Annotated in this window: 47 protein-coding genes, 1 tRNA gene and 1 pseudogene (1 of these 49 running past the window's edge); 27 read left to right on the top strand and 22 right to left on the bottom strand. The window is 73.9% G+C overall.

All coding sequences use genetic code 11. The features are described 5' to 3' along the window. Positions 1–772, bottom strand: partial view of an MFS transporter gene (locus ACI79W_RS12460; protein WP_456562397.1) — the 5' portion only. It extends 428 nt beyond the left edge of the window; 772 of the gene's 1,200 nt are visible here — the first part of the coding sequence; it begins with the start codon at positions 770–772; its stop codon lies off the left edge, out of view. Between the two features lie 341 nt (positions 773–1,113). Here ACI79W_RS12460 and ACI79W_RS12455 point away from each other — a divergent pair. The 3 genes from ACI79W_RS12455 (at position 1,114) to ACI79W_RS12445 (ending at position 5,106) form a co-directional block, all read left to right on the top strand. Further along, positions 1,114–1,201 (top strand) — tRNA-Ser (locus tag ACI79W_RS12455). A 448-nt stretch (positions 1,202–1,649) separates the two neighbouring features. Next, positions 1,650–3,914 carry an immune inhibitor A domain-containing protein gene (locus ACI79W_RS12450; protein WP_456562396.1) on the top strand — a complete coding sequence of 755 codons (2,265 nt, stop codon included), beginning with the start codon at positions 1,650–1,652 and terminating at the stop codon, positions 3,912–3,914. A 265-nt stretch (positions 3,915–4,179) separates the two neighbouring features. After that, positions 4,180–5,106: a hypothetical protein gene (locus ACI79W_RS12445; RefSeq protein ID WP_456562395.1), complete on the top strand. Its 927-nt coding sequence runs from the start codon at positions 4,180–4,182 to the stop codon at positions 5,104–5,106. Positions 5,107–5,503: 397 nt separating this feature from the next. Here ACI79W_RS12445 and ACI79W_RS12440 read toward each other — a convergent pair whose 3' ends face one another. From ACI79W_RS12440 to ACI79W_RS12425, 4 genes are read right to left on the bottom strand one after another with little or no spacing between them, the layout of a single operon-like run. Further along, positions 5,504–6,625, bottom strand: a complete 1,122-nt coding sequence (locus tag ACI79W_RS12440; RefSeq protein WP_456562394.1) for a geranylgeranyl reductase family protein — start codon at positions 6,623–6,625, stop codon at positions 5,504–5,506. 28 nt (positions 6,626–6,653) lie between these two features. Then, positions 6,654–7,589: an alpha/beta fold hydrolase gene (locus ACI79W_RS12435; protein WP_456562393.1), complete on the bottom strand. Its 936-nt coding sequence runs from the start codon at positions 7,587–7,589 to the stop codon at positions 6,654–6,656. 49 nt (positions 7,590–7,638) lie between these two features. Continuing rightward, positions 7,639–8,211: an LOG family protein gene (locus ACI79W_RS12430; protein ID WP_456562392.1), complete on the bottom strand. Its 573-nt coding sequence runs from the start codon at positions 8,209–8,211 to the stop codon at positions 7,639–7,641. Between the two features lie 7 nt (positions 8,212–8,218). Next, entirely contained in the window at positions 8,219–8,677 is a 459-nt protein-coding gene (locus ACI79W_RS12425; RefSeq protein ID WP_456562391.1) for a MaoC family dehydratase, read from the bottom strand. 144 nt (positions 8,678–8,821) lie between these two features. Here ACI79W_RS12425 and ACI79W_RS12420 point away from each other — a divergent pair, with 144 nt between their 5' ends. From ACI79W_RS12420 to ACI79W_RS12405, 4 genes are all read left to right on the top strand, one after another. Next, complete coding sequence (locus tag ACI79W_RS12420; RefSeq protein ID WP_456562390.1) at positions 8,822–9,316, top strand: NUDIX domain-containing protein; 495 nt, start codon at positions 8,822–8,824, stop codon at positions 9,314–9,316. 9 nt (positions 9,317–9,325) lie between these two features. Next, positions 9,326–10,216, top strand: a complete 891-nt coding sequence (locus tag ACI79W_RS12415; RefSeq protein ID WP_456562389.1) for a 1,4-dihydroxy-2-naphthoyl-CoA synthase — start codon at positions 9,326–9,328, stop codon at positions 10,214–10,216. A 14-nt stretch (positions 10,217–10,230) separates the two neighbouring features. Further along, on the top strand, positions 10,231–10,563 hold the full coding sequence (locus ACI79W_RS12410; RefSeq protein ID WP_456562388.1) for a hypothetical protein: 333 nt from the start codon (positions 10,231–10,233) through the stop codon (positions 10,561–10,563). Between the two features lie 136 nt (positions 10,564–10,699). Further along, entirely contained in the window at positions 10,700–11,293 is a 594-nt protein-coding gene (locus ACI79W_RS12405; protein ID WP_456562387.1) for a TetR-like C-terminal domain-containing protein, read from the top strand. Positions 11,294–11,316: 23 nt separating this feature from the next. Here the strand turns inward: ACI79W_RS12405 and ACI79W_RS12400 are convergent, their stop codons facing one another. Then, entirely contained in the window at positions 11,317–11,847 is a 531-nt protein-coding gene (locus tag ACI79W_RS12400) for a TetR/AcrR family transcriptional regulator (RefSeq protein ID WP_456562386.1), read from the bottom strand. Positions 11,848–12,084: 237 nt separating this feature from the next. Between ACI79W_RS12400 and ACI79W_RS12395 the strand changes: the two genes are divergently transcribed. Continuing rightward, positions 12,085–13,206 carry an NDMA-dependent alcohol dehydrogenase gene (locus ACI79W_RS12395; RefSeq protein WP_456562385.1) on the top strand — a complete coding sequence of 374 codons (1,122 nt, stop codon included), beginning with the start codon at positions 12,085–12,087 and terminating at the stop codon, positions 13,204–13,206. A gap of 38 nt (positions 13,207–13,244) precedes the next feature. Then, complete coding sequence (locus ACI79W_RS12390; RefSeq protein WP_456562384.1) at positions 13,245–13,922, top strand: HAD family hydrolase; 678 nt, start codon at positions 13,245–13,247, stop codon at positions 13,920–13,922. A gap of 297 nt (positions 13,923–14,219) precedes the next feature. Here ACI79W_RS12390 and ACI79W_RS12385 read toward each other — a convergent pair whose 3' ends face one another. Continuing rightward, the gene (locus ACI79W_RS12385) at positions 14,220–15,059 is read right to left on the bottom strand and encodes a glycerophosphodiester phosphodiesterase (RefSeq protein ID WP_456562383.1); all 840 of its coding nucleotides are present in this window, start codon (positions 15,057–15,059) and stop codon (positions 14,220–14,222) included. Between the two features lie 185 nt (positions 15,060–15,244). After that, positions 15,245–16,210 (bottom strand): glucosyl-3-phosphoglycerate synthase, encoded by a 966-nt coding sequence (locus ACI79W_RS12380; protein ID WP_456562382.1) that lies wholly within the window; start codon positions 16,208–16,210, stop codon positions 15,245–15,247. Positions 16,211–16,387: 177 nt separating this feature from the next. On the opposite strand from ACI79W_RS12380, the gene ACI79W_RS12375 reads away from it, so the two are divergent. The 8 genes and pseudogenes from ACI79W_RS12375 (at position 16,388) to ACI79W_RS12340 (ending at position 26,579) form a co-directional block, all read left to right on the top strand. Next, a complete protein-coding gene (locus ACI79W_RS12375; protein WP_456562381.1) occupies positions 16,388–16,645 on the top strand; it encodes a hypothetical protein in 258 nt (85 codons plus the stop codon). Between the two features lie 40 nt (positions 16,646–16,685). Continuing rightward, complete coding sequence (locus tag ACI79W_RS12370) at positions 16,686–17,309, top strand: SGNH/GDSL hydrolase family protein (protein WP_456562380.1); 624 nt, start codon at positions 16,686–16,688, stop codon at positions 17,307–17,309. Between the two features lie 64 nt (positions 17,310–17,373). Then, the gene (locus tag ACI79W_RS12365) at positions 17,374–17,613 is read left to right on the top strand and encodes a hypothetical protein (RefSeq protein WP_456562379.1); all 240 of its coding nucleotides are present in this window, start codon (positions 17,374–17,376) and stop codon (positions 17,611–17,613) included. 216 nt (positions 17,614–17,829) lie between these two features. Further along, positions 17,830–21,120, top strand: a pseudogene (gene fdh, locus ACI79W_RS12360) (formate dehydrogenase). A gap of 130 nt (positions 21,121–21,250) precedes the next feature. Next, complete coding sequence (locus ACI79W_RS12355; RefSeq protein WP_456562378.1) at positions 21,251–22,312, top strand: 4Fe-4S dicluster domain-containing protein; 1,062 nt, start codon at positions 21,251–21,253, stop codon at positions 22,310–22,312. Between the two features lies 1 nt (position 22,313). Continuing rightward, positions 22,314–23,360 (top strand): NrfD/PsrC family molybdoenzyme membrane anchor subunit, encoded by a 1,047-nt coding sequence (nrfD, locus tag ACI79W_RS12350; protein WP_456562377.1) that lies wholly within the window; start codon positions 22,314–22,316, stop codon positions 23,358–23,360. Between the two features lie 138 nt (positions 23,361–23,498). Further along, entirely contained in the window at positions 23,499–24,308 is an 810-nt protein-coding gene (locus ACI79W_RS12345) for an NADase-type glycan-binding domain-containing protein (RefSeq protein WP_456562376.1), read from the top strand. A 135-nt stretch (positions 24,309–24,443) separates the two neighbouring features. Then, positions 24,444–26,579, top strand: coding sequence for an acyltransferase family protein (locus tag ACI79W_RS12340; RefSeq protein WP_456562375.1), 2,136 nt, complete (start codon positions 24,444–24,446; stop codon positions 26,577–26,579). Positions 26,580–26,754: 175 nt separating this feature from the next. Here ACI79W_RS12340 and ACI79W_RS12335 read toward each other — a convergent pair whose 3' ends face one another. The 5 genes from ACI79W_RS12335 to ACI79W_RS12315 all read right to left on the bottom strand — a co-directional run bounded on the left by ACI79W_RS12335 (position 26,755) and on the right by ACI79W_RS12315 (position 31,193). Continuing rightward, the gene (locus ACI79W_RS12335; protein WP_456562374.1) at positions 26,755–27,171 is read right to left on the bottom strand and encodes a PIN domain-containing protein; all 417 of its coding nucleotides are present in this window, start codon (positions 27,169–27,171) and stop codon (positions 26,755–26,757) included. Beyond that, a complete protein-coding gene (locus ACI79W_RS12330) occupies positions 27,168–27,404 on the bottom strand; it encodes an AbrB/MazE/SpoVT family DNA-binding domain-containing protein (RefSeq protein ID WP_456562373.1) in 237 nt (78 codons plus the stop codon). Before ACI79W_RS12330 ends, ACI79W_RS12335 begins: the two co-directional genes overlap by 4 nt. A 220-nt stretch (positions 27,405–27,624) precedes the next feature. After that, complete coding sequence (locus tag ACI79W_RS12325; protein ID WP_456562372.1) at positions 27,625–28,404, bottom strand: hypothetical protein; 780 nt, start codon at positions 28,402–28,404, stop codon at positions 27,625–27,627. Between the two features lies 1 nt (position 28,405). Then, entirely contained in the window at positions 28,406–28,795 is a 390-nt protein-coding gene (locus ACI79W_RS12320) for an S-adenosylmethionine decarboxylase (RefSeq protein WP_456562371.1), read from the bottom strand. 100 nt (positions 28,796–28,895) lie between these two features. Beyond that, complete coding sequence (locus tag ACI79W_RS12315) at positions 28,896–31,193, bottom strand: putative bifunctional diguanylate cyclase/phosphodiesterase (protein WP_456562370.1); 2,298 nt, start codon at positions 31,191–31,193, stop codon at positions 28,896–28,898. A gap of 134 nt (positions 31,194–31,327) precedes the next feature. Here ACI79W_RS12315 and ACI79W_RS12310 point away from each other — a divergent pair, with 134 nt between their 5' ends. Continuing rightward, positions 31,328–31,621 (top strand): hypothetical protein, encoded by a 294-nt coding sequence (locus ACI79W_RS12310; protein WP_456562369.1) that lies wholly within the window; start codon positions 31,328–31,330, stop codon positions 31,619–31,621. Here the strand turns inward: ACI79W_RS12310 and ACI79W_RS12305 are convergent, their stop codons facing one another. Genes ACI79W_RS12305 through ACI79W_RS12290 form a run of 4 tightly spaced genes read right to left on the bottom strand, consistent with a single transcriptional unit; the run spans position 31,622 to position 36,293 of the window. After that, positions 31,622–33,289: a hypothetical protein gene (locus ACI79W_RS12305; protein ID WP_456562368.1), complete on the bottom strand. Its 1,668-nt coding sequence runs from the start codon at positions 33,287–33,289 to the stop codon at positions 31,622–31,624. A 57-nt stretch (positions 33,290–33,346) separates the two neighbouring features. After that, positions 33,347–33,955 (bottom strand): hypothetical protein, encoded by a 609-nt coding sequence (locus ACI79W_RS12300; RefSeq protein WP_456562367.1) that lies wholly within the window; start codon positions 33,953–33,955, stop codon positions 33,347–33,349. Next, the gene (locus ACI79W_RS12295) at positions 33,955–34,809 is read right to left on the bottom strand and encodes a hypothetical protein (protein WP_456562366.1); all 855 of its coding nucleotides are present in this window, start codon (positions 34,807–34,809) and stop codon (positions 33,955–33,957) included. Before ACI79W_RS12295 ends, ACI79W_RS12300 begins: the two co-directional genes overlap by 1 nt. Then, positions 34,806–36,293: a hypothetical protein gene (locus tag ACI79W_RS12290; protein WP_456562365.1), complete on the bottom strand. Its 1,488-nt coding sequence runs from the start codon at positions 36,291–36,293 to the stop codon at positions 34,806–34,808. Before ACI79W_RS12290 ends, ACI79W_RS12295 begins: the two co-directional genes overlap by 4 nt. 260 nt (positions 36,294–36,553) lie before the next feature. Here ACI79W_RS12290 and ACI79W_RS12285 point away from each other — a divergent pair, with 260 nt between their 5' ends. Both ACI79W_RS12285 and ACI79W_RS12280 read left to right on the top strand, forming a co-directional pair. Next, positions 36,554–37,489: a protein kinase domain-containing protein gene (locus ACI79W_RS12285; protein WP_456562364.1), complete on the top strand. Its 936-nt coding sequence runs from the start codon at positions 36,554–36,556 to the stop codon at positions 37,487–37,489. After that, the gene (locus tag ACI79W_RS12280; protein ID WP_456562363.1) at positions 37,486–38,361 is read left to right on the top strand and encodes a transglycosylase domain-containing protein; all 876 of its coding nucleotides are present in this window, start codon (positions 37,486–37,488) and stop codon (positions 38,359–38,361) included. Before ACI79W_RS12285 ends, ACI79W_RS12280 begins: the two co-directional genes overlap by 4 nt. Positions 38,362–38,871: 510 nt before the next feature. Here the strand turns inward: ACI79W_RS12280 and ACI79W_RS12275 are convergent. Continuing rightward, positions 38,872–44,538: a pectinesterase family protein gene (locus ACI79W_RS12275; RefSeq protein ID WP_456562362.1), complete on the bottom strand. Its 5,667-nt coding sequence runs from the start codon at positions 44,536–44,538 to the stop codon at positions 38,872–38,874. Positions 44,539–45,048: 510 nt separating this feature from the next. On the opposite strand from ACI79W_RS12275, the gene ACI79W_RS12270 reads away from it, so the two are divergent. Then, positions 45,049–46,353: a hypothetical protein gene (locus ACI79W_RS12270; RefSeq protein WP_456562361.1), complete on the top strand. Its 1,305-nt coding sequence runs from the start codon at positions 45,049–45,051 to the stop codon at positions 46,351–46,353. 148 nt (positions 46,354–46,501) lie between these two features. After that, positions 46,502–47,716, top strand: coding sequence for a hypothetical protein (locus ACI79W_RS12265; RefSeq protein WP_456562360.1), 1,215 nt, complete (start codon positions 46,502–46,504; stop codon positions 47,714–47,716). A gap of 13 nt (positions 47,717–47,729) precedes the next feature. Here the strand turns inward: ACI79W_RS12265 and ACI79W_RS12260 are convergent, their stop codons facing one another. Then, on the bottom strand, positions 47,730–48,998 hold the full coding sequence (locus ACI79W_RS12260; protein ID WP_456562359.1) for an O-antigen ligase family protein: 1,269 nt from the start codon (positions 48,996–48,998) through the stop codon (positions 47,730–47,732). A 1-nt stretch (position 48,999) separates the two neighbouring features. Continuing rightward, positions 49,000–49,842 carry a class I SAM-dependent methyltransferase gene (locus ACI79W_RS12255; RefSeq protein ID WP_456562358.1) on the bottom strand — a complete coding sequence of 281 codons (843 nt, stop codon included), beginning with the start codon at positions 49,840–49,842 and terminating at the stop codon, positions 49,000–49,002. A 226-nt stretch (positions 49,843–50,068) separates the two neighbouring features. Between ACI79W_RS12255 and ACI79W_RS12250 the strand changes: the two genes are divergently transcribed. From ACI79W_RS12250 to ACI79W_RS12240, 3 genes are read left to right on the top strand one after another with little or no spacing between them, the layout of a single operon-like run. Beyond that, positions 50,069–50,806, top strand: coding sequence for a WecB/TagA/CpsF family glycosyltransferase (locus ACI79W_RS12250; protein ID WP_456562357.1), 738 nt, complete (start codon positions 50,069–50,071; stop codon positions 50,804–50,806). Then, a complete protein-coding gene (locus tag ACI79W_RS12245; RefSeq protein ID WP_456562356.1) occupies positions 50,803–51,924 on the top strand; it encodes a glycosyltransferase family 4 protein in 1,122 nt (373 codons plus the stop codon). The genes ACI79W_RS12250 and ACI79W_RS12245 overlap by 4 nt, the downstream gene beginning before the upstream one ends. Beyond that, positions 51,917–52,915: an NAD-dependent epimerase/dehydratase family protein gene (locus tag ACI79W_RS12240; protein WP_456562355.1), complete on the top strand. Its 999-nt coding sequence runs from the start codon at positions 51,917–51,919 to the stop codon at positions 52,913–52,915. Before ACI79W_RS12245 ends, ACI79W_RS12240 begins: the two co-directional genes overlap by 8 nt. Before the next feature lie 12 nt (positions 52,916–52,927). Here the strand turns inward: ACI79W_RS12240 and gmd are convergent, their stop codons facing one another. Continuing rightward, positions 52,928–53,941: a GDP-mannose 4,6-dehydratase gene (gene gmd / locus ACI79W_RS12235; protein ID WP_456562354.1), complete on the bottom strand. Its 1,014-nt coding sequence runs from the start codon at positions 53,939–53,941 to the stop codon at positions 52,928–52,930. A 90-nt stretch (positions 53,942–54,031) separates the two neighbouring features. On the opposite strand from gmd, the gene ACI79W_RS12230 reads away from it, so the two are divergent. Beyond that, positions 54,032–54,997 (top strand): GDP-L-fucose synthase family protein, encoded by a 966-nt coding sequence (locus ACI79W_RS12230; protein ID WP_456562353.1) that lies wholly within the window; start codon positions 54,032–54,034, stop codon positions 54,995–54,997. 21 nt (positions 54,998–55,018) lie between these two features. Here the strand turns inward: ACI79W_RS12230 and ACI79W_RS12225 are convergent, their stop codons facing one another. Next, complete coding sequence (locus ACI79W_RS12225) at positions 55,019–55,810, bottom strand: hypothetical protein (RefSeq protein ID WP_456562352.1); 792 nt, start codon at positions 55,808–55,810, stop codon at positions 55,019–55,021. 680 nt (positions 55,811–56,490) lie between these two features. Between ACI79W_RS12225 and ACI79W_RS12220 the strand changes: the two genes are divergently transcribed. Then, positions 56,491–57,228 (top strand): SGNH/GDSL hydrolase family protein, encoded by a 738-nt coding sequence (locus tag ACI79W_RS12220; RefSeq protein ID WP_456562351.1) that lies wholly within the window; start codon positions 56,491–56,493, stop codon positions 57,226–57,228. Positions 57,229–57,671: the final 443 nt, after the last annotated feature.

Genomic DNA, 57,671 nt, shown 5'->3' with positions numbered 1-57,671 from the left:
CGGCGAGCGCCAGCAGCCCGCCGGCGGCGACCGACGAGACACCTGCCTCGGCCTCCAGCACCTCGGCCAGCCAGGTGAGCATCGCGTAGAACGACAGCGACTGGAGCCCGAAGAAGAGCGTCACCGCCAGCGCCACGCGATCGCGCAGAACGGCGGTGCGGGCGCCCGCCGGGGCCGCCGGTGGGGGCGGCACCGCCCGGCGCGCCCCGGTGAGCGCAGCGATCCCGACCAGCGCGGCCAGCACCGGCACCACCCACAGCAGCAGGCCGGTGACGGCGCTGCCGCCCAGCGCGGCCAGCGGCTGGGCGAGCCCCGCGCCGATGCCGGCCGAGCCCGCCATGGCGGCGACGACCATCCCGAGCACCACGGCGCTGCGGTTGCCGTACTCCGCGCGGGCCGCGGCCGGCAGGAGCACGTTGGCGACGGCGACGCCGCCGGTGAGCAGGACCGTGCCGACGAAGAGCCCCGGTACGCCGGCGAGCCGGAGCACGATGCCGGCGGCCAGCGCCAGGACGCCGAGCAGCACCGCCCGGTGCACCCCCAGCCGGGCGGCCAGGGCCGGTGCGAACGGCGAGACCAGCCCGAAGCAGACCAGCGGCAGCGCGGTGACCACCGCCAGGGCGCCGGTGGAGAGGGTGAGCTCGTCGCCGAGCTCGGCCAGCAGGGGGCCGACGGCGGCGAACGGCGCACGCAGGCACAGCGCGACGAGCACGAGGGCGGCGGCGGGCAGGGCCAGCCGCCAGGCGGTGCGCCGGGTGACGGGCGCGCTCACGAGGCGGCGCGTGGCGTGGCGGGAGGGAGGTGCCCGGGGGTGGTCGTGGGCGACCGGTCGGCGACGGCGGACATCACGGTCATGGTGCTCCTGCGCGGAGCGCGCCGTGCAGCCGGCTCCGGCGCCGGCCCGACCCGCACCCGGCGCCGGCACCGGCCGCGCCCGACTTCCCGGAAGACGGCCTTCGAGGGACGGTGCGGGCCCGGTGTCCGCGACGTCGGGAGGCCGGCGGGCGACGTCGGGGCCACGCCGACCGGCGACCGCACCCCCGGCCGGCACCGGGTGGCGACCGCGGCCCGGCAACGCGTGCGCCGCGCGACGCACTAGCCTCGACGGCGCCAGGAGGGCTCGCCTAGTGGCCGATGGCGGCGGTCTTGAAAACCGCTAAGAGGTAACCCCTCTTCGTGGGTTCGAATCCCACGCCCTCCGCTCTGCGGCGCCGCAGGACGTCCCGGACACAGGGTGGTGGGTCCGGGCGTCCGGCGCGCGCCCGCCCGGGTCGACCGGAGCGCCGCGCTGACCAGCCGGGGCCACGTCCCGCGCGGGGTCGGTCGAGCCGCCGCGCCCGCCCGGCCGACGCGTACCGAGAAGTCGCCCGAGAGGTGCCGTGGATCTCAGATCGGCGCGTCGTGTCCCATGTGCTGGGACGCCCGCCAGCCTTCTCCCAGGTTTCCCGGACCGTTTCGCAAGCGTGAAGAAGCAGGTCGCCCCGGGAGTCCGCGACCGCGGACCGCGTTCCCGTGCGTGACCGGTCCGTACCGCTCTGTGGACAGAGTTGCGAGGCTCACCTAACGTCCCGGCCGACCGCCCGCGAGGGCCGCCGGTGGCTCCCCGCCGGTCGGCTGGACGGTCTTCCTCTGACCCAGGAGACGCATCCTTGAAGAGAGCTCTGGCCGTCGTCGCCGGCGCCGCCCTGGTCATGGCGGTCCCCGTGACGGCTTCCGCCGCACCCCCCGCTGAAGACGCCCCCGCGACGCCTCAGCGCGCGCACGACCTGCCCAACCCGCTCGCCGAGACGCAGCAGCAGCTGCGCGCCGAGGCGCTCGAGCAGGTGCTCACCGGGCAGGCCACGCCGCGTGGCAACAACAAGGTCGTGGAGGTCGCCCGCGGCCGCTACGTCGAGCTGGCCCAGGAGGACAGCGACGCGATCTGGACCGTCCTCGGCGAGTTCAGCGACCTGCCGCACAACTCGATCCCCGCGCCCAAGCGGTCCGTGGACAACACCACCATCTGGACCGAGGACTTCTCGCAGGGCTACTTCGACAACCTGCTCTACAACTCCGCCCCGGGCGTGAACTCCGTGGCGAACTTCTACGAGCAGCTCTCCTCGGGCCGCTACACCGTCACCGGTGAGGTCGAGGACTGGGTGCAGGTGCCGGGCACCGGCGCCTCCTACGGCGACAACGACCTGGGCGACAGCGCCGTCTGGGCCTTCATCAACGACTCGACGACCGCCTGGTACGAGGGTCAGCTCGCGTCCGGGCAGACCCCGGAGCAGATCGACGAGTACCTCTCGCAGTTCGACGTCTGGGACCGCTACGACTCCGACGGCGACGGCAACTTCGACGAGGCCGACGGCTACATCGACCACTTCCAGGCCGTGCACTCCGGTGAGGGCGAGGAGGTCGGTGGCGGCGTCCTCGGCGACGACGCCATCTGGAGCCACCGCTGGTACAACCAGACCAACCGGATCGGTGCCGCCGGGCCCACGGTCGACGGCGCGGTCAACCCGCTCGGCGGCGCGCCGGTCGGCGGGTCGAAGTACTGGATCGGTGACTACACCGTCGAGCCCGAGAACGGCGGCGTCGGCGTCTTCGCGCACGAGTTCGGCCACGACCTCGGTCTGCCCGACCTCTACGACACCTCGGGCAACAGCGGCGGCGCGGAGAACAGCACCGCCTTCTGGACGCTGATGAGCTCCGGCTCCTACGGCAACTCCGGCCGCCCCGAGGACGGCATCGGCACCCAGCCGATCCACATGGGCGCCTGGGAGAAGCTGCAGCTGGGCTGGCTGAACTACGAGGTCGTGGCCCCCGGTGCGAGCGCCGACCTGCGCCTCGGCCCGTCGGCCTACAACTCCAAGGAGAACCAGGCCGCCGTCGTCGTCCTCCCCGAGAAGGAGGTCACCACCCAGATCGGCACGCCGTTCGAGGGTGAGGACTTCTGGTACTCGGGCTCGGGCGACAACCTCGACCACAGCATGCTGGCCGCCAAGCCCGCCGGCGCCGGCGAGCTGACCGCCAAGGTCAACTACCAGATCGAGCAGGACTGGGACTACGCCTACGCGGTCTACTCCACCGACGGCGGGAACACCCTCACCTCGATCCCGACGAACCTGTCGACGACGACCGACCCCAACGGCCAGAACTTCGGCCAGGGCATCACCGGCAGCACCGGTGGTGAGTGGGTCGACCTCACGGCGAGCCTGGCGGACGTGCCCGACGGTGCGCTGGTCGGCTTCCGCTACTGGACCGACGGTGCCGCCACCGAGCCCGGCCTGCAGGTCGACGCCGTGGCGATCGACGACGCCCCGGTGACGGAGTGGACCCTGGACGGCTTCGAGGTCACCACCGGCACGACCACGAACTCGCACTTCAACGCCTACATCCTCGAGAACCGGGCCTACACCGGTTACGACACGGGCCTGAAGACGGGGCCGTACAACTTCGGCGACCCGCGTCGGCCGAACTGGGTGGAGCACTTCCCGTACCAGGACGGTCTGCTGATCAGCTACTGGAACACCCAGTACAGCGACAACAACGTCGGTGCCCACCCCGGCGCCGGCCTGGTCCTCCCGGTCGACGCCCACCCGGGCCTGCTCTACGAGCCGACCGACGACGAGGGCGAGGACCGCACCGACGGCGAGAGCTGGCGGCCGCGCGTCCAGTCCTACGACTCCACCTTCGGGCTGCAGCCGACCGACAAGATCACGCTGCACGACCCGGACACCGGCGTGGGCCAGAAGGTCGGTGGCCTGCCGGCCGTCCCGACCTTCGACGACACGCTCGACTGGTGGGTCGCGCCGGGCGAGCAGCCCGACGCCAACGGCTGGACGGGCGTCGACGTGCCGAAGACCGGCACGACGATCACCGTCACCGGGATGAGCGCGCAGGGCGCCCTCATGCAGGTGCGGGTCAACTGACCCGCTAGCGCACCACGCGAACGGCCCGCCGGCACCCGCCGGCGGGCCGTTCCGCGTCCCGGGCACGCCCTCGCACCCGCCACCCGCGCGACATGCCGGTCGGTTGCCAGCAGCAGCGCGACCGAGGTCGCCTGCGGCACATACGCCCAGGTCAGCGGCTTCCGTGTCGACATGGCGGTGACCCGGGGGAGGGGTGACCGGACGGTGGCGGGGCCGGTCGCAACGATCAGGTGACGGGCGTTCCCGAGCCATGTCCGAGCCGCCGATGAGCAGGTCGGTGCGCCGTAACTTCTCCCGTGATCGCGGCACCTTCCCCGGCCGCGACGCGCGCACGGAGGAGTCCCCGGTGATCATGGGCACGATGCTGCTGTGGCCGGCCGCGACGCTGCTGGGCTTCCTGCTCTGCACCGCGGTCGTGGTCGCGCTCGGCGCCAGCTCGACCGCCCGGTACGAGCACGCCCGGGCCGCCGCCGGCGAGCAGGCCCAGCGTGCGGCGGCGCGCGCCTCGGGCACCCACCCGGCCGGCCGCCGGGTCGCCGCCGCCCCCTCCGGCGGCGGGCAGGCGCAGCCGCAGGCGGTCGCCGTCGCCGTCCGGCCCGCCGAGGCCCCGGCCCGCGCGGCCGTCGCCGCCCCGGGTGCCGCGCACGCCTGGTGGCTCGTCGACGAGGCCGCGCAGGTGCTGGCCGGTCCGTTCGACGACCGCATCGACGCCGACTGGGCCGCGCTGGCCGGCGAGCTCCCGGCGGTCTCGGTCTTCGGTGCTCCGCGCCCCGACGGCAGCATCGCCCCCCGGCCCTCCCCGGCGGACCGGGCCTGGCTGGCCGAGCTCGGCGACCAGCTCGATCGGCTCCCCGAGGACTGGGACGCGCTGCTCACCGACACCGACCCGCTGACCACCCTCGTCGTGGAGGTCGCCGCGGCGCTCGTCGAGGCGGGGCTGCCCCTCCACGACGCCGCGGGAGCGGGCACCGCCGGCGGGGTCTGCCTCGTGCCCGATACCGGCTCCTGCGGTGTCCTGGTCAGCTGGCGCACCCACGACCGGATGGGCGTGCAGCTCTCGCGGGGCGACGCGGCCGTGGAGGCGGTGCAGGAGCTCATGGACGCCGCCCTGGCCGACACGCTGGCCGAGCTGGGGTTCGTCGTGCAGACCTTCGGCGCCTCGGGTGTCCCCCTGGTGACGGCGCTGCGCTGACCGGGCCGGACGGCGTGCCGGGGGCACCCGTCGGGGCGGCGCGCTCAGGTACCGACGGGCCCGTGCCGGTGCAGGGGAGTCGGCCTTCCCGTCCTCCCTCCGAGCGCGCGACCCCCGTGCCGCCGCGCGAACGGCGGCGACCGTGCTGGCGGTCGGCGCGGCGGTGCTGACCGGGCGGGAGCCTTCGTCACCCTGGCGGTCGCGGGGGTGGTCATGCTCTTCCACTCCCAGCCGGTCGCGGCGGCCATCACCGACTCGGTCTTCTCCGGCTCGATCCTGGCCGTCCTCGGCGTGCTGCGGTGAGCGACCTCCGCGAGCTCTGCTCCTCCGCCGACGTCGCCCCCTACGCCGCCGAGCGCGGTGACCGGGGGCGCGTCGAGGTGGCGCTCGCCGCGGACTACGGCCGGGGCAGGTGGCGCGCCGCTCCGGCGAGCGCCCGCAGGGTGAGCCGGCCGTCGGCCAGCCCGAGCCGCACCACGTCGTCGAACACCTCCTGCCGCGCCCCGGCCGAGCGCAGCACCGCGTCCATCAACGCCGCGCGGCGGCTCAGCCACGACGCCGTCGAGGAGTGCCGCAGGTGCCGGCCGAGGCGGCGGCCCAGCGCCCGCCGGTAGGTGGCGCCGGCCTCCGCCCCCGCCCCCGCGGCCGCACCGGCGAGCGCGCCCGACAGCGTCGCGTAGAAGATGCCTTCGCCGGTGAGCGGGTTGACCAGCGCGGTGGCGTCCCCGGCCAGCAGCACCCGCCCGTCGGGCTGCCGCGGCCGCCCGGTGCTCAGCGGCAGCCGGTGGGCGCGCAGCCCGTCGGGCGCGACGCCGGGCAGCAGCCGGCGCAACCCCTCCTCCAGGCCGGCCCGGCTCGCCCCGCCGGAGACCAGCTCGCCGTACCCGACGTTGGCCCGCCCGTCGCCGACGGGGAAGGACCAGGCGTATGCCGGCCAGCGCTGGTCGGTGGTGGTGATGACCTGCACCCCCGCCTGCCCCGGCGGCTCGGGGGCGTAGCCGCGCAGCGCCACGGCGAGCTCGTCGGGTGCGTTGCGGCGCACCCGCAGCGCCCGCCGGACCACCGACTCCGCGCCGTCGGCCCCGATCAGCACCCCGGCGGTGAGGGAACCGTCCACCTCGACGCCGTCCGGGTGCGCCACCACCTGCCGCACCTGCCGGCGGCGGAGCACCGCCCCCGCCTCCTGGGCGGCCGCGACGAGCCGGGCGTCGAGCACCACCCGGGGGATGACGTGCGAGGGGCGCTCGGTGGCCCGCTCGACCGTGGTCCCGCGCGGCGAGGTGAGCCGCAGCCGCGGGATCGCGGGGAAACCGTCGGTGACGGTGGCCGGGTCCACCCCCAGCCCGGCGAGGACGTCCAGCGCCTCGGCCGCGATGCCGTCGCCGCAGACCTTGTCGCGGGGGAACTCCGCCCGGTCGAGCACCAGGACGCGGGCCGCCGGATCGGCCTGCCGGGCGGCCAGGGCGGCAGCGGCGCCGGCCGGGCCCCCTCCGACGACGACGACGTCCCAGTGCTCCACCCGCCCGACGCTAGGTGAGGCGCCCCGATCAGCGCGCGACCGGGCGCGGGACGCCGTCCCAGTTCTGGGCGAGCAACCGGCGCCAGCTGTCCAGGTCGTGGTCGGCCGGCTCGGTGGTGGCGACGAAGTCCAGCAGCACGTCGCAGAAGCGGTCGGGCTCGTCGAGGTGCGGCCAGTGGCCCGCGTCCTCGAACACCTCGACCCGCGCCGAGGGAACGGCGGTGCGCACCGTCTCGGCGTGCTGGGCCGGGACGATCGGGTCGCGGCCACCCCAGACCACCAGCATGGGCACGGAGTCGGCGAGGTACAGCCGGTCCAGGGCGGTCACCGCCTGCCCCCGGACGTCGACCACCCCGCGCAGGGTCCGCAGGAACGCCCGCCGGGCCTCGACGTCGTGCAGGGCGAGCAGGGCGTCGACGGCCTCGGCGAGGTCACCGACCTGCCGCCACCCGGCGGCGCGGCCGAGGCTCTCGACCACCCGCAGGCCGCCGCGCAGCGGCCCGGAGACGCCGGCGAGCGCGCTCACCACGAGTTCGGCCCCGGGGAGCGTGGCCGCCCGCAGGCCCGCGGAGAGCTCGGGCCCCAGCCCGCCGCTGCCCACGAGCGCCAGCCGCTGGCACCGCTCGGGGAACTGGTAGGCGAACTGCAGGGCGATGCCGCCGCCGAGCGAGTGCCCGACCACGGTGGCCTGCTCGACGTCGAGCACGGAGAGCAGGTCGCGCATGCCGTTGGCGTACGCCGCGATGGAGTAGTCGCCCCGCGGCTTGTCGGAGTCGCCGTGACCGAGCAGGTCGGGCGCGATGACGGTGTGCGCCTCGGCGAGGCGGTCGATCACGCCGGCCCAGGTCTGGCAGGTGTTCCCGATCCCGTGGAGCAGCAGCAGCGGCGGGCCCTCCCCGGCGAGGAGGAAGGCCCGCTTGTGCCCGTGGACGATCCGCGACCGGCGGACCTGGCGGGGAGCCACGGGCCCAGTGCACCACGGGCCGTGTTGCCCCCGGGTTACGGCTGCGCCCTCAGGACGACGAGGGCGCCGTCCACTTCCGCGGCGGGTGCACGTATCCCTCGACGAAGCGCAGCAGACCGGTGGCGTCGTCCACCACGCCGAGCGCGTCCAGCCGCGCCGCGTCGAGGTAGCCGTCGTCGACCATGCGGCGCAGCTGGGCCAGCAGCGGCTGCCAGAAGCCGCCGACGTCCAGCAGCGCCGCCGGCTTGGCGTGCAGTCCGAGCATGCCCCACGTCCAGGCCTCGAAGAGCTCCTCGAGGGTGCCCGCGGCGCCGGGGAGGGCGACGAACCCGTCGGCGAGGTCGGCCATCAGCGCCTTGCGCTCGTGCATGGTCGCCACCACCTCGAGGCGGGGCAGGCCGGCGTGGGCGAGCTCGTCGTCGACGAGGTGCTGCGGGATGACGCCCACGACCTCACCGCCGGCGGCGAGGGCGGCGTCGGCGACGACCCCCATCATCCCGACGCGGCCGCCGCCGTAGACGATGCCGACGCCGGCCTGCGCGAGCCCGGTGGCGAAGGCCTCGGCGGCTTCCGCGTGGGCCGGCGGTCCGGCGTGCGACCCGGTGAAGACGGCGATGCGCACCCGACGTTCAGCCGCCGTAGTAGCGGAAGACCGGCTCGGCGATGCAGACCGGCTTGTCGCCGCCCTCGCGCTCGATCACCGCACCCAGCGTCACCTGCAGGCCGCCGGTGACCTCCTCCACCGACTTCAGGGTCGCCGTCAGCCGGACGCGGGAGCCCACCGGCACGGGGGAGGGGAAGCGCACCTTGTTCAGGCCGTAGTTCACGCCCATCACCGTGTCGGTCACGGCGAGGACCTGCGACGAGAGGGAGGCCAGCAGCGACAGCGTGAGGTAGCCGTGCGCGATCGGGCCGCCGAAGGGGCTCTCCTTCTGCGCGCGCTCGACGTCGACGTGGATCCACTGGTGGTCACCGGTCGCCTCGGCGAACTGGTTCACGTGCTCCTGGGTGACCTCGTGCCAGTCGCTGGTGCCGAGCTCGGTGCCGGTCAGCCCCTGCAGCTCGGCCATGGTCGTGGTGGTGCTCATCGGTGTGCGCTCCTCCGTCGGGCGTGGGTGCCTCCACGCAACGTAGTCCGAGCTCCCCCGGGGTACTCGTCGGTCCCGCCCGGTCCTGCGGGCCTCGCGCCGCCTGGTCCGGCGCGGCGGCGCGCGACCGGGTTCACTGGCGGGGTGCTCTCCTCGACCGACGGCTGGACCGTCTGCGACCAGGGGCACCGCCACTGGGGGCGGGCCGGGGCGGCCGGCCTGCTGATCCACCGCGACGGCCCCGACGGCGTCGAGCTGCTGCTCCAGCACCGGGCGTGGTGGTCCCACCACGGGGGCACGTGGGGCACCCCCGGCGGCGCACTGCACGCGGGGGAGGCCCCGGCCGACGGCGCCCTGCGGGAGGTGCGGGAGGAGCTGGGGCTCACCGCGGCCGACGTCGTCCTGGGTGCGCAGTCGGTGGACGACCACGGCGGCTGGGCCTACACGACCGTGCTGGCCCGGCCGGTGCGCTCGTTCGAGGCGGTGGACCTCCGGCTGGACGGCGAGAGCGACGGCGTGGCCTGGGTGCCGCTGGCGGGGCTGGCCGCGGTCGCGCTGCACCCCGGCCTGGCCGCGTCGCTGGACCGGTTGCGGCCGCTGCTCCGGGACGGCGCTGCTCCGCCACGGGCCGCGGGTTAGGTTCGGCGCATGAGCGCCCGCGACGACGTCTCCGAGATCTTCGACAGCTCCGCCTGGGCGCCGGTCGAGGGCTTCGACTTCGCCGACATCACCTACCACCGCGCCGTGGACGCCGGTGTCGTCCGCATCGCCTTCGACCGCCCCGAGGTGCGCAACGCCTTCCGGCCGCAGACCGTCGACGAGCTGATCACCGCGCTCGAGCACGCCCGGCTGTCCACCGACGTCGGCTGCGTGCTCCTCACCGGCAACGGCCCGAGCCCGAAGGACGGCGGCTGGGCGTTCTGCTCCGGCGGCGACCAGCGGGTGCGGGGACGGTACGGCTACGAGCACGAGAAGGGGCGCTCGAGCGGCCGGCTGCACGTCCTGGAGGCCCAGCGGCTGATCCGCTTCATGCCGAAGGTGGTCATCTGCGTGGTCCCCGGCTGGGCGGCCGGCGGCGGGCACAGCCTGCACGTGGTCAGCGACCTGACCCTCGCCAGCGCGGAGCACGCCCGGTTCAAGCAGACCGACGCCGACGTCGGCAGCTTCGACGGCGGTTTCGGCTCGGCGTACCTGGCGCGGCAGGTCGGCCAGAAGTTCGCGCGCGAGATCTTCTTCCTCGGCGAGGAGTACACCGCCGCCGACGCCCACGCCATGGGCATGGTCAACCGCGTCGTCCCCCACGCGGAGCTCGAGGCGACCGCGCTGGACTGGGGCCGGAAGATCGTGGCGAAGTCGCCGACCGCCCAGCGGATGCTCAAGTACTCGTTCAACCTGATCGACGACGGCCTGGTCGGCCAGCAGCTCTTCGCCGGGGAGACCACCCGGCTGGCCTACATGGGCGAGGAGGCCGTCGAGGGCCGGGACGCCTTCCTCGAGAAGCGCGACCCCGATTTCACCCGATTCCCCTGGCACGTCTGACCGAGGAGGACCGCATGATCGTCGAGATCGTCACGGGTGCCGACGAGCGCCCCGAGGCACGGGTGGTCGACGTCGAGGACCTGGCCACCCTGCACCTGGCGCTGGGCGTCGTCACCGACGAGGAGGCGGCCGAGGCGCTGGAGCGGTCGGGCCTGGGCCGGCTGCAGGACGCCGAGTCCGCGGTCCTGGACGTGGCCGCCCTCCGGGCCGCCGCGGAGCCCCGGGCGACGGCACCGGACTGGACGACGCGGTGGGACGGGATGATCGCCGGCGCGCGGGCGCAGGGGTCGCTCTCCGACGACGGCGCGCAGCTCCGGGTGCACGTCGAGAGCGCCGCAGGCGCCTGACCGGCTCGGACGGGGGGAGTCAACGCCCGTTGCGCGGCGAGTTATCCGCACCTCAGATGATCGAGATCGTTGTGGTGGCCCCGACGAGGGTTCAGGATGTCCCGGTGCACATGACCAGTGGTGACGGGATCATGCTGTGAGCGGGACGCCGGGACGTCCGCTGAGCGCGGAGCTGTCCGAGCAACTGCTCGCCGTGGCCGTCGACATCCTGGCCGACGAGGGCTGGGGCCGCCTGAACAGCGACCGCATCGCGGCCCGTGCCCGCGCGGGCAAGGCTGGCATCTACCGCCGGTGGCCGTCCATGTCGGCGCTGGCCCGGGCAGCGGTGAACCGGTTCGAGCTGGTGGTGCTGCCCGAGGACGCCGGATCGCTGCGCGCCGACCTGCTGGGCCTGATCACCGAGCGCTGGACCCGGCCGCTGGACCGGGAGGAGCGCGCGGTCGCCAGCCTCGTCGGGGCGGCCCGTCACGACGAGGAGCTGCGGGCGGGGCTCGACGAGGCGCTCGTCCAGCCGCTGGCCGCCGCCGTCCAGACGCTCGGCGAGCGGGCCCAGCAGCGCGGGGAGCCCGTGCGCCTGGAGCGGCTGCGGCTGCTGGCCTCGGTGCTCGAGGCCTTCTGGTGGCAGCGCTACCGGATGGCCGAGCCGCTGACGGTCGACCAGGTCGAGTTCGTCGCCGACGAGGTGCTCCTGCCGCTGCTCCGGCCGGTCGGCGAGACCGTCGCCGTCTGAGCGGTCCGAGGGGCCGGCCGGGTTCAGCAGGCCTGGCTCGCCGGCTGCGGGCCGGCGGCGGCGCGGAGCCGCCGCAGCAGCAGCGCCCGGATCGCCGAGAGCCACGTGGCAGCCGTGAGCGCGGCCGTCGTGCCCGGGTCCTCCGGCACGAGGCCGTCGTGGGCGGAATCCGGGTGGGTCCAGGCCTCGGTCAGGGCCTCGGCGAGCAGCCGTTCGCACTCGTCCACCAGGTGGCGCTCGTGCGCACGCAGGGCGTCCGAGTCGACGATGAGCCGCAGGTGGTGCCGGTGCTCGGCGTCCTGCAGGGCCTCGGCCCGGTCGCGCACGAACCCGCCGAGGTAGCCGATCAGGGCCGACAGCGGGCACTCGGTGGAGGGCCGGTGCCGCACCGCGTCGGCCGGGCCGGTCGCCCACGGGGTGCGGCCGTCGAAGAAGAGCTCCTCCTCGGTGGAGAAGTGGTTGAACACCGTCTGGACGGCGACGTCGGCCACGCGGGCGACGTCGGCGACGGTGACCGCGTCGTACCCGTGCTCGGCGAACAGTCCGTGGGCCACCGCGCGCACGTGCGCCCGCGCCTTTTCCCGCGCACGCCGGTCGGTCTCCTCACCCGCAGTCCCAGCTCAGGTACGGGGGGTCGTGTTCGCCCGGGGGACCGACCGGCCGGTACGTCCGGCGGGTGGCCTCCGGGGGTGTGCGCCAGGCGCGCGGGACCGACCAGGCACGATGACCGCGGGCGGACCCGGCCGGAGGCCCCGGGTGCCCGGACGACGACTGCGAGGAGGAGCCGCCCGGTGCGGACGAGAGCTGCGGTGCTGCGCGAGGCCGGAACCGAGTACGAGGTCGTCGACCTGGAGGTGCTCGACCCCGGCCCCGGCGAGGTGCTGGTCGAGATGGCCTACGCCGGCCTGTGCCACTCCGACGAGCACCTGCGGCACGCCAACCCCGGCGGGCGCTACCCGATCGTCGGCGGCCACGAGGGCTCGGGCGTCGTGCAGGCCGTGGGGGCCGGTGTCACCGGCGTGGCCCCCGGCGACCACGTCGTCACGAGCTTCCTGCCGGCCTGCGGGCACTGCCGCTTCTGCGCGTCGGGCCGCTCGAACCTGTGCGACAAGGGCGCGACCATCGCCACCGGCCAGCTGCCCACCGGCACCTTCCCCTACCGCCTGGACGGCGAGCCGCTGGGCGGGTTCTGCATGATCGGCGCGTTCGCGCGGCATACCCTGCTCAGCGAGTTCTCCTGCGTGAAGATCGACCCCTGGCTGCCGCTGGACACCGCGGCCCTGGTGGCCTGCAGCGTGCCGACCGGGTGGGGGTCGGCGGTGTACTCCGGTGGCGTCCGGCCCGGTGACACCGTGGTCGTCGTCGGCCTCGGCGGCGTGGGCGTGAACGCCGTGCAGGGCGCGGTGCACGCCGGCGCCATGCACGTCATCGGCGTCGACCCGGTGGCCATGAAGCGGGAGTTCGCCGAGTCGCTGGGCGCCACCCGCACGGTCGCCGACGCCGGTGAGGCGGTCGCGCTCGCGCGTGAGCTGTCCCGGGGCACCGGCGCCGACGTCGTCGTCGTGACGGTGGGGAAGATGACCGGTGAGGTGTTCAAGGCGGCCTCGGCCTGCCTCGGCAAGGGCGGCACCCTGGTGCTGACCGCGCTCGCCGATCGGCCCGAGGAGGGGCGGGCGACGCTGAACGGGCAGGTCACCACCGTGTTCGAGCACCGGGTGCAGGGCTCGATGTTCGGCTCCTGCAACCCGTTCACCGACATCCCCCGGCTGCTGCGGCTGCACGAGGAGGGCCGGCTGGAGCTCGACCGGCTGATCACCCGCCGCTACACCCTCGACGAGGTGAACCAGGGCTACCGCGACCAGGCCGCCGGCGAGACGGTGCGCGGCCTGCTCGTCCACGCAGACGGCGTCTAGTGCACTAACCGCCGCCCTGGTGGGGCACTGGTCGGCGCATGGGTGACCTCCGCATCGCCGTCCTCGACGTCGACGGCACGCTCGTCGACACCAACTACCAGCACGCGCTCGCCTGGTACCGGGCCTTCCGGTCGCTGGGCGAGACCTACCCGGTCTGGCGCATCCACCGGCTGATCGGCATGGGTGGTGACCGCCTGCCGGCCGCACTCGGCGGGGACGACGTCGAGGCGCGCATCGGTGAGGAGGCGCGCGGCCGCTGGGTGGCGGAGTTCGACCGGCTCATCGACGAGGTGGCGCCGCTGCCCGGGGCCCGCCACCTGCTCACCGCGTTGGGCGACCGCGGTCACCGCGTGGTGCTGGCCAGCTCCGGCAAGGCCAAGCACGTCGACCACTTCCTCGACCTGCTGGGCGCCCGGGACCTCGCGGAGGCGTGGACGACCAGCGAGGACGTCGAGTCGAGCAAGCCGGCACCCGATCTGCTGCAGGTGGCGCTGCAGAAGCTGGGCGAGCCGGTGGACGCCCCCAGCGTCGTCGTGGGGGACTCGGTCTTCGACGTCGAGGCGGCGGCGAACGCCGGGATGCCCGCGCTCGTGGTGCGCTCCGGCGGGTTCGGCGACGACGAGCTGCGCGGAGCCGGCGCGGTCGACGTCTTCGACACCCCGGGTGACCTCGCCGCGGCGCTGGACCGGCTGGACCTCTCCGCCAGCCCGGCCTGACGTCCTGCAGGACCTTCCGGGGTCGGTCCCATCCGCTCCTCCCCGTCGGGGCCTGGGGCCACTCGGCACGTAGCGCTCTGCCCCGCCCGGGTGGGCAGAGCGCTACGTGCCTGGGGTGGGCCCACCCACCGGCCGGCTCACCTGCTGCGGTACGGCCCGGCGGGGTGGTCTCCCTAGGCAGTACGGCTCTGCCCCGCCCGGGTGGGCAGAGCGCTACGTGCCCGGGATGCACTCACCCACCGGCCGGCGCAGGTGCCGCGGCGCCGGCACGGCAGCGGGGGTGTGGTCGGCGACGCGCTACGCCGCGGGTGTCGTCCCGCGGCCCAGCCGGCGGAGCGCCTCCTCCGGCCGGTCGGTGATGAGCGCGTCGACCCCGCGCCCGATCAGGAAGTCGATGTCGGCGGCTTCGTTCGCCGTCCACACGTGCACCTCCTTGCCCGCGGCGTGCGCCTCCGCCACGAACCCCGGATCGGCCCGGACGAGCGCCACCCCGGGGCCGACCGCGCTGATCGAGCCCGCCAGCAGCTCGGTGCGCACCGCGCGCAGCCGCTTGCCGATCAGCTGCACGGTCGGGACGCCGGGAGCCAGCGCGTGGAGGCGGCGCACCGCGAGCTGGGAGAAGCTCATCACCCGGAACGCCGGCTTCCCGCCCCACAGCGCCGGCCGGTCGGCCCGCAGCAGCCCGTAGCGGCGCAGCGACCGCACCAGCTCCTGCTCCACCCGGCTCGCGTGCCGGGTGGGGTGCTTGGTCTCGATGGCCAGCCGGACGGTCCCGGGGGTGGCGGTCACGTGCTCGAGCAACCGGTCGAGCGTCAGCACCCGGCCGTCCTCGACGTCCGGCTCGTCCGAGACGGCGGTGATCGTGTCGTCCGCCCACCGGTCCCACCGGCCGCGCCGGGCACCGAACCGGAACTGCTCCAGCTCGGCGAGGTGCAGGGCGGAGACGACGCCACGGCCGTTCGAGGTGGTCCGGACGCGGCGGTCGTGGACGCAGACGAGCACGCCGTCGCGCGTCATCCGCACGTCGCACTCCACGGCGTCCGCTCCCAGGACGGTGGCGTTCCGGTACGCGGCCAGGGTGTGCTCGGGCGCCTCCGCGGTCGCCCCGCGGTGGGCGACGACCTCCGGGCCGGTCACCGGCGTGGACGGCGTGATCGGTCCTGCGGCACGCGACGATCCTCCCCGCCCGGGGCGAGCGCGGCGACCGAACGCGCCGCGGCTCGGCCGCGCTGCGCTGCCGACCTGGCCGTGCGCCGCGAGGTGGGCAGCCACCCGCCAGGTCGAGGGGTCGCGCGGGAGCAGGCGGACGGGGACGGGCGAGGTCAGACGGCGAGGCGGGCCCGGTACTCGGCGACGGTGATCATCGGCGGGCGCTCGTCGACGGCGACGGCGCTGCTGCGGGGCAAGAATCCGCGGCCGTCGTGCCGGAACTGGGTGAGCAGCCCGCTGGCCTCGCGCGCGCCCGAGGCCCGGGAGAGCACCGTGGCGACCACCTGGCCGGCCATCTCGCCCAGCGCCTCCACGTCCTGCGAGGTGTGCCGGCGCGTGCCGAGGTCGACCTGGGCCAGCGAGGAGAGCCCACCGAGGCGCAGCAGGTCGACGAGCAGACCCACCTCCACCCCGTAGGCCGAGACGAACGGCACCTGCTCCAGCACCGAGCGGCGGCCGGCGTACTCGCCGCCGAGGGGCTGCACGATGCCGGCCAGCTCCGGCCACAGCGCGTTGAGCAGCGGCCGCGCCGTGAGCTCGGTGACCCGGCCCCCGCCCGCGGGCACCACCGTGTCGCCGACCTCCAGCGGCCGGGTGTAGCAGCCCTTGACGTAGGCGACCTGCGGATCGGCGAGCAGCGGCGCGAGCAGGCCGGGCACGTAGTGGGCGACGTCGCCGAGCAGGTCGGCGTCGAGGAAGACGACGAGGTCGCCGGTGGTGGCGGCGAGCGACTTCCACAACGCCTCACCCTTGCCGCGGCGGGAGCCAACGGCGGGCAGCACCTCGGTGGTGGCGACGACCTCGGCACCGGCCGCCCGGGCGACGGCGGCGGTGGCGTCCGTGCTGTCGGAGTCGACGACGAGGAGCTCGTCGACCAGCGGCACACCGCGCACCCAGTGCGCGGCCAGGTCGGCCACCAGACGGCCGACGTTCGCCTCCTCGTCGCGGGCGGGGAGCACGACGCTGACCCGGTGCCCGCCGCGGCGCTTGGCGCGCAGCAACGACTCCACGTCGACCTCGTCGAGGGACCGGGCGGTCGACGTGCGGTCGGCGAACCAGGCGCGGGCATCGGGTCTCACGCACCCACTGTCCGGCAGGCGCGGAACGCACACCAGACGATCGTGCGGCTGTTCACCGGCGCGTCACGGAACCGTTCCCCGCGGCCGGGGCGGGTGGTCAGGCGGTGGCGACGGCGGCGGCCAGGCCGGGCGGGGCGCCGGGTCGCGGGCCGGGCGGACCTGCCCCACCATGCGGGCATGACCACCGGTCACCGGCCCGCACCGCACGTGGGGGGCGCGGATCGGCGGCGGGTGGCGCTGCTGCTCGAGACCGCCGACGTCCTCGCCGAGCGGGCCGCCCGCACCGCCGACACCGCCCAGGCCCAGGTGCTGCTGCGCCGCTCGGCGCAGCGCCGGGCGCAGGCGGAGCGCCTGGCGTCGGCCGGCCTGCTCCCACCGGACGGGCGCCGGGGCAGCGGGCCACCGCCGCCGACGAGAAGCAGCGCGTCGAACTGACCTCCGCGGCGGGGCGCGGCGGCGTACGGTTCCCGCCGTGGTGGGCGGGCTTCCTCCGGCGCCGCGCTGGGCGTGGGTCGTCATGGTGCTCGGGGTGCTCGCGGTCGCCGCCCTGGCGTTCCTGCTCGCGAACCGGCCGCCCCCGCCGGGGTTCACCGCTCCCGCGGCGGCCGGGCCCGGCGCGGAGGAGAGCACCGCCGCCGCGGCTCCGCTGCGGGTGCTCGTCGTCGGTGACGGCAGCACCGTCGCGCCCGAGGGCGTCGTCGCGTGGCCGCAGCTGGTCGCCGAGCAGATCTCCGCCGGCGGCACCCGCCCGGTCGAGCTGACCGTCGCCGCGGCCGACGGCAGCGGCTACCTCGTCGCCCCGCCCGGCGGCCAGACCTTCCCGCAGCTCGCCGAGGGCGCGGGCGGCGACTGGGACGTCGTCATCCTCTCCGGCTCGCACGACGACAACGCGGCGTTCCCCGACGTGCAGGCGGCCGCCCAGCAGACGATCGAGGCGGTCCGGGCCGCGTCGCCGGAGGCCGCGCTGCTGGCGATCGGGCCGGCGTGGCCGGAGATCCCCGCGCCCGGCTACGTGCAGACCGACCGCGACGCCGTCGCCGCGGCCGCGGCGGCGACCGGGACGGCACTGGTCGAGCCGCTGGTGCCGGCGGGTGGCTGAGCGGCGCGGAGCCGCCGTCGGCGGGAGGGGCCGCCCGGCGCCCGGACGCGGCTACCGTGGCGGGATGCTCCGCTGGTCCTGCGCCCTCGCCGCCGGGGCGGTCGTCTCCGGGTTCGCCGCCCTCCTGGTCACCGGCGAGTACCGCAACGAGGGGCCGGTGCTGCTCACGCTGGTCGGCACCCACGGCGTGCACGCCGGCGACCTGTTCGTCCTCGCGGGGTGGGCGGTCGCCGTGCTCGCGCTGGTCGTGCTGGCGGCGGCGCCCGCCCGGACCGCATACGCGGAGGAGCGCTCCCGCGGCTGACGCCGTCCTGTGGATCGCTTGCCGATCGCTGCGCACGACCCTGCAGTCGGCCGCGCACGGTGGCTCCTGCCGCGGCTGGAGCCGCCACCCCGGCAGGTGCAGGGGAGGCAGGGACGTGAGCGGCGCGAGCGGCACCGTGGCCCGCCAGACGCCGCCCACCCCGGTCGCGGGCCTGTCGCCGCGCCGTGCGTGGCACCGGGTGGCAGAGTGACACCCGTGAAGACCTGGCTCGACAGCTGGCCGGTGTACCGCCAGCTCACCGGCTCCGACCCGCTGGGCCGTGGCAAGGCCGCGCGCAGCAAGGCCACCGAGGCCACCGTGTCGCGCACCGCCACGGCCGACAAGGTCGTGAAGAGCGTCTGCCCGTACTGCGCCGTCGGCTGCGCGCAGAACGTGTACGTGAAGGACGAGAAGATCGTCCAGATCGAGGGCGACCCCGACTCGCCGATCAACCGCGGCCGGCTGTGCCCCAAGGGCTCGGCGAGCAAGCAGCTGGTCACCAGCCCGACCCGCGTCACCACGGTCAAGTACCGCCGTCCGTTCGGGACGGAGTGGGAGGACCTGGAGCTCGGCACGGCGATGGAGATGATCGCCGACCGCGTCCTGGAGGCCCGGCGCAAGGGCTGGCAGGAGGAGGACGGCGGCAAGCGCGTCAACCGCACCATGGGGATAGCGAGCCTCGGAGGGGCGACCCTCGACAACGAGGAGAACTACCTCATGAAGAAGCTCTACAGCGCCCTGGGCGCGATCCAGATCGAGAACCAGGCGCGCATATAGCACTCCGCGACGGTGCCCGGTCTGGGCGCCTCGTTCGGTCGTGGCGGTGCCACGAACACCCAGCAGGACCTCGCGAATGCCGACTGCATCGTCATCGAGGGCTCCAACATGGCCGAGTGCCACCCGGTGGGCTTCCAGTGGGTGGGTGAGGCCAAGGCGCGCGGCGCCAAGGTGATCCACATCGACCCGCGGTTCACCCGGACCAGCGCGATCGCCGACCTGCACGTGCCGCTGCGCATGGGCACCGACATCGCGTTCCTCGGCGGCCTCATCAACTACGTGCTGACCCACGAGCTGTACTTCAAGGAGTACGTCGCCGCCTACACGAACGCCGCGGCGATCGTCGGTGCCGAGTTCGTCGACTCCGAGGACCTCGACGGCCTGTTCTCCGGCTACGACCCGGAGACCGGCACCTACGACGAGGACAGCTGGCAGTACGAGCCGGAGGATCTGCCGCAGTCCGACGCGGACGACCCGGCCGAGGCGGCCGAGCAGGACCGCACCGAGGAGGACCCGAGCGTCAAGAGGGCCGACCGCGCTCAGGCGGCCGGCAGCGGTGGCCCGCCGATCCCGTCGAAGCCCAAGCGCGACGAGACGCTGCAGCACCCGCGCTCGGTGTTCCAGATCCTCAAGCGGCATTACGCCCGCTACACCCCGGAGATGGTGGCCGAGGTCTGCGGGGTCGAGCCCGCCGTCTTCGAGCAGGTCGCGAAGTGGGTGACCGAGAACAGCAACCGCGAGCGGACGACGGCGTGGGTGTACTCGGTGGGCTGGACGCAGCACAGCGTGGGGGCGCAGTACATCCGCACCTGCTCGATCCTGCAGCTGCTCCTGGGCAACATGGGTCGCCCGGGCGGCGGCATCCTGGCGCTGCGCGGGCACGCCAGCATCCAGGGCTCCACCGACGTCCCGACGCTGTACAACCTGCTGCCCGGCTACCTGCCGATGCCGCACGCCCTGCAGCACGGCACGCTCGAGGAGTACGTGGCCGACGCCGCCGGCAAGGCAGGCTTCTGGGGCAACAAGCGGTCCTACATGGTCAGCCTGCTCAAGGCCTGGTGGGGTGACGCGGCGACGCCGGAGAACGACTTCGCCTTCGACTACCTCCCCAAGATCAACGGCGACCACAGCTCCTACCGGACGATCGCCGACATGATCCAGGGCAAGGTCTCCGGCTACTTCCTGGTCGGGGAGAACCCCTCGGTCGGGCACCCGAACGGCCGGATGAACCGCTTCGGCCTGGCCAACCTGGACTGGCTGGTCGTCCGCGACCTGCAGATGATCGAGTCGGCGACCTTCTGGAAGGAGGGCCCGGAGCACGAGACCGGCGAGCTGTCGCCGGACACGATCGCCACCGAGGTCTTCTTCATGCCGGCCGCCACGCACGTGGAGAAGGAAGGCACCTTCACCCAGACCCAGCGGGTGCTGCAGTGGCGGCACAAGGCGGTCGAGCCGCCGAACGAGGCCCGCAGCGACCTGTGGTTCTACTTCCACCTCGGCCGGATCCTGCGCGAGCGGCTGAAGGACTCCACGGATCCCCGCGACCGGCCGCTGCTCGACCTCACCTGGGACTACCCGACCCACGGTCCCGAGGACGAGCCCGACGCCGACGCGGTGCTGCGCGAGATCAACGGCTACGGCCCCGACGGGCGGCTGCTCGACTCCTACCTGGAGATGAAGGACGACGGCTCCACGAGCGGCGGTTGCTGGATCTACAGCGGCGTGTACGCCGACGGCGTCAACCAGGCCGCGCGGCGGAAGCCGGGCAGCGAGCAGGGCCCGGCCGCTCTGGAGTGGGGTTGGGCCTGGCCGCTGAACCGGCGCATCCTCTACAACCGCGCCTCGGCCGACCCGGACGGCAAGCCGTGGAGCGAGCGCAAGAAGTACGTGTGGTGGGACGAGGCCGCCGGTGAGTGGACCGGCCTGGACGTGCCCGACTTCGAGAAGAAGAAGCGGCCCGACTACGTGCCGCCGCACGGCGCCCGGGCGCAGGACGCGCTGGCCGGCACCGACCCGTTCGTCATGCAGGGCGACGGGAAGGGCTGGCTGTACGCGCCGGCGGGGCTGGTCGACGGCCCGCTGCCGACGCACTACGAGCCGGTGGAGTCCGTCGTCGAGAACCCGCTGTACAAACAGCAGGCCAACCCGACGGTCGAGCGGATCCCCGGCCCGTGGAACCGGGAGAACCCCTCGCGCAGCGAGGTCTTCCCGTTCCAGGTGACCACCTACCGGCTGACCGAGCACCACACGGCCGGTGGCATGAGCCGCACGCTGCCCTACCTCGCCGAGCTGCAGCCGGAGTTCTTCGTCGAGGTGAGCCCCGAGCTCGCCCGGCTGCGCGGGCTGACCCACGGCGGGTTCGCCACGCTGGTCAGCGCCCGGACGGCGATTGAGGCGAAAGTGCTGGTGACCGAGCGGATGCGGCCCATCCGGCTGCGCGACGGCCAGGTGGTGCACCAGATCGGCATGCCGTACCACTGGTCCTACAGCGGCATCTCCACCGGCGACTCGGCCAACGACCTGCTCGGGATCGCGCTCGACGCCAACACCCACATCCAGGAGGACAAGGTCAGCACCGCCGACATCGTCGCCGGGCGGCGGCCGCGGGGGGCCGACCTGATCGAGTTCGTCGAGTCCTACCGCCGTCGGGCCGGGGTGGAGTCGGGGAAGGTCGGCGTCAACGGCCGCGACCCGGTGGCGGCCCAGGCCGGCGAGGGGTCCACGGCGTGACCGCCGCCGGGATCAGGTCCCCTGATCGTCGAGCGTCCTCCCTCGGGGCGTGCGGTGAGGGTGGACGCGCTGCGGTGAGTGAGGACGTCGCCGGTCGGCGTCGGCACGACCACGAGAGGAGGGGAGCGAGATGACGATCAGCTCGGCGAGCCCGGCCTTCACCGGCCGCGACCCGGAGAACCGGCTGTTCGGCCCGCTGCCCGACGTCACCGCCGAGGCAGGCTACGAGGAGCAGCACCCCAAGCGGGTCGGCTTCTTCACCGACACCTCGGTCTGCATCGGCTGCAAGGCCTGCGAGGTGGCGTGCAAGGAGTGGAACACGCTCCCGATGGACGACTCCCACGGCGTCCGCGACGCCCTGGGCATGTCGGGCATGTCCTACGACAACACCGGTCAGCTGGGAGCCAACTCCTGGCGGCACGTGGCGTTCATCGAGCAGAGCCGCGCCGTCGACCTGCCGATGCCCACCTTCGGGCGCCCCGGTGACGACCGCGCCGGCAGCGGCCCCTCGCCCGCGGTGGCCGGGGACGACGTCAGCCTGGCCAACGCCCAGCAGAGCGTGCTCAACGCCGAGGCGCTCAGCGAGTACGACCCGCAGACCGGGCAGAGCGGCGCGGACAAGCAGATCCGCTGGCTGATGAGCTCCGACGTCTGCAAGCACTGCACGCACGCCGGCTGCCTCGACGTCTGCCCCACGGGGGCGCTGTTCCGCACCGAGTACGGCACGGTGGTCGTGCAGGGCGACATCTGCAACGGCTGCGGCTACTGCGTGGCCGCCTGCCCCTACGGCGTCATCGACCAGCGCAAGGACGACGGCCGGGTCTTCAAGTGCACGATGTGCTACGACCGGCTGACCGACGGGTTGCAGCCGGCGTGCGCGACCGCGTGCCCGACGCAGTCGATCCAGTTCGGCGACCTCGACGAGCTCCAGGAGCGGGCGGACGCCCGGCTGGCGACGCTCAAGGCGCAGGGCGTGGAGACGGCGCGGCTGTACGGGCGGGACGAGAACGACGGCGTCGGTGGCGACGGCGCGTTCTTCCTGCTGCTCGACGAGCCCGAGGTGTACGGCCTGCCGCCCGACCCGGTCGTGACGACGCGGGACCTGCCGGCGATGTGGAAGGCAGCCGGCAAGGCTGCGGCGATGATGATCGGGGTCGCGGTCACCGCCGTCCTCGGCTCGCGGAGGCGCTGACATGACCGGCGGTATCACCAGCCCGGGCGCCGGGTGGCGCCAGGCCGACCAGGGCCCGGCGGTGCAGCAGCGCACGGGCCGGAAGCGGCGCCACCGCGGCCGCGGGCGCCACCGCGGCGAGGTCCCGATGGTGGACGACGTCGAGTTCACCTCGTACTACGGCCGGCAGATCGTGAAGACGCCGGTGTGGAAGACCCCGGACGTGCCGCTGTACCTGTTCCTCGGTGGGGCGGCCGGGTCGTCGTCGATCCTCGCCGCGATCGCCGACCTGACCGACCGGCCGAAGCTGACGCGCGTCGGCCGGTACACCGCCGGCGCGGGCTCGCTCCTGTCGGTGGTCGCGCTCGTGCACGACCTCGGGCGGCCGGAGCGGTTCCTGCACATGCTGCGGGTGCTCAAGCCGACCTCGCCGCTGTCGGTGGGCACCTACATCCTGTCGCCGTTCAGCGCGGCGGCCGCGGGGACGGCGGCGGTGGAGCTGCTGGGCTGGTTCCCGCGGCTCAAGCGCTTCGGCGGGGTGGTGGCCGCGGTGTTCGGCGGGCCGCTGGCCACCTACACCGGTGTGCTGCTGGCCAACACCGCCGTCCCGTCGTGGCACGCGGCCCACAAGGAGCTGCCCTACGTCTTCGGCGGCTCGGCGATGGCCGCCGGCGGCGGCATCTCCATGATCTTCGTGCCGGTCGACGAGGCCGGGCCCGCACGCAAGATGGCGGTCGCCGGTGCGGCGATCGAGCTCGCCGTGGTGCACAAGGTGGAGAACGACCACGGCATCGAGAGCGAGCCCTACCACGAGGGCCGGCCCGGGAGGCTGATGCAGGCGGCCAAGACGTGCACCGCCGCGGGCGCCGGGTTGACCGTCCTGGCCGGGCGCACCCGCGTCGGGGCCATCGCGTCGGGAACGCTGCTCGCGGCCGGGTCGCTGCTCACCCGCTTCGGGGTGTTCGAGGCCGGCATCGCCAGCACCAAGGACCCGAAGTACGTCGTCATCCCGCAGCGCGAGCGGCTGGCCGCCCGGCAGCAGGAGCACGCCGACACGACCACCCGCTGACCCGGGGAGCGGCCGGGGGAGCGCTTATCGTGACCCCGGGCGCCCGGCGGACGCGGCGCTGATCATGCGGTGGGTGCACGCGACGGCGGGCACCTCTGGGGGTGGCGGGACCTGCTTCACGACGACGGCGAGGCCCCCGTGGCCCCTGCACCTGCCGATCCGCCGCCGCCCTCGGGCACCGCGCCGGTCACCCCGCTGCCGAGCGTCGGCCCGCAGGCGTGGCTCGCGGAGGCGGTCGGCAACTTGCCGGCCGCACCGGAGACCGCGCCACTGCCCGGGCCGCCGCCTCCGCCGCTGGTCACCGCGCGCCGGCGGAAGCCACCGCTGGGGTTGGTCGTGGCCGGCGTGCTGGCCCTGGCGCTCGCGGTGGCGGGCGGCCTCGCGGCGGCCGGCCTCTCCGGCGCGCCGGCCGGGGGCGGGGCGGGTGCCACGGAGGAGGCCGCTGACGGTGGCGGGACGGCCGTGGCGGGGGCCGGAGCCGCCCCCGCGCTGCAGCCGGTGTCGGTGCGGGCGACCTGCCAGGCGCCGCCGAGCGCCGACTCGCTCGGCAACACGACCACCTACGGGCCCGAGCTCACCCTGGACGCCGTGGGCGCCACGGCCTGGCGCTGCCCGGGCGTCGCCGTGGGGCAGCAGCTCGTCTACGACTTCGGGGCGCCGGTCACGGTGACCTCGGTGGGGTTGGTGCCGGGCTACGCGAAGGTGGACTCGGCCGACGGGACCGACCGCTTCCTGGAGAACCGGACGGTCACCGAGGTGACCTGGCGGTTCGACGACGGTTCGGCGCACCGCCAGTCGATCGCCTCGCCAAGCCCCGCGGCGGCCGACCTCGAGCTCCCCGGCGGCGTGCGCACCCGCCAGGTGGTGCTGGAGATCGCGGGTACCGGCAACGACACCGCCGTCCGCGACTTCACCGCGATCAGCGACGTGCGCTTCGCCGGGTACTGATCCACGGGACCACCGGGCCGGTGACCTGCGCGCGCAGCGCCGGCGGCGTGGCGCACGGCCGGAAACCCACCCGGGCAGGGGAACCGCGCGGTCGGGTGACCTCAGGAGCGCACCGGCGCCAGTACGTTCGTGCCCATGACCGGGACCGACCAGAGGACGACCCGGACGACGCCGCGGCCCCCCGGCGGTCCGCTGGGCTTCCGCGCCGACATCCAGGGGCTGCGCGCCGTCGCGGTGGCGCTGGTCGTCGCCGACCACGTCCTCGGCTGGCCGCACGGCGGGTTCGTCGGCGTCGACGTCTTCTTCGTCATCTCCGGGTACCTGATCACCTCGCTGCTCCTCCGCGAGCTCGCGTCGAGCGGCACCGTCTCCTTCCGCGACTTCTACCTCCGGCGCGCCAAGCGGATCCTCCCCGCCGCCATGGTCGTGCTCGCGGTGACGGTGGCCGCCGGATACGTCCTCTTCTTCCTGCCACGGGCCAACCAGACCGCGCTGGACGCGCTCGCCGCGGCGCTGTTCGTCGAGAACTGGCACCTGGTGGCGGTCGGGGCCGACTACCTGCAGGCCCAGGGCCCGGTGTCGCCGGTGCAGCACTACTGGTCGCTGTCGATCGAGGAGCAGTTCTACGCGCTCTGGCCGCTGCTCCTCTTCGCCGGGTTCCGGGTGCTCCACCTCCGCCGCCGGCCGGGGCGGCTGGTGTGGTTCATCAGCGCGGGCATCGCCGTCTCGCTGGCGTGGGCGGCCTACCGGACGAGCACCGCGCCCACGGCCGCCTACTTCGACACCCTGGCGCGCGCCGGCGAGCTGCTGATCGGGGCGCTCGTCGCCGTGCTCGCCGGGCGGGTGGTCCTCGTCGACCGGCTCCGCCCGTGGCTGGCGCTGGGCGGGCTCGCGGTGATCCTCGGTTCCGCCGTCGTCATCTCGCCGTCATCGGCGTTCCCGTTCCCGTGGGTGCTGGCGCCGGTTCTCGGGACGGCGCTGGTGCTGCTGGCCGACCCGCCCGCCTCCCCGGCCACCGCCGTGCTGACCAACCCGGTGGCGCAGTCGATCGGCCGGTGGTCGTACTCGATCTACCTGTGGCACTTCCCCCTGGTGGTGTTCGGGTTCGCCACCTTCGGCAGCTCCCTCCCGGTGCAGCTGGCGCTCCTGGCGCTCACGGTGCTGCTCTCCGCCGCCACCTACCGGTGGGTCGAGCGGCCCGTCCTGGGGCTGCGCTCCCGCCCCCGCTACGTCTCGGGGTGGGAGCGGCGCCGCGGCACGGGGGTCCTGCTGCCCGTCACCGTGGCCGGCGTGCTGCTCGTCCTGGCCGCGGGGCAGTTCTGGGGCCCGGCGTGGGTGCGGGGCGCCGGGACTGCCGGCGCGGACACCGCGACCGCCGCGGGGGAGCGGCCCACCGCCGCCGAGCTCGCGGAGCAGGTGGAGGCCGCCCTCTCCGCCGACTCGTGGCCGGCCGACCTCACCCCCTCCCTCGACGGGCTGGGCCCCGCCCAGCAGGCCGAGGAGATGCTCACCGAGGCCCCGGGCTGCCGGAACACGGTGACCGCGGGCGGCGACCCGCTGGTCTGCCAGGACGGGCCCGCGGACGCCGAGCGGACGGCGCTCCTGGTCGGGGACTCGGTCGCGATGAGCTGGGGGCCGACGGTCGACGCGCTGTTCGAGGGCGACGACTGGCAGGTGCTCGCGCTCGGGTACGCCTCCTGCCCGTTCATCGACGTCGCCGTCGCCCCGCCGGCCGAGCCGCCCGGCTTCCCGGAGGACTGCGCGGCCGCGCGCGAGCGCACGCTGGAGTTCATCGAGGAGACGGCGCCCGACGTGCTGGTCCTCTCTGCCGGGCAGGGCTACTTCGGGAACTTCGTCAGCGGCGCGGTCGACGACGACGCCGTCGACGAGTGGAGGGACGGTCTGGAGTCCACCCTCGAAGCGGTGCAGCCGTTCGTCGACTCCGTGGTGGTCCTGGGCAACCCGCCGCTGGGCGCCGACCCCCGCGCATGCGGTGGCCGCCTGGGCGGCCCGGACGACTGCGTCCGGCGGATCAGCCGCGGTTTCCTGGACAAGACCGAGGCCGAGCAGGCCGCCGTCGAGGCGCTGCAGTCGGCCGGCGCCGACGTGACCTACGTGGACACCCGCGAGCTGTTCTGCGCGGACGGCCGCTGCCCCGCCTTCGCCGGCTCGGTGCTGCTGCGCACGGACGAGACCCACCTGACCGCGGCCGCCGCCGACATGGTCGCGGCCGCCGTCCGGGAGATGGTCCCGGAGGGGATCCGGTCCTGATCGCCGTGGTGGGCTGCCTGTCGGTCCGGGCCGCCCTGCCCACCTGACCGGTAGGGCCGCCACCTGCGGCCGGGGCGGCAGGGCTCTGCCCACCGGAGCGGGGCAGAGCGCGACTGCCCGAGGAGCACGTGGTGACCTCCCGGAGCCCGGCCGGCGGCTGAACCGGACCTTCGGGTCAGGTCGGATCGAGCAGCTCCACCTCGACGCCGAGGGCTGCGTACGTGCCGAGGGCGCGGGCGTCGCGGGTGACGAGCGGTACGCCGGCGGCCCGGGCCGCGAGGCCCACCAACGCGTCGTAGACAGCTCCTCCGGCGATGCCCAGCGGGGCGAGCACACGGGGGAGGCCGGCGAGCTCGCTGTCGGGAACGGGAAGCGCGGGCTCGAAGTTGGCGTCGAGCAGGCGAACGGCGTCGGACGGGGTGACCCGCGCGTCCCCAGGGAGCCGGGTCAGGACGGAGTAGGTCTCCGCCAGCGAGTGGGACGTCAGCATCGCTGCCCGTCCGGCCGCATGCCGGCGGACGTCGGTGTGCGCGGCATGGGCACGCATGAGCAGCGGGACGGCGGCGCTGGTGTCGAAGGCCAGGCGATTCACCGACGCGTGGAATCCAGCAGGCCGAAGACGTCGTCGTCGGTGACCGGTGTCGCGGACTCGGCGACCAGCACGCCGTCGACCTCCGTCAGCCGGGCCGTCCGGCCGGCGGGTACCAGCTGCAGGCCGACCCCGTACCGGCTGAGGTCCACGGTGCTCCCCGGGGTCAGCCCCAGAGCATCGCGAAGGGCCTTGGGCACCACGATGCGCCCCAGGCTGTCGATCGTCGTCCTCACTGGATCGACGCTACCAGCGATCTGCCAACGACGAGGTGGTCGGCGATGCCAGCCGTGAGGCGTGACCCTGACGGGGTGGGCTGGCCAGGAACCCGGTCGGGCCGGCCGGTCATGGCCTCCCGTCCGGACCGGTCGATCTCTGCCCACCGGGGCGGGGCAGAGACCGACTGCCCACGGCCCGACAACGCTGCCCCCGAGGCGAGGCGCGCCGATCGCGGGGCTACGCCAGGGGCGTGCTCTCCCGGCGGGCCGTCGGCGGCCGCCAGCCGGTGGTGTCGCGGCGGGGGGCGTCGGCGAGCGCCGGCTCGTCCGACCCGACGAAGGTGCCGCGGGTCGCCGCCAGGTCGGCCGGGTCCACGGTGATGGAGCGGAAGATGCCGTGGTCCAGCGCGGGCGCCAGGTCCGGGCGGGCGCCGTAGACCTCGGCCTCCGCCGTCGCCACGGCGAAGACGCACGGGGTGCTGGCCGGTGAGCCGAGGTAGGGCTGCGAGGTCGCGCCCGCCATCGCGTGCCAGGGCAGGCCCATCGCGCGCACCAGCCGGTGCACCCGGTCGTCGAGGACGGTGACCATGCCGGGGACGCCGCAGTTGCGGGCGTACCGCCAGATGCCGTGGCACAGCGCGACGCTCACCTCGGCGCCGGCCGCGCCGGCGCGGTAGCGCCGGTCCACGGCGAGGCTGGCGACGTCCCACACGGTCGCGGGCTCCAGGTCGACGGTGGCCAGGCTGTCGGCGACCGGCAGGTGCCAGGGGGCGCCGGCGATGTCGAGCACCGTCTTCACCGGGGTCGGGCCGTCGGTGATCAGCCGCGCGGTGCCCAGGGCCACGCCGCTCTCGTCGTCGATCACCACGACGAACCGCGAGCGCCCCTCGAAGGGGCCGTACTCCTGCGCCAGGAGCTCGGGCGTGTTGCCGAAGGCCTGGAGGAAGACGTCGGCCTCCACCTGCCGAGCGGCCTCCCGCTCGGCCGGGGTGTGCGCCACCAGCAGCCGGAAGGCCATCTCAGAAGCCCTTCGCCACGACGGTGCGGGCGTCGAAGAAGTCGGCGGTGAAGGCCACCGCGACGTCCGGGTCGAACGCCTTGCACGTGTAGATGTCCACCGAGAAGAACAGCCGCGGCTGCTCCCAGGCGTAGAAGTGGGCGCCGGAGGTCTCCCAGTGGATCCAGCCGGCCCAGCCGTACAGGTCGGAGCGGTGGGTCACCGGCTCGAGCAGCTGCACCATGTCCACCTCCCGGGAGAGCGCCGAGAGGTAGGTGCGGATCTGGGCGTCGTCGACGGGGGCGGCCGGGTAGCCCTCGATCACCAGCCGCTGCCGGAGGATCTCCGGGGCGAGGTCCCGCCAGGCGACGGGGCGGGAGACCAGGTCAGAGGCGGGGGGCGACGGCGTCACCCGCTCATAGTCCACAACCGGTAGCGCAGGGTGTTCACCCAGGTCGGCGTGTCGCCCGGTCGTGCGTCACCCCGAGGACGTCGACCGTGACCCGTCGGGGTCAGGCCGCGCCGCCGCCCCGGTGCAGCTGGGGGATCAGCGCGGCGTCGACCAATCCCGAGTCGGAGGCGTCCAGCCACTCCAGGAAGTCGGCGACCGGCATCGGGCGGGCGATGGCGTAGCCCTGGGCGACGTCGCAGCCGAGGCGGGCGAGGGTGGCGCTCGTCGCCAGGGTCTCGACCCCTTCGGCGACCAGGCTGAGGCCGAGGGCGTGCGCGAGCGCCACGGTGCTCTGCACGATGGCCGCCGCCCGGGGGTCGCGGTCGACGTCGGCGGTGAGGGTGCGGTCCAGCTTCAGCTCGTCGGCCGGCAGGTGCCGCAAGTAGGCCAGCGAGCTGTAGCCGGTCCCGTAGTCGTCGATCGACGTCCGGACGCCCGAGGCGCGCAGGTTGGCGAGGACCGTGCGGCCGCGGTCGGGGTCGGCCATCAGGGTGTCCTCGACCAGCTCCAGCGTGAGCGCCCGCGGGGGCAGGCCGTGCCGGTGCAGCGCAGCGGCGACCTTGCCGGCCAGGTCGAGGTCGGTGACGTTCGCCGCCGACAGGTTGACCGACACCGGCACCTCGCGCTCGCGCCACCAGCGGGCGGCGGCCTCCAGCGCGAGCTCCAGCACGCGGTCGGTGAGCGGCCGCAGCAGCCCGGCCTGCTCGGCGGCGGGCAGCAGCGCTGCGGGGGAGAGCAGCCCGCGGGTGGGGTGCTCCCACCGGACCAGCGCCTCCGCGCCCACGATGCGGCCGTCGCGCATGTCCATCTGCGGCTGCAGGAAGACCCGCAGCTCGTCGCCGTCGAGCGCGGTCCGCAGCTCCTCCATGGTGCGCAGCCGGTCGCTGCCGGAGGTGCCGGTGACCGGGTCGGGCACGTAGACGTGCACGCCCTCGCGGGCGCGCTTGGCGCTGTACATGGCGACGTCGGAGCAGTGCAGGAGTTCTTGCACGGTCCGCGCCGGCTCCGGGGTGGTGGCGACGCCGATGCTCACGCCGACGTGCAGCCGGACGTCGGCCACGGTGAAGGGGGCGAGCAGCAGGTCGCGCAGCCGGTCGGCCAGGGCACGGGCCTCGGAGGTCGACGCGGCGGGCAGGAGGACGGCGAACTCGTCGCCGCCCAGCCGGGCCAGGAGGTCGCCGGAGCGCAGCGAGCCGCGCAGCCGCGGCCCGATCTGCCGCAGCAGGTCGTCGCCGGCGGTGTGGCCGAGGCTGTCGTTGATCTCCTTGAACCCGTCGAGGTCGAGCAGCAGCAGCGCGGCGGACCGCTCGGGGCCGGCCGCGGTGACGACGCGCTGGGCCTGCTCCAGCAGCGCGCGGCGGTTGGCCAGCCCGGTGAGCTCGTCGGTGCGCGACTCGAGCACCACCTGGTTGTAGCCGCGCACCTCGCGGAAGGTGACGGCGATGCGGACGACGCCGGCCAGCACGCAGGCGATCGCCAGCCAGCCGGCGAGCTCGGGGACGGGCTGCGCCCACGGGCTGAGCACGATCAGGCTGGCGCCCAGGCAGGCCAGCGGCACGGCGAGCAGCCGCCAGCCGATGCGGGATCCGTTGCTGGCGAGGCGGCGGGGTGGCTCGACGGCGCCCTCGGCGGCCCAGGCGGCCAGGATCACCGAGAAGAGCCAGCCCAGCTCCAGCGGCCCGCCGTCGACGTAGGTGCCCTGCACCTTGAGGGCGAAGAGGACGAGGTCGGAGGCGGCGATCAGGCCGAGCGCCGCGCCGAGCAGCACGAAGGTGCGGTCCAGGCGCACGCCGAGGATGCCGCCGACGGCCATGACCACGGCGATGAGCAGCACCGTGGTGATCGGTGCCACGAGGTCGACGGGCGCGACCGGCTTCTCGCCGGGGTCGGTCAGGAGGTAGGGGCCCAGCAGGAAGGCCACCCCGGCGGAGAGGCTGCCGAAGGCGGCGACGACGCCGTCGAGCCACATGCTGGGGTGGAAGCGGGGCACCCGGGCGCGGATGAGCACGACGACGGGCACGTACATGGCCAGGTAGGCCGCGAACATGACCGCGTGGGAGAGCGCGGACGACGGCTCGTTGCCCTGGAGCCCCGAGGAGAGCACCCGCAGCGCGTTGCCGAGCGCGCCGAGCACGAGGGCGCCGCCGAGGGCGGCCCAGGCGAGCCGCTCGGTGCGGACCCGGCGCGCGGTGAGCAGGCACGCCGCCGCGGCGGCGAGGTAGGGCAGGTTGTAGAGGACGACGTCGTACGCGCGGTCCCACGCCGCGCCTTCGGGCCGCTGCCCGATGCCGGTGGCGTAGAGCGCGGTCAGGGCGATCGTGAGGAGCAGCGCACGCCCGGGACGGCGACGCGTCGTCACCGCCTGCTCTCCCTGGTCCATGCAACAGGGCATCGGCGCCGGGGCGCCCGAACTGCAGGGCTGCGTGCACCACCTCACCCGGTGGGGGGAGCCGAAGCGTCACGGAGGGGTTTGCGACTGCCGATGAGTCCGGTGTGGAGCGAATGCACGGGCAGGAGCAGGGGACGGCGGAGCGGGTGAGCGCCACGGTCTCCTTCCGAACCGGATCGGCGGAGAGCTACGGCCGCCACGCGGCACCGCCGTCGGCCTACGGCCCGGCCGACGTGCACCGCCTGGCGCCGGTGTCGCGCACCCGCCTGCGCGCGGCCGAAGAGGGTGAGATCGCGGACGCCGCCGAGGAGGCCGCTCCGGCCCGGGCGGAGCGTGAGGCGCCCGTGAGCAGCAGCGGGTTCTGGGCCCGGCTGCGCCTGCTGCCCAGGGCCGCCTGACTAGTTGGTGCTCTTGTTCGGCATGTGGGCGTGCGGCCCGAAGAAGCCGATGAAGACCTTCTGCAGCTTGGGGTCCACCTGGAAGTAGACGCGGGGTGCCAGCGGTCCGCCGCCCTCGGCGATCTTCAGGTGCGCACCCATGTACACCCGGCGGCGGGGATCGACAGCCGTCGGGGCCGGCAGGATCCGGTGCTGGCGCAACTTCTTCCTCGTGCTGACCGTCTGGGACTCGGCCATGGCGAGCTTCTTGCTCGTGGCAGGCCAGGCGCGGGGGTGCTGGGAGCTCTGGCACCAGACGTAGAAGTCTCCCTGCCCGCCCTCCGCGAGGTAGGCGGCGTAGGCGTCGAGCGCCAGGAACCCGCGCCACGCGGTCTGCCCCCACGGCGCCGCCGTCAGCGTCTCGTCGAGCTTGGCCAGGTCGCGCAACGCCTCGTCGGGGATGACGAGGCGCTGGGACAGGTGCTGCTGGGCCAGCCGGGCCGCCTCCGTGCAGCTGGTGGGGCGCAGGTCGAGCAGGTCGACCTCGTCGTCCGGTCCGCGGCCGGACGTGCCGCCCTCTCCGGCCATCAGCTGTCGGGACAGCCGCTCGACCAGCGTCTCGGCCGCCGACGCGCGCTCGACGGCCTCCTCCAGGTCGGCCTGCAGCCCGACGATGTTCTCCTCCTGCTGCTCGATCGTGCTCTCGAGCGCGTTCACCCGGGCTGTGAGCCGGTCCACGTCGGAGTCGGCGATCCGCAGCAGCTCGGCGTAGTCGTGCACCGCGTCCCGGCGTCGTCGCATCGCCCTGCGCACCTCCTCGTAGGAGGAGGGAGGACGGCGGCTCGCGGCCGGCGGCCCGACGGTGCGGGCCAGGGTGTGTGCGGCGAGGTCCCGGTACCGGGTGTAGCGCTGGGACGGCACGACCCGGTGCCGGCCCTCGTCACCGGGTACCGCGGGGTCGAGCCCGGGGGCGTAGAGGCGCAGTGCTCCGCCCCAGACGCCGAAGGCGATGCCCAGCGCCTCGCGCAACGCCTCCTGGGCCGCCGCGTCGGCGACGGTGACCACGGCCAGGCCGGCAAGCTGGGCGGCGGCCCGCCGCACGATGACGTCGAAGTCGAAGGGCTGGCCGGCCAGTTGCTGGTCGAGCATCGGGTCCTTGGCGAAGACCGCGACGGGGAGGGTCCGGCTGGGGTCGGAGAGGTCGTCGGCCAGGTCCTCGCCGTCGGCCTCACCGGTCGCGGTCCTCGGCGTCGTCGTCAGGCGCGTCGGCCCCTGACGAGGGTCGCCGGCGGTGTCGAGCAGCGACCGCACCAGCCGGGGCGCCGCCGCGGCCGTCTCGTGGAGCCGGTCGGAGCCAACCGCCTCCACGTCGACCCAGACCCACGTCCCGAGGCCGTCCTCGTCCCACGCCCGCAGCGTCGTCTCCCAGCGGCTCCCGTCGGCCAGGGTCTCGACCAGCTCGGCACGGACGGGCAGGCCGCGCTGGTCGTCCCCGGCGTACTCGACGGCGACCTCGGCGATGCACCGGCCCCGTGCCGAGGGGATCCGGGCGGTGACCGAGCCACCGTGCTCGGGCACGCGGACGGCGCCGGAGGTCTTCTCCGTGACCCAAGCCGCGAAGTGCTCCATGACCGGGGCCGCCCCCGGCGGTCGGTGGTCGTGCCACATGGCTCGGTAGATGCGCGACATGCACCCTCCATCGGTCGCTCGCATGGTGCCTGACGGCGGGCCTCCCGCGTCTCAGGCTCACGGTGGGAGCACGACGGGCCGGCCTTCGGCGAGCCCGACGGGGACCGGCCGGCCGCGCCGCCAGTCGAACCCCCCGTGCCCGAGCTTGGGGTGCCGGACCGCATGGACCGTCGTCGCCGCCCAGCAGGCGATGCAGGCGGCGGCCCCGGCCACCAGCGCGGCGTTCACCGGCCGGGCGGCGAGCGCGGAGACGACCGCCCCGGTGAGCCACAGCCCCACGAGCGGGTAGACGGCGAACTGGTGCCACAGCTTGCTGGGCGCGAACGCCTGCACCCGCAGGTACCGGCCCGTCGACACCTCCTGGCGGAGCTGGGCGGCGCCGTAGGTCCAGCCGATCGCGACGGCGGCGGCCACCGCCCACCAGGACCTCGCCCAGGGCACCGGTCCGGCGTACGCACTGGCCGCGAGGCCGCCGGCCAGTGCGAGCAGGGGATCGCCGACGAGCACCGCCGCGTAGTCGTCGCGCGGGCGGACGAGACGACGCTCGGCCACCAGCGAGAGGAGTGCGTGCATGCCCGGGGTCACCGCGAACAACGCGACGGCGAGCGCCCAGGCGGGCCACTCGAGCGGGGCGCTGACCCAGGCGGCCGCCGTCAGGGCCTCCATCACGACCGGCGCGCCAGCACGTACCCCGCCACCTCGTGGATGTGCGGGTCGGCCAGCACCCGCTGGTAGCGGGAGGAGAAGCGGAGGATCTGCTGGCGGAAGGCCCCCGTGTCCCACTCGTGCTCGGCGGCGGCCAGGTCGAGCCGCCCCCCGAGGTCGCTGATGCTGCCGCCGCGCAGCTCGATCGCGGCGACCAGCGGCCCGAGCCGCTGGCGCGCCTTCTCGGGCGTCGTGGTCGCCCGCCGGCACGCCTTGTCCCAAGCCGCGCCCTCCGCCAGCTGCTGCCACAGCGGCGGGAGCCACGGGAGGCCGAAGAGCGCCTGGGTGAGGGTCCGCGGGCGGGAGGTGCTGGACGGGCCGGTGACGGTCACCGGCTCGATGAGCTTCAGGCCCGGGTGTGGGACGTCGTCGCGCAGGACCCGGGGCGGGTTGGCCGCTATCCGGCTCGCGAACGCGGCGAGCGCCGCGAGGCTGTCGGAGTCCTTGGTGGCCAGCAGGAGCGGCCGCCCCAGGGCCTCGGCGGCCAGGACCGGGTAGAGGTCGCGGTGGTGGTGGGTGTCGGCGCTGACGACGGCGACCGGGATGTCCGCCAGGGGCGAGTCGGCCAGCAACCGCAGCGCGGTGATGCCCCCGGGCCGGTCGGCCCCGAGGTCGAGGTCCACGAGCGCCAGCCGCGGGTCCAGCCCCGCCGCCTGCGGCAGCTTCGGGTCGATCCGGCCGTCGAGGAACTCGGCCAGGGACGCGGTGCTGTCCAGGGGGAGGAGCCGGTGCGGCGCGAAGAGGCGGTCGGGGGAGAGCAGGAGGCTCTGGTCGTCGATGTAGAGGATGTCGATGGCGGGGGTCGCCGCGGTCATCTCAGGCCTGCCTGCACGTCGTCGGTGGGGTGGGGCGCTGAGCCCCGGCCGGGCTCCGGGGCGCCGGCGGCCGGCGGGTCGCCCGCGGCGCCGGGCGGGAAGGCGACGAGCTGGTCGGGCGGGAGCGCGCCGGCCCGCACGCGCGTGGGCCACGTGGCGATCGTCGAGTGCGCGCCCGGTCCGTCGGCGCGGACGACGAGGTCGCCGTTGTACCGGCGCACCCAGGCGCGGGCGAAGGCCAGTGAGCCGTCGTCGCCGATGTCGAAGCCGTCCGCGCCGCACGCGCACGTCACCTCGAGCGTGATCAGCTCGTGCGCGCCGGTGGGCGCCGAGGACAGGCGGACGACGATCTCCGGGCTGCGCCGGTCGAGAGCGTTCGTGACGAGGTCGGAGGTCAGGGCGGCCACGAAGACCGAGTCGTGCCCCATGAGCGGTTCGGGCTCGAGATCCGCCGCCACGCGGATCCGGCGTTCGCCGGTGGGCGCGAGGGACCGGGCGAGGGCCGCGACGACCTCGCTCGCGTTGCGCAGACCGTCCGGGCGTCCGTACCGCACCTGGTCCACGGCGTCGGACACCCGCAGCACGAGGTCGGCCACGGCGCGGCGGATCTCGACGTCCTCGATGCGGGCCAGGTTGTCGAGGGCCAGCGCCTTCGCCGGGTTCTTGGCCGCGGAGTGCAGCCGGATGGCGTCCTCATCCTGCGCGATGACGGCGGCCCGGGTCGCGCTGCGGCGCAGCAGGACGGCCCAGCGGTCGAGGGTCTGCCCCTCGTGGACGGCGGCCGCGTAGCCGACCGCGGCGGCGGTCAGGACCAGCACCCGGTACCCCTCCTCGGCCGGCACCGCCAGGAGCAGCACGGCGAACAGCGCGAAGAAGGGCAGAGGGATCAGCCAGCGCACGAGGTCCCACCCCCGCCGCCGCACCGGCTGCACGTTCCAGGCCAGCGGCTGGGCCACCAGGTTCTTCGCGACCGAGGTGAGCAGCACGGACAGCAGCAGCGCCGCGGTGGATCGGGTGCCGGGCACGTCGGCGTCCGCGAACACGTCGCCGGGCCAGCCCGTCCCGAGGCCGAGGGAGAGCACCCCGAGGCACTCCAGGACCCCGACGACGTTCACGTGGGGCTGCGTGACGAACGGGAAGACGGCGTCGATGGCGCGCTGCATCCGCGGGGCACTGCGCTCCCGGGCCCAGGCGACCCACCGGCGCTGGGCGTGGAGGAGCGACAGGGCGGTGCCGGCGAGCCCGGGCAACCCCCACGCCCACGCCGCACCCCCGGAGGTGGTGGCCAGGGCGAGCACGAGCCACGCCACGACGACGGCCAGGCGGGCCACGGCGCGGCGCTGGAGCAGGTGGTCCTGCAGGGCGTAGAGGGCCTCGACGGTGACCGTGTCGACGCGGCTGCGCGTGCGGGGGTTGACCTCGACGCGCGGTTCGGTGCCGTGCTGGTCGACCGCATGGTCGGAGCGCGGGGGCGGCGGATGCACCCCGGCAGCATCCTCAGCGCCGGCGGCGAGCACCAGGGGAGAAATCTGACCACTTCTCGCGGCCGGCGCGGTGGAACCGTCCTCCCTGCCGTCGCGCCCCCGGCGCGGAACCTCCCTCGCGGAGTGGGCCCGACGGTCAGCGAACGCGCCGTCCAGGAGCGCGAAATGGGTCTCCCGAGCCGCTGCCGCCGAACCGTCGCCCGGCGAACCGTTCCGGGTGAGCCCTGACGACGGGTCGGGGCACCTGGAGGTGACACCCCATGGCCGGCTCCTCCCCCACCCCGTGCCCGTCCCGGCACCCGTCTCTGCGGCCGCCCGGCGCCGACGGTCTGCTCCTCGGTGGCCGCACCGTCCTCCCCCTGCGGCCGGAGGACCCCCACTGCATCGGCCCGGCCCGGCTGCTGCACCGGTTCCCGCCCGGCGGGCAGGGCTGCGACGTCTTTGCCGGCTCCCTCCACCCCGGCGGCGTCCCCGTCGTCGTCAAGCGGCTGCCCGCGGGCAGCACGGTCGCGGCTCGGCGGGCATTCGAGCAGGAGGTCGCCCTGACCGGCCGGGTCCGCGACGCCCGGCTGGCGGTGGTCTACCAGGCGGACCTGCAGGCCGAGGCCGCCTGGTACGTGCAGAGCCGGCTGCCCGGGGCGCCACTGACCGAGGTGCTGCACCGGAGCGGGGGGCGCCTCGGCCAGGGCGTCGTCGAGAACCCCGCCGCAGAGGTCCTGCGGGCGCTGGATGCGGTGCACGCGGCCGGTGTGGTCCACGGCGACGTCAAGCCGGCCAACCTGCTGGTCGACGGGGCCAGGGCCTTCCTCGTCGACTTCGGGGCCGGGCGTGACGACGGCGCGGACGACGACGCCACGGTCACCATGGGGGCCCGGCTGGGCACGCGTGGCTACGCCAGCCCCGAGCACTTCCGGGTCGACCTCCCGATCGGGCCGGCGGCCGACCTCTTCTCCTGGGGCCTGGTGGTGCTGCGCATGCTGGCCGGGCGGCACCCGATCGACCCGGCGGGTGTGCTCACCGACCGCGAGTACTACCGGGCGCTGATCGGATTCCGCCTCGCCCCGGGCACCGTGGCCGGCGGGCTCGGAGCCGCCGTCGGCCGCGCGCTCGCGGTCCGCCCGGGTGAGCGGGGGACCGCCGCGCAGCTGCTGGGGCTGGTGGCCGGCGGCCCGACGTCGAGGCGGCCGGGCGCATGAGCACGGCCGTGACGACACCGGGGAAGCCCCGTCCGCGCCGGTTCCGGCGGCTGGTGGCGCTCGTCGGCGCGGCGGGCCTGCTCGTGGAACTGGTGCTCTGCGCGGGCATCGGGAGTCTGACCTGGCGCACCCCGGAGTCGAGCGCCTTCATGGAGCAGTCACCCGGGTACACCCACGGCGGCTTCGTGGACATCGAGCACGTCAGCCGCAACCTCATCGTGATCGCGCTCAGCCAGGAGGACGACGAGCTGCCCTACCGGTCCGGCCCGTTCGACGTCTCGGACTTCGTCGACCGTGCCATCACGTACCTGGAGGGCGGGGAGGACACGAGCGGCTCGACGATCCCGCAGCAACTGGCCAAGAACCTCTACCTCGACGGCAGCCACTCGGCGTGGCGGAAGGCCGTCGAGGCCGTCGTCGCCACGCACATGTCCGCCCTGCTCAGCGACGCCCGCATCATGGAGCTGTACCTGAACTACGCCCAGTTCGGGCCGGCGTTGTTCGGCATCTGCGCCGCCTCCTGGTACTGGTTCGGTCAGCCGCCGAGCTACCTGGAGCTCGACCAGGCCGCGATGCTGGTGGGGTTGCTGCCGTCCCCGTCGCACGTCCGCCGCGGCGCGCACGGTGGCATGGACTTCACCGAGGCGCTGGCCGCGGGCCGGCACACCAGCTACGACACCTTCAACCGGGCCACCGCGCTGGCGCCCGAGTGGTTCTCCCGCAACGGCGGCTACCAGCTCTCCGCCGACCTGGGCGTCCCCGGCTTCGCGCACGAGCAGCCGGCCGGCGAGCGTGACTGCTCCACGATGCCCCAGTCGGTGCACGACCGGCTGGTGCGCGAGGGCTACGCGGTGCCGGGCGCCGGTGGGTGAGCCGGCCCGCCGGCCGGGTCAGCCCGTCACCTGCAGATGGGGACGGCGAGGTCGGTGTCGTGCAGGTACGGCCCGCCAGGCGGGTCGCCGTTCATGTAGGAGTTGGCCGGCGTCCGGAGGCCGTTCCAGGGCTCGGTCTCGATGAGGTACCGGAAGCCGTCGGGGCTCCCTCCCGGAGGGTGGCGAGCGCACCGCTCCGCCACGGCGGGCTGACCGCGCACGGGGGTGGTCAGCCCGCCGCGGGGCGGGCGGCGCAGCGGTCGTGCCCCCGCCGCTGCACCGGCCGGGAAGGCGGACGTCCCTCCGTGCGAGCGCTGCGGACGACCTGGCCGGTCGCCCGGCTGCCTGAGTGACCCGCCGCCCCGGATTCCGAGGGGCCGCACATCGACTCCGGGAGCGGCGGGTCCTCGGTGGGTGGCGCAGCACCCCCGGACGGCCGTCACCCCCTGCGGCGGGAACCGCAGGGGGTGACGGGTCGGTGGAGACGGTGCTCGGTCCGTCAGTGCGCGATCAGATCGGGCGCTTCGCCGGCCACACGATCTCCTCGTCGGCGACCGCGTCGTCCAGCCGCTGGAAGTAGTCGCCACCCGCCGGCAGGATGCCCTGCTCGGCCAGGGACGTGGCGATGATGCGAGCCAGCTCGATCGCGCCCCGTGCCTGGAAGTGGGTGTCGTCCACGCGCCCGTCGGGGTAGTTGGGGAACTCGCCCGGCTCGACGTGGAGGAAGTAGTCCTTCGTCCCTTCCGGTCCGAGCTCGTTCCACAGGTCGATGCTCATGGCGGTCAGGTCGACCACCGCGACGCCCTGCTCGGCGGCCAGCGCCCGCATCGCGGCGGGGTACTCCCCGTGCGTGGTCTTGGCCACCCCGTCCTCCGTGAACCGGCGGCGCTCGACCGGGGTCACCAGCACCGGGGTCGCCCCCGCTGCCCGCGCACCGTCGATGTACTTCTGCAGGTACTCCTGGTACGTGCCGTACGGGTCGGTGTACCGGGTCGGGTCGTCGCTCTTCTCGTCGTTGTGACCGAAGGAGATGAGCAGGTAGTCACCCGGCTGGATCTCCGCCAGCGTCCGGTTGAACAGGCCGCTGTCGTAGTAGTCCTTCGAGCTGGCCCCGGACTTGGCGTAGTCGACCACCGTCGCGTTCTCGGTGGTGAACAGGCCCAGCGCCTGGCCCCAGCCGGTCCGCGGCGCCTCGTTGGTCTGGTAGACCGACGCGGTCGAGTCACCGACGACGAAGACGCTGAGCGGGCGGGTCTCCCCGCTGCCCTCGGTCACGGTCGCGCTGACCGTGGCCGCCGTGGACTCGTTGCCCGTGACGTCGAGCGCCGTCACCCGGTAGTACCCGGTCGAGCCGACGGGGACGGTGTTGTCCACGTAGGTCGAGGCCGTGATCGGGTCGCCGGTCAGCCGGGCGTAGGTGCCGTTCTCGCTGAGCGCGCGGTACACGACGTACCCGGCGGCGTCGGACTCGGCGCTGTCGGCCCAGTCCAGCGTCACCGTGCCCGGCGCCACCTCGGCGGTGAGGGCGGCCGGCGCTGCCGGGGCGGTGGTGTCCGACGGCGGCGGCTCCTCCTCACCGGTGGGGTTCCAGCCGTCGTTGCCGGCCAGGTAGTCCCACTTCGTGAACTGCTCGGCCTGAGCGGCGGTCAGCTGGGGCCGGTTCTCGTTGACCCCGGCGCCCGGGCCGGTGTTCTGGTACTCGAAGAACCGGGCGTCCTCCCACGAGAACCCGCTCATGTCCGTCCACGGCGCGGACTTGATCGCCGCGGGCAGCTCGGTGTCGCGGATGACCACCTGCGCGATGGCGTTCACGTCACCGCTGGGGTGCCACGGCCGGCCCAGGTAGAAGGTCTCGGCCGGGGCGTCGCTCTCCACCGTGCTGTCGGTGATGAGGATCCCGTGGGGGAGGGAGATGTCGATGCTGGAGGCGGTCAGGTAGCCGTTGTTCGAGCTGCTGCCGCGGGTCGAGGCGAAGATCGTGCTCCGGTCGAAGACGGCGGTGCCGCGGCCGAAGATGAAGTCGACGTCGCCCTCCACGTAGGAGTCCACGAAGTACGACCGGGCCTGCACCCCCTTGGACGGGGAGTCGACCATCAGCGTGTCCTGGTCGCCGAGGAACCGGACGTTGTCGAACACCAGGCGGTCGCCCTGCGTCTTCACCGCCAGGGCCTGCTGGGCGGTCAGCGTCGAGGACGCCTCGTCGAAGGAGTTCTCGAACGTCAGATCGCGGACGGTGATGTCGCTGCCCTTGATCAGCACCGTGGCGCTGCCGGAGCTGCCGTACGTCCCCGAACCGTCCGGCTTGGGGGTGCCGGCGGCGTTGTCGTAGGTGATCACGACGTCCTCGGCGTTGCCGGTGGTGCCGATCAGCTCCACGAAGTCGCGCGGCATCGCGACGACCTCGCGGTAGGTGCCCGGGCGGATCGCGATCACGACCGGGTCGGCGGCCGTGCCGGTCGTGCCGGCGGCGTCGACGGCCGCCTGGACGGTGGTGAAGTCACCGGAGCCGTCCTGGGCGACGAGCAGGTCGTGCGCGGGCAGCGGCTGCCCCGCCGAGGTCACCGTCACCGGGTCGGACGCCGCCGACTCGTTGCCGGCGGTGTCGACGGAGGTGACCGCGTAGGTGTACCCGACGCCCGGCGCGAGCGCCCCGTCGGTGTAGGCCGGCGTGGTCAGCAGCTCGGTGGTGAGCAGGTTCCCCGCGGTGGCCTCGACCGTGTCGCCGGTGGCCCGGTAGACGCGGTAGCCGGCCAGATCGGCCTCGCCGCTCGCCGTCCAGGACAGCTCGGTGGCGCTCGTCCCGGCGGTGGCGGTCAGCCCGGCAGGAGCGGCCGGGGCGGTGACGTCGCCCTGGTCCGGCTTCGGCTCGCCGGTGGGGTTCCAGCCGTCGGAGCCGGCGAGGTAGTCCCACGTGGTGCGGTTGGCGGCCTCGGCGGCGGACAGCTGCGGCCGGTTCTCGTTGACCGTGGCGCCGGCGCCGGTGTTCTCGTACTCGGAGAACCGGCCGTCGGTCCACAGGTTGGGGGACATGTCCACCCACGGCTGCACCGTGTCGATGGCGGCCGGCAGCTCGGTGTTCCGGATGGTCACCTGACCACGCGAGTTCGGCATCTCGACGCCGTTCTTCGTGTAGTCGTCCGACCAGCCGCGCCACGGCCGGCCGAGGTGGAAGGTGCCCGCCGGGGCGTCGCTGGTCACCGTGCTGTTCGTGATCAGGAAGCCGTACGGGGTGGAGTCGGCGGTGCTGGCAGCGGTCAGGTAGCCGTTGTTCGAGCTGCTGCCGCGGCTGAGCGCGTGGATGGTGCTCCGGTCGAAGACGGCGGTGCCGCGACCGAAGATGAAGTCCACGTCGCCCTCGACGTAGCTGTCCACGAAGTAGGACCGGGCCACGACGTTGGCGTCGCCGGAGTTGACCAGCAGGGTGTCCTGGTTGCCGAGCAGCCGGACGTTGTCGAACACCAGCCGGTCACCGGAGGTGTGCAGCGCGACCGCCTGCTTGTCGTTGAAGGTCGCGGCCGCCTCGTCGAAGGCGTTCTCGATGGTCAGGTCGGCGACCGTGACGTCGTCGCCCTTGACCAGCACGGACTGGCTGTTCCCCGTGCCGTAGGCCGATCCCGTGGCCGGGTTGATCGTGCCGGCCGCGTTGTCGTAGGTGAGGACGACGTCGGTGGCCGTACCGGTGGTGCCGATCAGGCTGACGTAGTCGGCGTTGATGCTGACGAGCTCCCGGTAGGTGCCCGGCTTGATCGCGATGACCAGCGGGTCGGCGGCCGTCCCGGCGGAGCCGGCGGCGGTGATGGCCGCCTGCACGGTGGCGTAGTCGCCCGTGCCGTCCTGGGCCACCAGCACGTCGTGCGGCGGCAGGACCTCACCGGTCGGGGTCGCGGCGACCTCCGCCGAGGCAGGGGACGCGTTGCCGGCCTGGTCCACGGCGACGAGCACGTAGTGGTACTCGGTGCCGCTGACCACGCCCCGGTCGGTGAAGCTCGCACCCACGAGGTCGTCACCGACCAGGTTCTCGGCGGTCAGGGCGACCGGCGAGGTGGTGGAGCGGTACAGGTCGTAGCCCGCGAGGTCGGCCTCGCCGTTCTCGGTCCAGGTCAGCTCGACCGCGCCGTCGGTGCCCGTGGCGGTGAGGTCGGCAGGAGCGGCCGGCGCGGTGGTGTCCACCGGGTCGCCCGGCAGCGTCTGGCCGGTCGGGTTCCAGCCGTCGGTGCCGGCGAGGTACGCGGCCTTGGTGTACTGCGGGGCCTGCTCGTCGGTCAGCTGGGGGCGGTTGTCGTTGACGGTCGCGCCCGGGCCGGTGTTCTGGTACTCGGAGAAGCGGGCGCCGGTCCACGGCGTGGTGGCGTTCCAGTCCTTCCAGGGCTGGGCGACGTTGATGCCCTCGTCGAGCTCGGTCTCCCGGATCGTCACCTGCGCCTGGGCGGTGGTGTGCGCCGGGTACGGGCGGCCGAGGTAGATGCCGCTGCCGTCGGTCTCGATGGTGCTCCCCGTGATCAGGAAGCCGTACGGGTGCGCGGCGTCGACGGCGGAGTCGGTGATGCTCGCGCCCGGCTGGTCGAGGACGTGGATGGTGGAGTCCTCGAACACCGCGACCGCGCGGCCCAGGATGATGTCCTGCCCGCCCTCGATGTAGGCGTTCGAGAAGTACATGCGGGTGTAGGTGGTGGTGTTCGCCGTCGACAGCTGCAGCGTCTGCTTGTTGCCGAGGAACCGGACGTTGTCGAACACGTCCTTGTCACCGGAGTTCACCTTGAGCGCGGTGGCCGCGGTGCCGGCGGCGGTGCCGTTGGTGTTGGCCACCGTCAGGTTCTTCAGCGCCCACTCGTTGCCGGACAGCGACACGGTGGGGTTGGTCCCGGTCCCGCTCGCGGTGATGACCGTGTCCGTCGGGTCCAGGGTCGCGCCGATCACGGAGACGCCGTACCGGTTGCCGGAGCTGACCACGCCCTCGTAGGTGCCCGGCTGGACGAGCACGACCTTCGGGTCGCTCCGGTGGTCGGCGTTGTTGGCGATCAGGTCGATGCCGGCCTGCACCGTGGTCGCGTCGCCGCTGCCGTCAGCGGCGACGACGACGTCGGCGTCGACCGCCGTCGCGAGCGCGTCCGCGGACGGGGCGGACTCGTTGCCCGCGGTGTCGATCGCCGTCACCGAGTAGGTGGCGGCGACGTCGAGAACGGCCGCGGCGTCGGTGAAGGAGGTGCCGGTCACCGGCGAGTCGCCGCTCACGACCAGCGGGTCGGCGCCGGCCGTGGTGCGGTGGACGACGTAGCCGGCCAGGTCGTCGGCGGGGACGGCGTCCCAGGAGAGGGTGACGGTGCTGTCGCCGAGGACGGCGTCGAGCGCGGTCGGCGAGGCCGGGGCCTCGGTGTCCACGGGGGGCTCGGAGCCGCCGACGGCGAGGGTGGGGCGCGCGGGGAGCAGCTGGTCGCCGTCCTGGCCGAGCCACACGGTGTCCTGGCCCTGCGCAAACCACTGGCCGGTCGCGGGGCGGAACACCGCCAGGTCGGCGGAGCCGTTGCCGTCGTAGTCGGCGGGCACCGCGATGTCGCCGTCGGCGCCCCACCAGTCGATCAGTCCGTCCTGGACGAACCACTGGCCGGTCGCAGGCCGGAAGACGGCCACGTCCGTCGAGCCGTCACCGTCGTAGTCGGCCGGCACGGGCACGTCGCCGGCCTCGCCCCACCACGTCGGGTCCGCGCCCTGGACGAACCACTGGCCCGTCGACGGCCGGTAGACCGCGAGGTCCGCCGCGCCGTCGTTGTCGTAGTCGGCCGGGAGAGCGATGTCGCCCTCGGCGCCCCACCAGTCCACGAGGCCGGTCTGGGCGAACCACTGGCCGGTCGACGGGCGGTAGACCGCCACGTCGGCCGAGCCGTCGCCGTCGTAGTCGGCCGGGACGGGCACGTCACCCTGCTCGCCCCACCAGGAGATGTCTCCGTCCTGGACGAACCACTGGGCCGTCGAGGGCCGGTAGACGGCCACCTCGGTGGTGCCGTCGCCGTCGTAGTCGGCGGAGACGTTGACGTCCCCTTCGGCGCCCCAGAAACGGGGTTGCTGGCCGGCGACGTCGAACAGCCCCGTGCTGTCGCGGAAGACACCGATGTCGGTGGCTCCGTCACCGTCGAAGTCGGCCGGCGCAGCGTCCCCCGGGGCCGCCCACGCCGTCGGCATACCGACGGTGAGAAGGGATGCGATGACCAGCAGGAGGAGGGCCGACGCCGATCGGGTGACAGCGGGGCGTTCCCGTGACGGGAGCAGGGCGGAAGACACAGATGTCTCGACTTTCAGTGGGTGGAGATGCGCCGAGAGGAGCCGGACGTCTGTGTCAGGCGGGCATCGCTGCAGTTCAGCGTCGCGTTCGGCGCGGGCCGCCTGCGGAACATAGGCGTTCAGATTTGTGCGAGACAATGGTTCGCACGCACGGACGGGTGAGACTCGCCTCACGTTGTCGACGCGCCGATCGCGGTGCGTGACGACATCCGCATCATGTAGTAGCGGACGCGACCGACCGCGCTCGTTCGCCTACTTTGAGTCAGGTCAGCCGGTCGGGCGGCGGTCTGTGCCACCGAGTGCGCGAGGATCCTCTCGCGGCACCGGCTGAGCACGGCCGGCAACGTGGTCGAGCGGCGCGCACCCGGGTCGTCGGTCGGCCCGCCGAAGCCATGAGGAGAGGATCCGACAGTGACGTTCCGCCAGCTGGTCAGTGCTGTCCGGCGGAGCGTCCCGCTGGTCCTCGCCTGCGTCCTCGCGGGGGCGGCGTTGGCAGCGGCCTACGGGGCGATCCGCGCCGATCGGTACATCTCCGAATCGGAGCTGTTCCTCAGCGTGACCGAGACCGCCGAGGGGACGAGCCGGCAGGACACCCTGTACCTGCAGCAGCGGATGCAGTCCTACGCCGCTGTGGTCGCCAGCCCGGCGCTGGGACGGCGGGTCGCCGACTCGCTCGGCCTGGACTTCACGGGTGAGCAGGTGGCAGCCATGATCACGGTCTCGGTCCCGGCCGACACCGTGCTGCTCGAGGTGCAGGTCCAGGACTCCTCCGCCGTGCGGGCGCAGCAGATCGCCGATGCGGTCGGCGAGGAGTTCGCACAGCTGCTCCCCTCGTTGGAGAGGTCACCGGCCGGCCCGGTGCAGGCCGTCGATGTCACGACCATCCAGCCGGCGTCCGTCCCGACGTCCCCCGCCGGCCCTGGAATCGCCCTCCTCGTGACCGCGGGTGCTCTGGCCGGGCTGGTGGCCGGGATCGGCTTGTCCCTGTTGCGGGCTGCCCTGGACGAGACGGTCCAGGATGGCCAGGAGGTGGCTGCGCTGGGGGTTCTCCACCTGGGCACCGTGCCCGCGCCCCGCGGCCGGTCGTCGCGACGCCGTGGGGAAGAGGGCTTCGACCGGTGGGACGCTCTGCGCTCCGTTCGGCTGCACCTGCTGACTTCGGCGGACACGGGCACGGGGGCCGGGATGACGGTGACGATCGCGGGGGTCGATGCGACGGTCGACGTCTCCAGCCTGTGCGGCGACCTCGGAGGGGTGCTGGCAGCCGGCGGCGCCCGGGTCGTCGTGGTGGACACTGCCGCGGGCGGGCCCGAGCGGCCTACGGAGGACGACCGAACGGACGCCGGTCGCCGCGCCGACCTGGTCGCGGTGCTGCGTGGCGAGGTCCGGCCGGAGGCGGCCCTGGCGGGGGTGCACGGAACCGTACCCGTTCTCCGGGGACACGGCGGACCTCCGGACTCGGCCTTGCTGCACGGGCCCGGGCTGGCGGCGTTGCTGGCGGGCCTGGCCGAGCGGTACGACTTCGTGCTCGTCGCCGCACCTCCGCTGACCCGGCGCCCGGACGCCGAGGCGCTCGCTGCGGCGAGCGACGGGGTGGTCCTCGTGGTGGCACCGGGCCGAACGCGACGACGACCGCTGTTGCGTACCCTGCGCACCTTCGAGGCCCTGCACATCCGGCTCGTGGGCATCCTGCTGGCCGAGCGCACGACCCGATGACCTGGGGCCGCCCGCTTCCGGCCGCTGCGATCGGCGCCGCCTGCGGCCGGCCGGATCTGCCCGGGGAGCGCCGACTGCTGTGTCCCTGACCAAGCCGGGAGAGCGGCTGTCACGGGGACTGCGGCGAGCCAGGTCCGCCGGGACACTCGTGACGCTGGACCACGCGATCGCGACCGCGGGCAACTTCGGCTTCCTGTTGCTGGCGGGCCGCGAACTGCCGGCGGCGGACTACGGGCTGATCGGGGTCTTCCTCGCCGGCTACTTCCTGGCCATGGGCAGCCTGCGGGCGGTGTCCTCGGACCTGTTCATCCCGTCGGTCCGCTCCGGCGTGGTGCGCGGCGAGGCCGCGCGCGGCCTCCTCGGGCGGGCCGTCACCGGCAGCGCCGGAACGGCCCTCGTCTTCGGCGCCGCGGTGGCCGGCTACGTGGCCGTGGCCGGGGCGCTGAGCCTCGCGACGGCGGTCTGGCTGCTGGTGGGTCTGGTCGCGCTGCTGCTCGGTGACACGATGCGTGCGGTCACGCTGGCGCTGCACCGGCTGGGGTGGACCCTCGTCTACGACACCGTGTGGACGGTCGGCACGCTGGGCACCCTCGTCGTCCTCATGGTCCGGGGCACGACCGACGTGGCCGCCTGGTGGCTGGCGTACGCGCTGTGGTCGGGGCTGGCCGGTGTGGCCCTGCTGCTCCCGGCGCAGGTGCGCCGGGTGGTCGCGGGATGCCGGCTGGGCTGGGGTCGCTACGAGACGCGCGTCAAGGCCGGGTTCCTGGCCGACTTCCTGCTGGGTGTGGGCGCCGCACAGGCCCTGCTCCTCGTCGCGGCGGTGTACGTGTCGCTCGGCGAGCTCGGCAGCTACCGCCTCGTGCTGAGCGAGCTGGGGTTGCTCAACTTCCTCGCGGCCACCGGGCACACGGCGCTCACGGTGTCCTCGTCGCACCGGGTCCTGGCCGACCCCCGCAGCGGGCTGCGGACGGTCGGGCTGGCAGCCGCCGTGCTCGGCGGGGTGCTGACGGCCTACGCCGTGCTGCTGGCGGCCCTCCCGGAGGCGGCGCTCACGGCGGTTTTCGGTCCCAATGCGGATGCGTCCAGCGCCCTCTTCGTCCTGGTCGCCGTCCAGTCGGTGGTAGCCGTCCTCACCGTGCCGGCCAACTTCGTCCTCAAGACGCGGCGGCAGGTCCCGGCCCTGCTGACCGGCCGCGCCGTGGGGCTGCCCGGTCTCGTGCTCGGCGGCGTGCTCGCCGTCGGCTACGGGGTCGTCGGCCTGGCCGTCGGCGTGCTGGTCGCGTCTGCCCTCACCGCTGCCGCGCTGTGGTGGTCGGTGGTCCGTGCGGCGAAGAGTCGGCCGGAGCGCCCCCTCGCCCTCTGACGGGCCCGACGGATCAGCGGCGCTGCCGCACGTCGAGCTGGTGGGCGGTGCCGCTGCGGGATGCCCCGGCGTCCGCTGGTGGCGCGCCGGCCAGTGACACCCCGACCAGAACGCCCAACGGAGCCATGACGAACGGGTAGATGATCGCGTTGTCGGTGAGCATCGACAGGGCCACCGCAACCAGGGCGAGCGCGGCGCCGTAGTGCACCGCGGCCCGATCCGGGGTCTTCGCGCGCGCCCGCCGCCAGCAGCGCACCAGCAGTTGCGCGTAGCCCACGCACCACAAGGCCAGCCCGACGGCGCCGTAGTCGTAGAGCAGGCGGAGGTAGTCGTTGTGTGGCTGGTTCTGCTCCGGGTTCTTCGTCACCAGCAGATCGGACGACGAGCCAGGCCCGTGGCCGAGGATCGCGGCATCCGGGATGCCGTCGACCAGGTGGCCCCAGAACTCGATCCGGCCTTCGGTGTTGATGGCCACGTCCCCGACCTCGAGCGCCCGGTCTCCGCCGAAGACCCGGTCGTTGAGCGTGGGGACCGACACAACCGCCCAGACGGCGACCACCATCGCGGCCACCAGGGCGAGCGAGGCACGCAGGAGCCGACCCCGCCGGCGGCCCCGGACCACCCGGCCGAGGAGGATCAGCAGGGCGGCTGCACCCGCCGTGCGCGACAGACTGGCGGCAAGGCCCACGAGGACCAGGTAGGGCGACCACTGGAGGAACCGCCACGGGGTGTCGCGGGGGAGTGGCACGGCAGGAGCCATGAGCACGAGGGCGACGAGGGCGTAGGACCGCGGCCCGTAGACGACGTTGGCGCCCAGGCCCTGAAGGACCACCCCGGCGAGGTAGACGAGTGTGATGGCGACGCCCAGTGCCGCGGTCAGGCGAACCGTCAGAGCAGCGGTTCCCGCCGAGGAGCCGGCCGCGGTGGCCGCGGCGCCCACCACGAACAGTGCGTACACGCTCAGGTTCTGGAGGCCCTGGATCCCCGTCCCGTTGACGGCCAGGGACAACAGTGCCCAGGCCAGGAAGAGCCACAGGGCCGACGGGAGCCGACCGGCCGGGAGCAAGGGCTCGACCGCAGGGGACTGGCGGAAGGCGACGTTGTCCGGGCGCACGAGGGTGAGTCCCAGCAGCACGACGACGAGCGCCGCCGCAGCTGTGACCATGCCCAGTCCCGTCGTCCCTGCGACCGGGACGACGCGGAAGATGTCGATGGTCGCGGCCAGGAACAAGGCGACGACGATCGGGGCCGGGACCCGGGCCCGGAGGCCTCCGGCTGACACGTCAGCCCTGCCCGACGGGCTCCGGGCTCCACGCCGCACCGATCCCGGCACCGGGATCCCAGTGCTCGAGCGGTTCCTCGCGGAAGAAAGTGAACCGGCGTCCCGTGCGTTCGGCCCAGGCGCTGAGGGCGTCGCTGTCGTGCGCGTTGTCGGACAGCACCACGGAGGTGTCCCGCAACCGCGGTGCGACGGCGTCGAGCTCGGCCGTCTCGTACTCGAACGTGTGCCAGCTGTCGTGGAGGAAGACGTCGACGGGCCGCTCGAGCGACCGCAGCGTCTCCACGGAGTCGGCGACCACGCGGTCGACGACCTGGGCGTACGGGCCGGCGATGAGGTAACCGCTCTCGGGGTTGATGTCCACGGTGGTGAGCCTGCCCCGGCCGTTGCGCAGCAGGGCGGCGGCCAGCACGACCGATCCGAGCCCCTTGTCGGTGCCGGTCTCGACGACGTGCTCGGGCCGCAGCGCCCGGACGATCGCGTACCAACCGAGACGTCGTCCGAGCCGGACGTCCAGGTCGGCCAGCCTGCGCCGGGAGCTACGGGCGGTCTCCCGCTGGACGTGCGCACGCAGCTCTGGATCCTCCAGCGCCTCGGCGATCCAGCCGCGGTTCTGTGCCACCCCGGTTCCGGTGAGCTGTGCGGTCCACCACGCGAGGTGCTCCAGGTTCCGCGGGGTGAGGTGGTAGGTGAAGTTGGTGTGCTCACGCGAGGTGAGCAGCCACCGGGCGCTGCGACCGAGGACGCGGGCGTCGTGCCGGGCGACGGCGGAGACGCGCACGGGCAGGGCCGCCAATGTGGCGAGCCTCGTCGTCGCGATGCGGCGGCGCAGGGCGATGGGGTCCATCTCGGTGTCCACTCCTCGGGCCGTCGATTCCTCGTGCCGTCGCGGCGCTGCCCATCCTTCCCTGCCGGCGGGCAGCTGCTGGCGGTGCCGATCATCCCCGAGTGAGCCCCGGACGACCGTGGTCGGCACGGGCGTATCCCTCCTTGGGAGGTTGCCGCCCGACCGGTCTTCGGCCTCCTCACGCTGAGTGACGAATTCTGGGGGTCGGTGACGTACCGTCTTCGCCGTGGCTGCCTCGTTCTCCGGCGTGCCGCTGTGGACCGGCGACATGGACCGGGCGGTGCACCTCGTCCTCCGTACTGCGCTGGCGAAGTCGGCGACGTCCTTCCGTCTGATCAACGCGTACACCCTCTACTGCGCGTCGTCCTCGCCCTCCTACACCCGGCTGCTCACCGGTGAGGGCGTCAACTTCATCGACGGCAAGCCGCTGTCGGCGTACCTACGTCGGCGGGGGCACTCAGACGCGGAGCAGGTCCGTGGTCCTGACCTGTTCGAGCGCTGCCTCGACGCGGGCCGAGCCGAGGGGGTGCGGCACTTCTTCTTCGGCGGCGACGCTGACCTGCTTGCGCGGCTCGAGCAGCGGATCGCGTCGAGGTACCCGGGGGTGGAGGTCGTGGGAACGTACGCGCCTCCTTTCCGCGAGTTCGACGACGCCGACCGGGCGGAGTTCGCCCGGGTGGTGTCCGCCGCTGCGCCGCACATCGTCTGGGTCGCGATCGGCACCCCTCGCCAGGACGTGGAGGCCGTACACCTGGCCCGGGCCACCGGTTGCACGACGGTCGCCGTCGGGGCGGCGTTCGACTTCTCCGCGGGCCGCAAAGCGGCGGCGCCCGCCTTCCTGAGCCGGATGGGCCTGGAGTGGGCGTTCCGGCTGCTCGAGGAGCCGGGCCGCCTCTGGCGCCGCTACCTGTACGGCAACGTGCACTTCCTGCTGCGCGCCCTCCGCGACTGGCGGGGGCGGTGAGCTGGACGGCGGCGGGGCGGACCAGGGCCGTCCTCGTCGTCGGTCAGGTGCCGCCGCCGCTGGGCGGGCAGGCGGTCATGGTGGCCGCGCTGCTGGAGGGTGAGCCGGACGACCTCCGGTACGCGCACGTGCGCATGAACTTCTCCCGGTCGCTGAGCAGCACGGGATCGTGGTCGATCGGCAAGGCGGTCGAGGTCGGCTCGGTGATCGTGCGGATCACCGTCCGGCGGCTCGTCGACCGGGCTGCCGTGCTCTACTACCCGCCGAGCGGCCATGGGCTGCTGCCCATCCTCCGGGACGCGGTGATCCTCGGGACGACCCGTCACCTGTTCCGGTCGACCGTCTACCACTTCCACGCCTCGGGGCTCACCGAGAGCCTGGCCGCGATGAACCCGATGCTGCGCCGTGCGGTCCGGTGGGCCCTCGGCCGGCCGGACGTGGCGGTGCTCCTCTCCCCGTCGGCCCCGGACGAGGGCCGGGCCCTGGGCGCCCGGCGAACGGTCATCGTCGAGAACGGCGTGGCCGCGCCGCCCGGCGTGCACGAGGACCGGCCGCAGGGTGGCACGCCCGTGCTGACCTTCATGGGGCTGATCTGCCCCGGCAAGGGCGCCGGCCGGCTGGTCGAGATCTCCCGGCGACTGCATGCCGAGGGGGTCGCCCACCGGCTGCGTCTGGTGGGGGAGCCCGAGAGTCCGGCCTACCGGGCGGAGTTGACGGCCGCCGCCGAGCGCGCGGGTGTCGACGTGGAGTTCACCGGCGTGCTGAGCGGTGAGGACAAATGGCGGGCGCTGCGGGAGACGACCCTCTTCTGCTTCCCGACACGGTTCCACTCCGAGACCTCGCCACTGGTCGTCATCGAGGCGATGGCAACCGGGGTCCCGGTCGTGGCGTCGCGCTGGCGCGCGCTGCCCGACCTCGTGGAGGACGGGGTCACGGGCCGGCTGGTGGACCCCGACGATGTCGACGGGTGGGTGCGCGCGATCCGCGAGCTCCTGGCGGACCGCGAGCTACGGGCCGGCATGGGGGTCGCCGCTCGCCGCCGCTTCGAGGAGCGGCACACGATCGAACGGTTCCAGCGGCGGATGACCGCGGTCCTGGAGGAGGTCAGCAATGCCTGAGACGACGGCACGGCGGTTCGTGGTCACGGGGGGCTCGGGGTTCATCGGAACGACGCTCGTTCGTGCCCTGCGCACCGAGGGCCACGAGGTGGTCAACCTCGACCTCGTCCGGCCCAACCTGGCGGTGGACGACGACGTCTGGCGCCAGGGGGACGTGCTCGACGCCGAGGCGGTCGGGGCGTTGGTCGCCGAGCACCGGCCGCACGCGGTGATCCACCTCGCCGCCCGCACCGACACGCTCTCCGACGACCTGGCCGGCTACGCCGTCAACGTGGACGGCACGCGCAACGTCGTCGAGGCCATGACGCAGCACGTCCCGGGGGCCCGCCTGGTGCACACCTCCACCCAGTTCGTGCTCCGCCCCGGGCGGGACCCGGTCACCGACGACCTCTACGACCCGCACACCACGTACGGGCGGAGCAAGGCGATCAGTGAGGACGTCGTCCGGGCGGCGAACGGTTTGAGCTGGGTGATCACCCGCCCGACGAACATCTGGGGCCCGTGGCACCCGCGCTACCCCGTCGAGTTCTGGCGAGTGCTGGAACGGGGCCTGTACCTGCACCCGTCCCGCCCCGTCGTGCGGCGCTCCTACGGGTACGTGGAGAACGTCGCCGACCAGTTCATCCGGTGTGCGACGCTCGGCGACGACCGCGTCGGGCACCGAACCCTCTACCTCGGTGACGCCCCCCTGGTCCTCGATGACTGGGTCGACGGGTTCTCCCAGGAGCTGCTGGGCCGGCCGGCGCGGCGCGTCCCGCTGGCTGCGCTGGCTGCGCTGGCTCGGGTGGGAGACCTCGCTTCGCGGGCCGGCGTGCGTGCGCCGCTGACATCCTCGCGGCTGGCGAGCATGACGCAGGACTACGTGGTCCCCATGGACCCGACCTTCGCGGCGCTCAGGATCGAGCAGCCGATCAGCCTCCAGGAGGGCATCCGCAGAACGGTTGCCTGGCTGCGGTCGGGCGAACGGTCCCGTTCGTGGGCACCCGACTGAGCAGGTGCGCCGTCAGGAGTCGATCCGGACCAGGCGGCCGGAACGCTCGTCGTCGAGGAGCTTGATGTCGGCGTCGACCATGATCTTGACCAGCTCCGGCGTCAGGACCTTCGGCTCCCAGCCCAGCAGCTGCTTGGCCTTGCTGTAGTCACCGACCAGGGCGTCGACCTCGCTGGGCCGTTCATAGCGCTCGTCGTGGCGCACGTACTCCTCCCACTCCAGACCGACGTGCTCGAACGCCATCCGCACGAAGTCCCGCACCGAGTACGCGGTGCCGGTGGCCAGCACGAAGTCCTGCGGCTCGCTGTGCTGGAGCATCCGCCACATCCCCTCGACGTACTCGGGGGCGTAACCCCAGTCGCGGACGGCATCCAGATTGCCCAGGTAGAGCTTGTCCTGCAGGCCGGCCTGGATGCGCGCGACCGCGCGGGTGACCTTGCGCGTCACGAAGGTGCCGCCCCGGCGGGGGGACTCGTGGTTGAAGAGGATGCCGTTCACCGCGAAGGAGTCGTACGCCTCCCGGTAGTTGCGGGTGGCCCAGTAGGCGTAGACCTTGGCGATGCCGTAGGGGCTGCGCGGGTGCAAGGGGGTGTCCTCGGACTGCGGCGGAGGTGTGGCCCCGAACATCTCCGACGAGGACGCCTGGTAGATCTTCGTGCGCACGCGCGCGGCGCGCACTGCCTCCAGCAGGCGCATGGCGGCCAACCCTGTGACGTCGCCGGTGAAGACCGGCTGGTCGAAGGAGACGCGCACGTGCGACTGCGCTCCGAGGTTGTAGACCTCGTCGGGGTTGATGTCGCGCAGGACGTTGGTCAGCGTGACGCCGTCGATCAGGTCGCCGTAGTGCAGGATCAGCCGCCGGTCGGGGATGTGCGGGCCCTGGTAGATGCCGTCGAGGCGCTCCGTGTTGAACGAGGACGAGCGCCGGATGAGGCCGTGCACCTCGTAACCCTTGCTCAGAAGCAGCTCTGCCAGGTACGAGCCATCCTGGCCGGTGATTCCCGTGATCAAGGCAGACTTCGCCACGAAAGCTCCCATCCGGCACCGTCGACTCCGTGGCCGACCGTGCTCTCGTCGCGGCTAGCCTAGGCACGAAGGCCGCGGGGAGGACGGATTATGCGAGTCGCATCGCTCGACAGGGGTGCGCCGACGTTCATCGCCGGGCACCGGGGGCTCGTCGGGGGTGCTGTGCTCAGGCACCTCCGGAACGAGGGCTTCACGCGCCTGCTGACCTGTACGTCTACCGAGCTCGACCTGCGGAACGAGGAATCGGTCGAGGACTTCTTCGCCCGGGAGCGGCCGGCCGTGGTGGTGATGGCGGCGGCGAAGGTGGGAGGCATCCTGGCCAACAGCACCTACCCGGCGGACTTCATCTCCGACAACCTGCGCATGCAGGTCAACGTGCTGGACGCGGCCGCCCGGCACGGCGCGGCGCACCTGCTCTTCCTCGGCTCCAGTTGCATCTACCCGAGGCTGGCCCCCCAGCCCATCCGTGAGGACAGCTTGCTCACCGGGCCGCTCGAGCAAACCAACGACGCCTATGCGATCGCGAAGATCGCCGGTGTGCTGCACGTGCAGGCGCTGCGCCGCCAGTACGGCCTGCACTACATCTCCGCGATGCCCACGAACCTGTACGGGCCGGGCGACAACTTCCACCCACAGAACTCCCACGTCCTCCCTGGGCTCATCCGCCGGTTCCACGAGGCCGCACTCGCCGACGCGCCGGCTGTCACAGTGTGGGGGACGGGTTCGCCCTTGCGGGAGTTCCTGCACGTGGACGACCTGGCGCGCGCGTGCTTGTTCCTGCTCGAGAACTACGACGACCCGGCGCCGATCAACGTCGGAGTGGGCGCCGATCTGTCGATCCGTGAGCTGGCCGAGCTCGTCGCCGACATCGTCGGGTACCGGGGACGCCTGGAGTTCGACCCGTCGAAGCCCGACGGCACCCCCCGCAAGCTCCTGGACGTGTCGAAGATCCACGACCTGGGGTGGCGGGCCGAGATCGACCTGCGGGACGGGCTGGAGCAGACCTACGCCTGGTACCAGGAGCAACTTGCGGCCGACGCCGTCCGGGTGACCTGACCTTCTGGGCGGAAGCCGCAGTCAGACCAGGCCGCTGTCGATCGACTGCTGCCAGGCCATCTCGTCGATGACGGCGCGCTTCTCGACGTCGTCGAAGCGGACGTCCTTCCAGCGCCGGCGCTCCTCGCCGAGCGGCCCGCCGCGGTGCCACTCGCCCTTGCGGGTCAAGAACCAGGAGCGGCCGTGGTACCCGGAGCCCTCGAAGGCCCACCCGGTGAGCCGGGTGAGGCGGGTGCGCCGGGTCTCGGGCTCGCGGGCGTAGGGGAGCAGGTAGAGGCAGGCGTCGGTGAACTGGACGGCGGTGAGCCGGCGGAGCACGTGGACCGCCGAGCGGACCTGCTGCTCGGTGCGCCGCTCGTCGCGGGCGTAGAGCAGCCAGAGCGCGTCCTCGTCGGCCAGCTCGAGCAGGGTGGTGCGCTGCCGGAGCCGCTCGGCCTCCGCGGCGGCGGCCTCCTCCGCGCGGCGCTTCTCCTCGGCGACGGCGGCGGCGCGGGCGCGCAGGCGGGCGTTGGCCAGGTCGCGATCGCAGACGCGCCAGCCCTGCCAGAGGTCGGAGTGGTCGGCGCAGACGGCGTGGGTGCACTCGGTGCACTCGCCGACGGCGGGCTCACCGCAGCGGCAGGTGGCGCCGTCCTCGTCGCGGGTCTGGATGTAGACGGTGCCGCAGCGGTGCGTTTCGCCGGGTGACGGAACTGTCACGGACTCCGCGCCGGCGGGGACGAGCTGCTCGATGCGGACGTCGGCGTCGCACCGCCAGTAGCCGGTCAGGATCTGCGTGCGCGTAGCCGTCGCCCCGCAGGAAGGACAGGGCATGCCCCGAAGCGTAGGAGCGCGAAGCGCCGCAGAGGACGGAGAACGGCGAGGTGTTGCGCCGGGCGGGCGCGTGCGTCACAGCCACCCCGCTCGCCCCACGGCTGAGCTCCGCGACCGTGCCGCCCCGGCTTCTCGAGAGAGGCCGAAGCGCCTGGAACAGGACTCAGCTAGCCGCTGCGACGTCCTCGTACCGGACCTCGGAGCGCGCGCCGCAGTTGCTGCACGTCTCGAACAGGCGAGCGTGCGGGTCCCACGACGGGTTGAGGCGGTGCCGGAAGCGCCGGACGTTGCGGGACTCCACGAGCACGACCTCGCTGTTGCCGCAGAGCGAGCACGCACGGCCCGCAGGACCCAAGACGTGGCGTGTGCGAGGCGTCATGTCGACGATGATCACCCTGCGTGTGCTTCCGTGCAACGGGCGAGCTGTCCGTTAACCCGCCAGGCGGAATGGAGACAGTACCAGCGACTCGTGTCGTCACGCTGAGTGCTCAGAGGACTGCGGATCCGGAGAGGTCCGTCACCCGGCCGCGTTGGTCGTACGGGTCCTCGACGGGTCACAGATGAGGCTCGACTGACGTGTGTGGCGCCGCCTCAGGCCCTCGCGCGGATACCCTCCGGCCGTGCGGGGATGGAGACTGGACCGGCCACCCAGGTGGGGCCTGGCCGCGCTCGTCGCGCTGGTGGCGGGCAACGTCGCGGTGTTCAGCGCCATGGCGCTGAGCCCCGAGCCTGCTGACCCCTACGGTGGTTCTCGGGTGACCGAGTCCTCCATCCCGTCGCCGGCCCGCCCGACGCCCAGCGCCGGTACCGACGACCTCCCTCCCGTCGAGCAGGAGGCCGCTCCCGTGCTCGCTGTCTACGGCGACGGTTATGCCGCAGGCAATGAGTCCGGCGGACTCGGACCGGCCGGATGGCCGGCCATCGTCGCTCAGCGCGTGGGCGCGGAACTGCAGTTGAACGCCGTGTCCCGGTCGGGCTACGCGGCGGCGGGTGCCACCGGCCAGGACTTCCTCGACCTCGTCGAATCCACCCCCGTTCCCGATGCGGACGTCACGCTGCTGTTCGGCAGCCGGAACGACCTCGACGAGTCGCCCGCCGTGGTCCGGGAAAATGCGACGGCGGCGATTGCCGCTGCCCAGTCCCAGGCGCCGGATACGTCCGTCGTGGTCATCGGGCCGGTGTGGGACGACGGTGACGTACCCGACGCCCTGCTCGCTGTGCGCGATGCCGTGCAAGCCGCTGCCCGAGCCGTGGGCGTGCCCTTCGTCGATCCGCTGGCGGCCGGCTGGTTCGCCGAGCAGACCGGGTTCATCGCCGCGGACGGGGTGTCACCGAACGACCAGGGGCACGTCTACCTGGCCGACCGGGTCACCCCGCTCGTCCAGACGGCAGTCGCGCAGGCGGACCCGCCGGCGTAGGGCGCGACTCCTCCCGACGGCTCAGCGACGCGGCGACGGCAGGCCCCTCGTGCGGCTCCGCGGCGGCACCGGCGGAAGGACCCGCCGCGCCGACGGCGGCAGCATCGTGGCGTCGGCCGGGACGGCGACGGCCGGGATGAGCGAGGTAGCCGGCGGAGCGGCGAACGCCTCTGCTCGCGGGGCTTGAGCTCCCGGGCCGTCGCCGCACAGCGTCTCCAGCAGGGGCATGAGCGAGTCGAAGATCAGCTCGCCCACCCGCTGGTGGACGTCGGCCTTGCGGCCGATCGGGTCGAAGACGTCGTCGCTGTCGCGCTCGGCGCGGCGGCGAGTGGCGGGGGGGGGGGGGGGGGGGGGGGGGGGGGGGGGGGGGGGGGGGGGGGGGGGGGGGGGGGGGGGGGGGGGGGGGGGGGGGGGGGGCGTGCCGTGGGCGGCGGCGTGGGTGC

It is taken from the genome of Blastococcus sp. SYSU DS0533, from assembly GCF_054050775.1.
Note: the sequence above shows the minus strand (reverse complement) of the source record. Positions and strands in the feature narration are given on the sequence as shown.

Coding starts and splice junctions, on each gene's coding strand:
- ACI79W_RS12445 (WP_456562395.1), top strand. CDS start 4,180: ATGAGCAGGTCGGTGCGCCGTAACTTCTCCCGTGATCGCGGCACCTTC.
- ACI79W_RS12425 (WP_456562391.1), bottom strand. CDS start 8,677: ATGAGCACCACCACGACCATGGCCGAGCTGCAGGGGCTGACCGGCACC.
- ACI79W_RS12415 (WP_456562389.1), top strand. CDS start 9,326: ATGAGCGCCCGCGACGACGTCTCCGAGATCTTCGACAGCTCCGCCTGG.
- ACI79W_RS12410 (WP_456562388.1), top strand. CDS start 10,231: ATGATCGTCGAGATCGTCACGGGTGCCGACGAGCGCCCCGAGGCACGG.
- ACI79W_RS12390 (WP_456562384.1), top strand. CDS start 13,245: ATGGGTGACCTCCGCATCGCCGTCCTCGACGTCGACGGCACGCTCGTC.
- ACI79W_RS12375 (WP_456562381.1), top strand. CDS start 16,388: ATGACCACCGGTCACCGGCCCGCACCGCACGTGGGGGGCGCGGATCGG.
- ACI79W_RS12365 (WP_456562379.1), top strand. CDS start 17,374: ATGCTCCGCTGGTCCTGCGCCCTCGCCGCCGGGGCGGTCGTCTCCGGG.
- ACI79W_RS12355 (WP_456562378.1), top strand. CDS start 21,251: ATGACGATCAGCTCGGCGAGCCCGGCCTTCACCGGCCGCGACCCGGAG.
- nrfD (WP_456562377.1), top strand. CDS start 22,314: ATGACCGGCGGTATCACCAGCCCGGGCGCCGGGTGGCGCCAGGCCGAC.
- ACI79W_RS12340 (WP_456562375.1), top strand. CDS start 24,444: ATGACCGGGACCGACCAGAGGACGACCCGGACGACGCCGCGGCCCCCC.
- ACI79W_RS12325 (WP_456562372.1), bottom strand. CDS start 28,404: ATGGCCTTCCGGCTGCTGGTGGCGCACACCCCGGCCGAGCGGGAGGCC.
- ACI79W_RS12305 (WP_456562368.1), bottom strand. CDS start 33,289: ATGTCGCGCATCTACCGAGCCATGTGGCACGACCACCGACCGCCGGGG.
- ACI79W_RS12300 (WP_456562367.1), bottom strand. CDS start 33,955: ATGGAGGCCCTGACGGCGGCCGCCTGGGTCAGCGCCCCGCTCGAGTGG.
- ACI79W_RS12295 (WP_456562366.1), bottom strand. CDS start 34,809: ATGACCGCGGCGACCCCCGCCATCGACATCCTCTACATCGACGACCAG.
- ACI79W_RS12285 (WP_456562364.1), top strand. CDS start 36,554: ATGGCCGGCTCCTCCCCCACCCCGTGCCCGTCCCGGCACCCGTCTCTG.
- ACI79W_RS12280 (WP_456562363.1), top strand. CDS start 37,486: ATGAGCACGGCCGTGACGACACCGGGGAAGCCCCGTCCGCGCCGGTTC.
- ACI79W_RS12275 (WP_456562362.1), bottom strand. CDS start 44,538: ATGCCGACGGCGTGGGCGGCCCCGGGGGACGCTGCGCCGGCCGACTTC.
- ACI79W_RS12255 (WP_456562358.1), bottom strand. CDS start 49,842: ATGGACCCCATCGCCCTGCGCCGCCGCATCGCGACGACGAGGCTCGCC.
- ACI79W_RS12240 (WP_456562355.1), top strand. CDS start 51,917: ATGCCTGAGACGACGGCACGGCGGTTCGTGGTCACGGGGGGCTCGGGG.
- ACI79W_RS12230 (WP_456562353.1), top strand. CDS start 54,032: ATGCGAGTCGCATCGCTCGACAGGGGTGCGCCGACGTTCATCGCCGGG.
- ACI79W_RS12225 (WP_456562352.1), bottom strand. CDS start 55,810: ATGCCCTGTCCTTCCTGCGGGGCGACGGCTACGCGCACGCAGATCCTG.